A 54627-nucleotide genomic window follows, 5' to 3' on the forward strand; every position below is an offset into this window, starting at 1 on the left:
TCGGTGACGGTTCTGTATCAGGACATCGGTGACAGTTCTGGGGGTCTTGGTGGTGACACTTCTCGGCTCAGATTGAGCGGTGTCGAAGAATGAACCTGTTGATGCGCGTGTCCGTCTCGCGATCTCTCGTTGGCCTGCGGATGCTCCGCGTGGGGCGGTGACGTCGTTTTGTCGAGAGCACGAGATCTCGCGGAAGACGTTCTATGTGCTGCTCGCTCGTGCGCGGGAGAAGGGCCCGGCGGCGGTGCTGGAGCCGCAGTCTCGTCGTCCGTCCGCGTCGCCGGCGAAGATCGGCGAGGAGGTGAAGCGGAGCGCGCTGGACGTGCGGGCAGCGCTGGAGCGATCCGGGCTCGACTACGGGCCGATCAGCGTGCACGACAAGATGACATCGATGGGATTCACGACCCCGTCGATCGCCTCACTCGCACGGATCTTCCGCGAAGCGGGCGTCGCCCGGGTGGAGCCAAAGAAGAAGCCGCGGTCCGCGTTCCGACGGTTCGTGTATCCCGCTCCGAACGCGTGCTGGCAACTCGATGCGACCGAGTACGTCCTCGCGGGCGGACGGACCTGCGTGATCTTCCAGCTCACCGATGATCATGCTCGTCTCGCGGTCGCGTCGCATGTCGCGAGGGCGGAGACGAGCAAGGGCGCGGTCACGGTGATGGAGAAGGGGATCGCCCGGCATGGGGTCCCGCAGCGGCTCCTCACGGATAACGGTGCCGCATTGAACCCGCACCGCCGCGGCATCGTCAGTCAGCTCGTCGCCTACGTGAGCACGCTCGGCGTCGTCGCGATCACCGGGAAGCCCGGGCACCCCATGACCCAGGGCAAGAACGAGCGATTCCACCAGACCCTGTTCCGATGGTTGGACAAGCAGCCCCTCGCCGGGACGATCGAGGAACTCCAACATCTCGTGGACCGGTTCGACGTGATCTACAACACCGAGCGCCCGCACCAGGCGCTTCCCGGTCGGAGCACCCCGCAACAGGCCTGGGACGCGACACCGAAAGCTCCCGCGCCAGAGCCAGACCCTGACGCTGCCACCCATCCCGGGGCGACTGGAGATGCCGTCCGGATCGTCCGCACGCACGGCGACATCAGCATCCGCGGCACCACATTCCAACTCGGGAACGAGTTCGCCGGCACTCAAGTCCACGCGATCTGGAACCCCGCCCTGATCATGATCTTCGACGAGCGCGGCACCCTCATCATCGAACACCCCTGGCCACAACCCGGCACCCGCTACGTCGGCAACGGCAGACCCCGAGGATCGGCCCCCAGAAGACGCCCACTGTCACCGATGTCCTGAGACACCAACTGTCACCGATGTCCTGATACAGAACCGTCACCGAAGTCCTGAGACATCACAGCGCAGTTGTCCGCAGCGGATCCAGGAAAGAGCAGCGCGAGCGGATCCGGTCTCAGGAATCGACCGCGTCTTCAGGAAATGACAGCGCGAGCGTGGGCCGGGCCGGCTCCGGGCCGACCCGGATGACCCGAGCTCAGACCGTGCCGTACAGGCGGTCGCCGGCGTCGCCGAGGCCGGGCACGATGTAGCCCTTCTCGTTCAGGCGCTCGTCGAGGGCGCCCAGCACGAGGGTGACGTTGCGGTCGCCGACGAGCTTCTCGATCGTCGCGACGCCCTCGGGGGTGCCGAGCAGGCAGATCGCGGTCACGTCGTCCGCGCCGCGGTCGAAGAGGAACTGGATCGCGGCGGCGAGGGATCCGCCGGTCGCGAGCATCGGGTCGATCGCGAAGCACTGGCGCCCGGCGAGGTCGGCGGGCAGCCGCTCGGCGTAGGTGGTCGGCTCGAAGGTCTCCTCGTCGCGCACCATGCCGAGGAATCCGACCTCTGCCGTGGGCAGCAGCTTCACGAGGCCCTCGAGCATGCCGAGGCCGGCGCGCAGGATCGGGACGACGATCGGACGCGGTTCGGAGATCTTCACGCCCATCGTCGTCGTCACCGGGGTGGTGATCTCGATCGGGGTGACCCGCACGTTGCGCGTCGCCTCGTAGGCGAGCAGCGTCACGAGCTCCTCGGTGAGCTGGCGGAACACCGGCGACGGGGTGCGCGCGTCGCGCAGCACCGACAGCTTGTGGGTGACGAGGGGGTGGTCGGCGACGTGCACACGCATAGGTACAGGCTAGTGCGCCGGATCGGTCCGTCACAGCGTCGCGCCGGCGAGGAAGTGCCAGCCCAGCCACCACCAGATCACCACCACCGCGATCCGCACGGCGGGGTCGTCGAGCAGACGGTCGAACAGCTCGGTCACCGTGGCGTCCGGATGCCGCAACTCGAGCCGCCGGCTCATCACCATGAGCACGGCCGCGCACAGGGCGAAGAAGCCGATGCTGACGAACGTCATCGCCGGCCACCCCCTCGCAGCAGGAACATCCCGCCCGCCAGCCACACCGCGACGAACCCGATCCTGCCTGGGGCGCCGTCGAGCAGCGGGTCGAGCAGGTTGCTGAGCGCGTACGACGGATCGGCCGGATGGATCACGCTGACGATGAACTGCACGAGCTCCCACACGCAGCCGGCGATCACCAGCGCGGCCCAGACCGCGCCCAGCCGGCGCAGTCCCGCCGTCCACGGCCGGGGGCCGGCGGAGGTTCCGGGCCACGCGAGGGCGACCGCGGCGACGCCGATCGCGACGACCGCGGAGTCCATGCCGCCACTGTGCCGTGGCAGCAGGCTGACGACGACTCCTGCGGCGACGGCCCCGGCGGCGACCGCCCGCAGCGGCACGCGGCGCGCGGCGCGCGGAGGCAGCCACCGGATCGCCACGACGAGCGCCGCCGCGCCGAAGAACACCGCCGTGTCGAACCACTGCGCGCGCACGATCTGCACGATTCCGATGAGCAGCAGCACGGCGGTCCAGCACGCGACCGGCCAGGGCAGCACGGGGGAGCGCTCCGCTGCCGCTCCCGGGTTCATCTGCGCGTTCATCGCAACCCCTCTTCTCGAATGCTACCCACGCGCACGGCGGCTAGGCTCGACCAGCGAAAGGCAGGACACGTGCACCCCGCAGCAACCCCCGCAGACGACGCCGCGATGCAGCGCGCGCTCGTGCTCGCCGCGGAGGCCTCCGAAGCCTCGGAGATCCCGGTCGGGGCCGTCGTCCTCGACGCCGATGGCCTCATCGTCGGCGAGGGGCGCAACAACCGCGAGGAGACCGCGGATCCGACCGGCCACGCCGAGGTCGTCGCGCTGCGCCGGGCCGCGGCTGCGGCCGGATCCTGGAACCTCGAGGGCTGCACGCTCGTCGTCACGATGGAGCCCTGCGTGATGTGCGCGGGCGCCATCCTGCAGTCGCGGATCGGCCGCGTGGTGTTCGGCGCGTGGGACGACAAGGCGGGCGCCGCCGGATCCCTCTACGACGTGCTGCGCGACCGCCGCCTGCCGTACCGGGCCGAGGTGGTCGGCGGGGTCCGCGAGGCGGAGGCCGTCGCCCAGCTGCGGGCGTTCTTCGCCGCGCGGCGCTGAGCCGCGCCGCCCGGTCTAGCGACCGTGCGGCGCGGGCTGCACCGCCAGTCCGGCGAGGTGCTCGACCGCGAACAGGTACGCCTGCGCCTGCGGGTCGAAGTAGCCGCGGTGCAGCACGCCGTGCTCGTCCACGCCGCTGCGCGAGGCGTGCCCCTCGGTCGCCTTGCCGGGGGAGTCGAGGCCGGGCACCGGGCCGCCGTCCGAGCCGTACAGGATCGCGCCGGCGATGTCGCGCGGGTCGACGGGGTGCGGTCCGAGCCTCCCGAGCGGCGCGGTCGTGTCGGTGCTCGACTCCGTGACGTAGAAGGCGAAGGATCCGTCGGCGATGCCCTCGGCCACGGCGTCCGCGGCCATGTGCGTCATCCCCGCCGAGGCGATCGAGAACGCCACGGACACGGGACCCGCTCCCTCCATCAGCACGAGCTCGCCGAACAGGGTCGACGAGTACGAATAGGCCAGCAGTGCGATCCGCGCCCGCGGGTGGCGGTGCCGCATCCGGACGAGGTCGCCGGCGAGCCGCGCCGCCCCGACCGTCGCGTGCTTGGTCGCGAGCGCCGACAGGTGCGTGCCCGAGTCGTACCCGAACCACGCGACCGTCGCGATGCGCGGCGATCCGCCGTGCAGGGCCGCCGCACGGATCGTGTCGGCGCACAGACGGCGGGCCACCGCGGCCCAGCTCGGGAAGTCGTCCAGATCGGTGTCGATCCCGTGCAGCACGACGGCGATCACGTCCGCGGCGTCGAAGTCGCCGAACGCGACCGACGCCCGGGGCTCCTCGCCCTCGAAGAACAGCGACAGCAGCCGCGCCTGCGGATCCGCGCGCAGCACGCCCTGCACGTTGCGCAGCTTCTGCCGCGCCTCGTCCGACAGCGTGGGGTCAGCGAGCGCTTCGGCGAGCGGGTCGACCATCGGGCCGTCAGTCGGAGGCGCGCAAGACGAACGCGTCGGTCGACGGGGACGGATCCTGCGCCGGACGGTAGATGTCGGGCTCGAGGTAGATGATCCGGGCGATCGGCACGGCGGCGCGGATCCGCTTCTCGATCTCGTCGATGTCGTCGGCGGCGGCGCGCACGGTCTTGTCCGAGGGAAGCGCGATCTTCGCGGCGACCATGAGCTCGTCCGGGCCGAGGTAGAGGGTCTTGATGTGGATGAGCTTCTCCACCTCGGGGCCGTCGCAGATCGCATCCACGATCCGGTCGAAGTCGGCGTCGCTCGCGCCCTCGCCGACGAGCAGGCTCTTCGTCTCGACGCCCAGCACGATCGCGATGAGCACGAGCAGGAGGCCGATCATGAGGGTGCCGAGCGCGTCGAACACCGGGTTGCCGGTGATCACCGTGAGGCCGACGCCCAGCAGGGCGAAGACGAGGCCGGTGAGGGCGCCGGTGTCCTCCAGGAGCACGATCGGGAGCTCCGGCGCCTTCGCTCGCCGGATGAACGACACCCAGGACTGGTCCTTCCGCTTGACCTGGTTGCTCTCCTGGATCGCGGTGCGCAGCGAGAACGACTCGAGCACGATCGAGACCACGAGCACGGCGATCGGCAGCCACCACCACGTCTTGTCCAGCGCGTGCGGGTGGATCAGCTTCTGCACGCCCTCGTACACGGCGAACAGGCCGCCGACCGTGAACAGGATGATCGAGACGACGAACGCCGACACGAACCGCTCGCGGCCGTAGCCGAACGGGTGTTCGCGGTCGGCGCGGCGCCGGGACCTGCGACCGCCGAGCATGAGCAGCAGCTGGTTGCCGGAGTCGGCGACCGAGTGGATCGCCTCGGCGAGCATCGACGCGGATCCGGAGAGCAGCCAGGCGATGAGCTTCGCGAGCGCGATGCCCAGATTCGCCAGGAACGCCGCCACGATCGCCTTGCCGCCACCGGTTGCACTCATGCCCTGAGTCTATGTCGCCGGTCCTCCGCTCCCGGGGCATGAGTCGGGGCGTTCCCCGGTGCCGCACGGGCGGCGGATCGTAGGATGGCGGCATGGTCGATGCCCTTCCCTCTGTCGCGTTCATCGGTGCCGGTTCGATGGGAGGGGCGATCCTGCAGGGCCTCGTCGCCAGCGGCATCCCCGTCGACGGCGGCATCACCGCCACCAACCGCACCGCGGCGAAGGCGGCCGAGCTTGCCGGCCTGCCCGGCGTGCGCTCGATCGCGCTCGAGGAGCAGCCGGACGGCAACGCGATCGCGGCCGGATCCCGCATCGTCGTCGTCGGCGTGAAGCCCGCGATGGTGCCCGACCTGCTCGTCGAGATCGCCCCGCAGCTGCGCGACGACGCGATCGTCGTCAGCATCGCCGCCGGTGTCACCCTGGCCACGTTCGCGGCGAACCTCGGAGAGGGCGTCAGCGTGCTCCGGTCGATGCCGAACACCCCGGCCACGGTCGGTCGGGCCGTGACCGGCCTTGCGGCGGGCGCCGGCGTGACCGACGAGGAGCGCGCCCTCGTCCGCCGCCTGTTCGAGACCGTCGGATCCGTCATCGACGTCCCGGAGGAGCAGATCGATCCGCTCTCCACGATCTCCGGATCCGGCCCGGCCTACGTCTTCCTGCTGATCGAGGAGTTCACGAAGGCCGCGATCGGCAAGGGCTTCGCCGAGGCCGAGGCGCGGCTGATGGCCGAGCAGACCTTCATCGGCGCGACCCGGCTGCTCGAGGCGTCGGGCGAGGACCCGGCCGAGCTCCGCCGCCGCGTGACGAGCCCCAAGGGCACCACCGAACGTGCGATCGCCGTGCTGCAGGGCGCCGAGCTGGACGGGCTGTTCGCCCGCGCCACCGACGCCGCGCTCGCCCGCGCCCGCGAGCTCGCCGCGGGGGTCTGAGCCCCCTCAGCGGTCCAGCGTCGCGAACCGTTCGATGTCGCTGTTCGTGCCCGACACGATGATGAGGTCGTGGTTGGTGACGACCGTCTCGGCCTCGGCGTAGTGGAACGGCTTGCCCGGGCTCTTCACGCCGACCACGGTCACGTTGTACCTGCTGCGCACCCCGGACTGGTTCAGGGGCACCCCGCGGATGAACTTCGGCGGGTACATCTTCGCGAGCGCGAAGTCGTCGTCGAAGCGGATGAAGTCGAGCATGCGGCCGGAGACGAGGTGGGCGACGCGCTCGCCGGCCTCCCGCTCGGGGTAGATGACGTGGTTCGCGCCGACGCGGGCGAGGATCTTGCCGTGCGACTGCGAGACCGCCTTCGCCCAGATCTGCGGCACCTTGAGGTCGACGAGGTTCGCGGTGATGAGCACCGACGCCTCGATGAGGGATCCGACCGCGACCACGGCGACCTGGAAGTCCTGCGCGCCGACCTGCCGCAGCGCGTCGATGTTGCGGGCGTCGGCCTGGACGGCGTGGGTGACCCGCTCCGACCACTTCTGCACGAGATCCATGCTGTCGTCGACGGCGAGCACCTCGCGGTCGAGGCGGTCCAGCTCGCCGGCGCACGCGGCGCCGAAACGGCCGAGTCCGATCACCAGCACCGGGGCGTCGCTGCGCAGGACTTCAACCAACGATCGGCCTTTCGACGGGCAGCGAGTACAGCTGCGTGCGGGAGGTCGCGGCCACCGCGGCGGCCAGGGTCACTGTACCAACGCGCCCCATGAAGATGGTCGCCGCGAGCACGTAGGTCGCGGGATCCGGCAGCCGCTCGGTGACGCCGGTGGACAGGCCGACAGTGCCGAACGCCGAGACCACGTCGAAGAGCACGTCGACCGCGTCGTACTTGGTGATCTGGCAGATCGCGATCGTGGCGACCGCGACCACCGTGGCGCCCCAGGCGACGACGCTGAGCGCGACGCGCTGCACGTCGGAGGGGATCCGCCGTCCGAAGGCCTGCACGGCCGGGCGGCCCTTCGCCTCGCTGATCACGGCGAGGGCGAGCACCGCGAGCGTGGTCACCTTGATGCCGCCGGCGGTCGACGCGGATCCGCCGCCGACGAACATGAGCATGGATCCGACCAGCAGCGAGGAGCCGTTCATGGATCCGACGTCGATCACGCTGAACCCGCCGGAGCGGGTCTGCCCGGACAGGAAGAACGCCTGGAACGTGGTGTCTGCGGCGTCCATGGATCCGAAGGTCTTCGGGTTGTCGAACTCGAGCAGGAGGAACACGGCCGCACCGGCGACGAACAGCAGGAGCGTGGTGATCATCGTCAGCTTCGCGTGCAGCGACCACCGCCGCAGGTGCCAGCGGTGCCGCGCGAGCGTGTAGATCACGGGGAAGCCGAGGCTGCCGAGGAACACCCCGAGCATGAGCACCGTGAGTACGTAGTAGTTGCTCGCGTACGGGGCGAGGCCGCCGGGGTTCGGCGTGAAGCCGGTGTTCGTGAACGCCATCGCCGCGTAGAACGGCGCCTCCCAGAGTGCGGTGAGCGGATCCATGCCGTCCAGCAGGAACGCCGGGAGAAGCAGCACCATGATCCCGGCCTCGATCGCGAACGCCGAGATCGCGACCGTGCGCAGCAGCGAGCCGACCTCGCCGAGCCGCACGGTCTGGCTCTCGTTCACCGGGCCGCCGTGCGCGCGCATCGGGTTCGTGTCGCCGGCCGCGATCAGTTTCGCGCGCAGGCCGAGCCGCTTGGAGATGACGAGACCCATGATGCTCGCGAGCGTGAGCACGCCGAGGCCGCCGATGTTCACGCCGGCGAAGATCACCGCGCGCCCGAAGCCGGACCAGTGCGTGGCCATGTCGACGGTGGCGAGGCCCGTCACGCAGATCGTCGACATCGCCGTGAACAGCGCATCGGCGAGCGGGGTGACGCGGTGATCGGCGCTCGCGACCGGCAGTGAGAGCAGTGCCGTCGTGATCAGGATCAGGGCCGAGAACACGACGATCGCGAACCGTGAGGGCGACGAGGTGGTGATCGTCCTGCCGACGCGGATCGTGCGTCGGACGATCTCGGCGAAGGATCGCGCGGCGTGGGTGCGCGGCATGTCCAGGGTCCTCCGATCCTCCGCTCGCAGGGCGCTCGTCATGGTACTCCGCCCCCGGCGCGGCTACTGTGAAGGCATGACCGACATCTTCGACGTGATCGCGGACGGCACGAGGCGGGACATCCTTCAGCTCCTGCGCCAGCGGTCCGCGGACGGGGATGCGGGCACCAGCGTGACCCAGATCGTCAGCGAGCTCGGGATCAGCCAGCCCACCGTGTCCAAGCACCTCAAGGTGCTCCGCGAGGCCGAGCTGGTCACGGTCCGCGAGGACGGCCAGCGCCGTTTCTACAGCATCGAGCCCGCGCCCCTCGAGGTCGTGGACGACTGGCTCGTCCCGTTCCTCGCCGACGCCTACGGCGACTCCGCCCCCGACATCCCCGGCCTCGCCGGCGTGGTTCCGCCGCTGCCCGACGGCGCCGCGCACGCGGCCGAGGTCGTCGGCCGCGCGGCGGCGAGCGCGAAGCACGTCGTGCAGACCGCGCTCAAGCGCCTCGGGGCCTGAGCATCGTTCGGTGACCGGAGAGATCGGGACGCAGCGACCACCTTTCGTGGACGCGAGGAACGACATGCGATTCCTTCGCGGATCAGCGCGTGGTGCACGCGTGGGCGGCGGAATCTGGGCGGTGGGACTCCTCCTGTTGGCGGCATATTCCGCGGTCGCCGGATTCGGTGGTGCGCGGATCGTCGTCGACGGATCATTTGTCGATGACACCGTCGGCCTTCCGCTGTTGCTGGGGCTCGCGTTCGGCGCGGTGTGCGCAGCAGCCTATTTCGCGATCCGTCCGTGGTTTCTCGGGGTCTTTCTCGCCGACGGCCTCATCGTCTGCAGGAACTGGATCCGGACCTACTCGTTCGACGTTCACGAGGTCACCGGGATCAGACTCGATTCGGCCACCACCGCTTTCACAGGCATCGGCAGCAGATTCATCCTGTTCGTCGGTCGGATCCGGACGATCGAGATCCGCGAGCGCAACGGTGATCAGGAGAGGGCCATCTCGCTCACCTGCACTCTCGGCCGGTTCAAGACCGTTCAGGCCGTCGCCGATGAGATGCGAGCGCATGCGCACATCCGGCCGCTGCTGCCCGACGGCTGATCGAGTCTCGACCGCGCTCAAGCGCCTCGGGGCCTGACAGATCCCATTCGTCACACCGATCACACGGGTTTACACGCATCCCAGCCAGCCCCTACAGTTGTCGCAACCCGCGGCGCACGGTGCGCGTGCGGGAGAGGGGGTAAGTGGGGATGCCCGAGCAGCTTCCGGACGTGAAGTTCCTGACGGTCGCCGAAGTGGCGGCGATCATGCGCGTGTCCAAGATGACCGTGTACCGGCTGGTGCACTCCGGGGAGCTCCCCGCGATCCGGTTCGGGCGCAGCTATCGCGTCCCGGAATCGGCGGTCACGGCCGCGCTGCAGAAGCCGATCGCCGACGCCGGCTGAGCGCCGCGGAGAGCACGAGTCAGCCGAACCGGCCGCGTACGCTAGACTGATCCGAGGCATTTTTCCGTGCCCGATCCCGGTCGCCGTCCTGTATCGGCGCCCAGCCCCTGACTTAGTGAGGTTTCCGTGGGTTCTGTCATCAAGAAGCGCCGCAAGCGCATGGCGAAGAAGAAGCACCGCAAGCTGCTTCGCAAGACTCGCCACCAGCGTCGCAACAAGAAGTAAGCGACCGCGCAAGCGAGCAAAGCCACTGAGCGCCCCCGATCGTTCCGATCGCCGGGGCGCTTCGTGCATCCGGCGTGGCGCCCCCTCGGCGGCCCTGCGGCGCCTCAGGCTCCGCGAGAAACCAGATCCAGCATGAGACATGCCCGCAGAACGTGGGTCTCGTGCGGAAAGTGGTTTCTCGCGGCTGGCGCTCCGGCCGTCTGGAAGAATCGAAGCCATGAAGTCGATCACCGTCGCCCAGCTCGCCGAACGCTCCGAGACGCCCCTCATCGACGTGCGCGAGCGCGAAGAGTTCGCCGCGGGGCACGTGCCCGGCGCGGTGAACCTGCCGATGTCCGAGATCGGCGACCTCCTGCACGAACTCCCGGACGGCGCCTTCGACGTGATCTGCCAGCTCGGCGGCCGGTCGGCGCGCGTCGTCGAGGCCCTCGAGGCGCGCGGCTACGACGTCACGAACGTCGAGGGAGGCACCGCGGAATGGATCGCGGAGGGCCGCGAGGTCGAGATCCCCGCGTGATCTCGCTGACGCTGATCGGCAAGCCGGACTGCCATCTCTGCGCGGTGGCCTCCGACGTCGTCGACGCGGTCGTCGCCGAGCTGCCGGACGCGCTCGCGGAGGACATCGAGATCACCGAGCTGTCGATCCTCGACGACCCCGACCTGTACGAGAAGTACTGGGAGAAGATCCCGGTGCTGCTCATCGACGACGAGCTGCACGGGCACTGGCGGATCTCGCCGGACCGCCTGCGCGAGGCGCTCGCGGCGAAGGCCGCGCCGTAGGACCCTGCCGCCGAAGCGGCGCAGAACGACCCTGCCGCGAAGGCGGCGTATCGAGGAGCCGCGCATGCGGCGGAAGGAGCGCGGGATGGCCCTGCGGCACGTGGTGACCTGGAAGATGGCGGCGGAGGACCCGAAGGAGCGCGCCGAGCATGCGGCGGGCGTCGCATCGCGGCTGCAGGCGCTGGTCGGCGTCGTCCCGTCCATCCGCTCCCTGTCCACCGGGGTGAACTCGCTCGCGATCGACGGCAACTGGGACGTCACGCTCGTCGCCGACTTCGACGACGCCGAGGGCCTCGACGCCTACCAGGTGCACCCGGCGCACCAGGAGGTCGTGGCGTACGTGCGCTCCGTCGTCGGCGGCCGCTCCGCGGTCGACTTCGAGGTCTGATCGGACGGCCCCGAACGACGGATCGGGGCGTTCCGCAAACCCTTGTCTTGTATCTCAGACGTTCGGATCGGTGCCGTCGGGCCGTGAGGCCCGGGATTCCGCGGGAGGAGGGGCGCCGATACCGAACCGAGATCTGCCGGGAGCCCCACCCGTCACGTCGCGGTAACTGGCCCGTGTTTAGATGGTCCGCAACCCGCACACGGACACAGCGTCCACGACACAGGAGTCGTCCATGGAACGTCGCTCGAAGATCGCCTACGGTATCGCCCTCGCGGCGACCGCAACCCTCGCCCTCGCCGGCTGCTCCGGCGGGAGCGGCTCGGGATCGGGCTCCGGCTCCTCCGCCAAGGACTACGGCCTGATCAACGCCGGCACGCTCACGGTGTGCTCGGATGTGCCCTACCCGCCGTTCGAGCAGGAGGACAAGAGCAGCCCCTCGGGCTTCTCCGGCTTCGACGTCGACCTGGTCACCGCGATCGCGAAGAAGCTCGACCTGAAGATCTCGATCCAGGTCACCAACTTCGACTCGCTGCAGTCGGGCACCGCGCTCGTCGCCGGCCAGTGCGACATGGGCGCGTCGGCCATGACCATCACCGACGCGCGCAAGAAGAACATCGACTTCTCCGACCCGTACTACGACTCGCTGCAGTCGCTGCTGGTGAAGACCGACTCCGGCATCAAGGACATCAACGGCCTGTCCGGCAAGAACGTCGGCGTGCAGCAGGGCACCACCGGCGAGAACTACGCGAAGCAGCACGCCAAGGGCGCGAACCTCGTGCAGTACCCCTCGGACGGCGAGCTGTGGCCGGCGATGCAGGCCGGCCAGATCGACGCGATCCTGCAGGACCAGCCGGTCAACCTCGTGCACGAGAAGGCCGACAGCAAGTACAAGATCGTCGAGACCTACAACACCAACGAGTCCTACGGCTTCGCCTTCGCGAAGGGCGAGAAGGACGCGCTGCGCAAGGACGTCGACGCGCAGCTGAAGGCGCTCAAGGACAGCGGCGACTACAAGAAGCTGTACGACAAGTACTTCACCGCGAAGTGACGCGGGCTCTGACGCACTGACATGGCACTTCGCAAACGGACCCGGGGACGCATCTACCGGTTCTCCATCTACGCCCTCTTCGTCGCGGCGATCCTCGCGCTCATCTTCGCCACGAACTGGCCTCGCATCACGAGGCAGTTCCTGGATCTCGAGCTGGTCGCGAAGATGTGGCCCGACATCATCACCACGGGTCTGCGCAACACGCTGCTGTTCACGCTGATCGCCTTCACCGGCGGCCTCCTGCTCGGCATCGCGCTCGCCCTGATGAAGCTCTCCTCGGTCGGCCCGTTCAAGTGGTTCGCCACGGCGTGGGTCGAGCTGTTCCGGGGCCTGCCGGCGCTGCTCACCATCTTCGCGATGGCGTTCATGATCCCGATCGGCCTCGGCTGGCGGCTGCCCGGCGGTCCCGTCGGCGCCGGTCTCATCGGCCTCATCCTGGTCGCCTCCGCCTACATGGCGGAGACGATCCGGGCCGGCCTGCAGGCCGTGCCGAAGGGGCAGACCGAGGCGGCCCGGTCGCTGGGCATGTCCTCGATCAAGACGATGATCTTCATCGTGATCCCGCAGGGCTTCCGTATCGTGATCCCGCCGCTCACGAACGAGTTCGTGCTGCTGCTCAAGGACACCTCGCTGCTGTTCATCGCCGGCGCCTTCGTCTGGTCGAAGGACCTGACGATGTTCGCCCGCGACGCCGCCACGCAGAACGCGAACTCCACGCCGCTCGTGGTCGCGGCGATCCTGTACCTGATCGTGACGATCCCGCTCACGCGGTTCGTCGCATGGCTCGAGCGCCGGATGGCGAGGGAACGATGATCACCGACCTGATTCAGACCCACGCCCCGGCGATCGACATCCAGGGGCTGGTCAAGCACTACGGCGACAACGAGGTGCTCAAGGGCATCGACCTGACCGTGCGCGCCGGCGAGGTCGTCTGCGTGATCGGCCCCTCCGGATCCGGGAAGTCGACGCTGCTGCGCTCGGTGAACCTGCTGGAGGAGCCGACCGGCGGCAAAGTCGTCATCGAGGGGATCGACATCACCGATCCGGACACCGACATCGACCGGGTGCGCACCCGGATCGGCATGGTGTTCCAGAGCTTCAACCTCTTCCCGCACATGACCGTGCTCGGCAACCTCACCATCGCGCAGCGCCAGGTGAAGAAGCGCGGCAAGGCGGAGGCGGCGAAGATCGCCAAGGAGATGCTGGAGCGCGTGGGCATGGGCCACAAGGCCGACGCCTACCCGAGCCACCTCTCCGGCGGGCAGCAGCAGCGCGTCGCGATCGCGCGGGCGCTGTGCATGAACCCCGACATGATGCTCTTCGACGAGCCGACCTCGGCGCTCGACCCCGAGCTCGTTGGCGAGGTGCTGCAGGTCATGCGCACGCTCGCCGACGAGGGCATGACGATGATGGTCGTGACGCACGAGATGGGCTTCGCCCGGGAGGTCGGCTCGCGCCTGATCTTCATGGACGGCGGGCACATCCTCGAGGAGGGCGACCCCCGCGAGGTGCTCGCCAACCCGCAGCATCAGCGCACGAAGGACTTCCTCGCGCGCGTGCTCTGACGGGAGCCACGCCGGGCGCGGATCGGGGCCTTCCGGCTCCGATCCGCGCTTTTCGTCGTGCGGCGGCGAATGTCATAGGATCCTCCAAGCCGCCGCCTGGGCCGCTCATCGTTTTCGTCCAACGCACACCGACTACGATGGGTGGTCGCCTCTATCCGTAGGCGGGAGAGGACCCCATGCTGCACTGGTTGCTGACGCTCAACCTGGTCTCCGGCCCGGTGCCGCTGATCATCTGGGGCGTCGCACTCGCCAGCGCGCTCGCACTCCTGATCCGGCCGCTCAAGAAGACGTGGGTGATCCGTGCCGCGATCGGCATCGTCGCGGGGGTCGCCGCCGGCTACCTCCTGGTCTCCTACGTCAACGCCGCGAACGTCTTCGGCGTTCCGATGCCGCAGGGGGTCCAGCCCTGGGTGATGGCCGGGATCGGCCTGCTCGGGCTGGCGATCGTGAGCCTGTGGGGCTCCCGGTGGTGGCGCAAGGTCGTCGCTGTGGTCGCGGTCATCTCCTCGCTGCTGGTCATGACGATCGGCATCAACACGGCCTTCGGCCTCACCCGCACGCCGGGCGAGATCCTCGGCATCAACACGCTGCCCGGCGTCGGGAACCTCCCCAGGCCCACGGGCGGCCCGCTGCCCACCAGGCCGCTCTACGAGACGTGGAAGGCTCCGGCCGACATGCCCGCCAAGGGTGAGGTGCGCGCCCTCATCGGAGCGGAGCGGATCCCGTCCTCGGGGGGCTTCACGCCGCGGGACGCGAGCATCTACCTGCCGCCGGCCGCGCTCGTGAAGGATCCGCCCGCGCTTCCGGTGATGGTCCTGATGATGGGCCTGCCCGGCGCACCGAACCCGAGCGCCGTGCAGACCGCCCTGAACGCCATGACGGCGAAGCACCACGGGCTCGGCCCGATCGTGATCGTCGCCGACCAGCTCGGCGCCCAGCTGCAGAATCCGGGCTGCGTCGACTCGAAGAAGTACGGCGGCGTGGAGACGTATCTCAACGTCGACGTCCCGAACTACATCCGCGCGCACCTGCGCGTGCTGCCGGATGCGAAGGACTGGACGATCGCCGGCTACTCGAACGGCGGCGCCTGCGCGTTCATGTACGCGGCGCGGTATCCGCAGATCTGGGGCAACGTCGCGACGGCCTCCGGCGAGCCCTGGGCGGGATATGCGGACCCGGCCTCGGTGCTGGGTGTCGTGTACGGCGGTGACCGCACGGCGTACGATGCGAACAAGCCCGAGGCGATCCTGACGGCGCACCCCGGCGCATACTCCGACCACTACGCGGTGCTCTCCGCCGGCGCCCTGGACAACAAGTACGGCCCGCTCAACAAGCAGACGGCGGGGCTCTTCGAGGCGGCGGGTTTCCACACGACGTTCTACCTCGTGCCGAACGCGACCCACACCGGGATCGGTCTTGCCGGGGGGCTCACCGAGGCGTTCTCGGTACTCTATCCGCGGTGGGGATTGGCGGCGGAATGACCCTGGTTCGGACGACCACGACTGCCGTGGTCTCGCGCGTCGCGGAGTACCTGCGACGCCATCCGTTCGCGGTCGGACTCGCGGTCCTGTTCATCGTGGCCGGGCTCGGCTTCGGCACGCTCTGGGGCCAGCGTCCCGAGGGGCTCGGCGCGAGCCCGCTGACGCTCAGCCGGGACCGCCAGTGGTGGACGCCGCTCACCGCGCTGCTGCTGCCCGACTCGTGGACCGAGCTGCTCATCTCGGTCCTGCTCGCGCTCACGCTGCTCGCCTACGCGGAGCGGCTGATGGGGGCCCTGCGCACCGTGTTCTCGTTCGTCGTGTCCGGCGTGCTGGGCGTGCTGTTCGGCGTGGGGATCCAGACCCTGGCGTGGTCGTGGGGGCAGATCTGGGCGCGCGTGGACGCACGCGGCCAGATCTTCGATCCGTCGATCGGGGTCGTCGGGGCGGTGATGGCGGGCAGTGCCTACGCCCCTGCGCTGTACCGCCGGCGGATCCGCCTGATCGGCTTCTCGCTCCTGCTCACGTTCACGCTGTACGGCGGCGACTCCGACAGCGTGTACCGGCTCATCGCCGCGCTGGTCGGCCTCGTGCTCGGGGTGATCCTGACGAACGGCCGTGCCAAGGCCGCCTGGCACCGCAGTTCTTACGGCGAGACCCGCACCCTGGTCGCGGCGATGGTCGCCGTCACCGGGCTCGGCCCGCTGATCGTGCTGGTGACCGGCGTGGGCACGGGGCCGCTGGCCCCGGTGGTGGCGGGTCTGCGCGGCGTCGACATCTCCGGCATCATCGCGCGCTGCTCGAAGGCGGCGACCGCGCACTGCGTGACCGATCTGTCGGCCGCGCTCGCCACCGGGACCGGCGTGGTGCTGATGAGCCTCGTGCCGCTCGTGCTCAGCCTGGTCGCCGCGTGGGGCCTCCGCTCCGGCCGGAGGGCGGCCTGGCTGCTCGCGATGGGCGTGAACGCCGTGATGGCGGCCCTGACCGGCATCTCCGTGGCCGTGCGCGAGCTCAACCACCCGTCCGACGTCGCGACGATCGACCGGCAGTTCCCCGGGTTCTCGATCCTCGCGATCCTGATCCCGGTCGGGATGTGCATGCTCCTCGCCATCACGCATCGCCGATTCGCCGTGCGCGCCTCGCGCAGGGCGGTGCGGCGGTTCGTGCTCATCATCGCGGCCGCATTCATCGTGCTCGTCGCCGCGGACATGGCTCTCGTGCTGAACGCCACGCCCGCCGGCTTCTGGGGCACGTTCGGCGACACGCTGCGCCGCTTCCTGCCCACCGCGATCGGGCACCCCGGATCCCGCACGACCCTGGTCGGCCTGCCCCGCGCCCTGCACCGCGACGTCGGCGGCCTGTACTGGATGATCTTCGGCGCGGCGATGCTCGGCCTGCTGCGCGGGCGCTCCGTGGAGACCGCCGACGAGGTCGACCGCTTCCGGGCGCAGCTGCGCGCGACCGACGGCGGCACGCTCGGGTTCATGGGCACCTGGGAGGGCAACGAGCACTGGTTCACCCGGGACGGCCGCGGCGCGGTCGCCTACCGCGTCGTCTCCGGCATCGCGATCGCGGTCGGCGACCCGGTGTGCGCGCCCGAGGACGCCGGCGCGACGATCCGCGGCTTCCTGGACTTCTGCGACACCAAGGCCTGGACACCGGTGTTCTACAGCACGCACGAGGAGTTCGTTCCGACGTTCCGCAGCCTCGGCTGGCGGCGCATCTCCGTCGCCGAGGAGACGGTCGTCCCACTGGACCGCTTCGAGCTCACCGGCAAGGTGTGGACCAAGGTCCGCCAGCCGTACAACCGGGGTCAGCGCGACGGGCTCACCACGCTGTGGACGACGTGGGAGAAGCTCCCCGCGGGCCTGCTCGCCCAGCTCGACGCCCTGAGCGAGCAGTGGATCGCGGAGAAGGCGCTGCCCGAGATGCGGTTCACCCTCGGCGGCCTCGAGGAGCTGAAGGATCCGGACGTCGCGATCCTGCTCGCCGTCGGCCCCGCGGGCGAGCTGCAGGCGGTCACCAGCTGGATGCCGGTGTGGCGCGACGGCGTGCTGATCGGCCGCACCCTCGACTTCATGCGCCGCGCGGACGGCGCGATGCCCGGCGTGATGGAGTTCGCGATCGCCTCCGCCGCCCTGCACATGAAGGATCAGGGGCTGCAGGTGATGAGCCTGTCCGGGGCGCCGCTCGCGCAGACCGCGGACAGCAACGACGACGACGCGGAGCCGGACTCGATCAAGCTGCTGCTCGGCTGGCTGAGCCGGGTGCTCGAGCCCGCCTACGGGTTCGCCTCGTTGCTGCGCTACAAGGGCAAGTTCAACCCCGACTACCGGCCGATGTACCTGTTCTACCGCGACACCGGGCAGCTGCCGTCGGTCGGTCTCGCGATCGGGAGGGCCTACCTTCCGAACGCCTCCCCGTCGGAGTACATGGCGCTGGTCCGCTCCCTCGCCGGCTGAGCGACTTCTGCGTCTGCTGCGGGTCCAGGCCGCGCGCCGGACAGGGCGGTTAGCATGGGGGCTCAGGTGCGCAGGGAGCGGGGGTGACCATGCCTTCTCGGTCGTCGAGCGCCCGGATCCTGGTCGGCGGGGTGGTCGGGCTGCTCCTCATCGGGCTGGCCGGCTTCGCGGCGGCGCCGCGTGCGGACGGGCCGGAGCAGGCTGCCGCGATCCTGCCCGACAACCCGCTCTACGACTCCTGGCATGCGCCGGCCGGCATGCCCGCCCACGGCGAGGTCACGCTGCTCGCCGGGGACGATCGGATCCCCTCCTCCGCCGGGTTCGAGCCGCGTGACGCCTCGCTGTACCTGCCGCCCGCCGCTCTCGTGACGGATCCGCCGGATCTCCCGCTCGTGGTGTTCATGATGGGGCAGCCCGGGGATCCGGATCCGGAGCCGATCAGCACCGCGATGGACGAGCTCGCCGCCCAGCACGACGGGCTCGCCCCGATCGTGATCGTCGCCGACCAGCTCGGCGATCCGTCGAACAACCCGGCGTGCGTCGACTCCGGGACGTTCGGCGGGGTCGAGACGTACTTCACGAAGGACATCCCGGCCTGGGCGCGGGAGCACCTGCACGTCGCCGCGGATCCGTCGCAGTGGACGATCGCGGGGTTCTCGAACGGCGGGGGCTGCGCGCTGGACTGGGCTCTGGGGCACCCCGGGCTGTGGGGGAACGTGGTCAGCCTGTCCGGGGAGTCGTATCAGGGCACCGAGTTCCCGGACGAGATGCTGCAGCAAGTCTTCGACGGGGACCAGGCGGCCTACGAGGCGGCGAAGCCGGCGGCCAGGGCCGAGAAGCACGCGGGGCAGTTCACCGGGCACCTGGCGATCTTCGCGGCGGGCGCCGACGACGCGGAGTTCTCCGCGCAGGCGCAGCTCTCCCGGCAGATCGCCAAGGACGCGGGCTTCGACACCCGGTTCTTCTCCATCCCGGGGGAGGACCACGTGGGCGCCCTCCCCGGCGGCCTGCTGGTCGGCTTCGAGGCGCTGTTCCCGCGCCTCGGGCTCGGCCCGCCCTCCCATTGACGCGTCGCTGCCGCCGTGGCGGGTCGCGGGCTGGTTGGATCGGAGCATGAGCTCCCTTCCCGATTCGATCGACATCGACGGCGTCGTGCTGACCCGGATCGAGGCGCCGGACGAGATCGCCTGCTGGACGGCCGGGATCGACGGTGGCGACGGCGGCTGGACGGTGAGCATCGTCGCCGAGCCCGCCGAGGAGCCCACGACCGAGGCGCTCGAGGCCGCGCGCGGCGTGATCGCCGACTTCGCGGCGCTCAGCGAAGCCGGCATCCGCTTCCTCGTCGAGGAGCTCGCCGGGCCCGCCGGCACGCGGTCGACGGGTGCTCTGTCGGCGGAGGACCGCGCGCGGCTGGGCGCGGAGGAGGCGCCGTTCGGTGCGCCCGAGGCCGTCATCTGGCAGGACGGCACCTGGATGATGCGCTTCGCCGAGACCAGCCTCGCGATCGCCGGGGACTACGGGATCGGCGTGATGTTCGCCGGCGCCACTCCCGTGGCCGTGGAGGACCTCTCCGACCCCGACGAGGACTGAAAACCCTCTCCCGGTCGTCGTGCGAGGGCCGTCGCGGGTCAGTCCCGGGGCACGCGGAACTTGAAGCCGCGGTGCGAGCCGACGAAGCCGAGCCGCTCGTAGAAGCGGTGGGCGTCGACGCGCCGGGCGTCCGAGGTGAGCTGCACCATCGACGTGCCGAGCGCGGGGGCCGCGACGTCCGTCGTCCAGCGCATGAGCGCTGATCCGATCCCCGCCGAGCGCAGATCCGAGCGCACCCGCACCGCCTCGACGAGGAGCCGGGTGGCGCCGCGGCGCGACATCCCGGGGATCCGGGTGAGCTGGAACGTGCCGACGATCCGCCCGTCGTGCTCGGCGACGAGCAGGTCGTTCGACGCGTCCGCGAGCACCGACTCCAGGCCGGCCGTGTAGGCCGGCAGATCCGCCTCGGCGGCCACGTCTCCGCGGGACGCGCTGACCGGGTCATCCGCGAGCAGCGCGATGATCGCCGCGGCGTCGCCGGATCGCGCGCGGCGCAGCGTGACGGCGCCGATCCGGGTCTCGAGGGGAACGGGCAGGACGAGATCGGCGAGCATGCTCCGATCCTGTCACGCGCCCGCGCCGTCTTCGTGCGTGCGCTTCGCGCGGAGAAGAGCACTTCGCTCGGACGGAATCACGGAATCCGTCCGAGCGAAGCGTACATCTCCGATCGTGGCGATCGGAGGCGGAGAGGGGGATCAGGCCTGCACGGGCTCGGGTGCCTCGACGGGCTTCGCGACGGCGTCCACCCCGGCCTCCTTGCGCTGCTCCGCGGTGATCGGAGCGGGCGCGGCGGTGAGCGGGTCGAAGCCGTTGCCGGTCTTCGGGAAGGCGATGACCTCGCGGATCGACTCGGTCTTGGTCAGGTGCTGGAGCACGCGGTCCATGCCGAGCGCGATGCCGCCGTGCGGGGGAGCGCCGAACTTGAACGCGTCGAGCAGGAAGCCGAACTGGCTGGCGGCCTGCTCCTCGCTGATGCCCATGACGGCGAGGACGCGCTTCTGGATGTCCTCGCGGTGGATGCGGATGGATCCGCCGCCGAGCTCGGAGCCGTTGCAGACGATGTCGTACGCGTAGGAGAGGGCGGAACCGGGATCCGTGTCGAAGGTGTCCTCGAACTCCGGCTTCGGCCCGGTGAAGGCGTGGTGCACCGCGGTCCAGGCGCCCGCGCCGACGGCGACGTCGCCCGAGGCGACCGCGTCGGCGGCCGGCTCGAACATGGGCGCGTCGAGAACCCAGGTGAAGGCGAACACGTCGGGGTCGAGCAGGCCCAGACGGCGGCCGATCTCGACGCGCGCGGCCCCGAGCAGCGCGCGGGACTCCTTCGCGGATCCGGCGGCGAAGAACGCGCAGTCGCCGGGGGCGGCGCCCACGAGCGCGGCGAGGCCCGCCTGCTCGGTCTCGCTGAGGTTCTTCGCGACGGGGCCGCCGAGCGTGCCGTCCTCGTTGAAGAGGACGTAGGCGAGGCCGCGGGCGCCGCGCTGCTTGGCCCAGTCCTGCCACGCGTCGAGCGTCTTGCGGGGCTGCGAGGCGCCGCCGGGCATGACGACCGCGCCGACGTAGTCGGCCTGGAACACGCGGAACGTGGTCTCGGAGAAGTAGTCCTTCGCCTCGACGAGCTCGAGGCCGAAGCGCAGGTCGGGCTTGTCGGAGCCGTACTTCGCCATCGCGTCGGCGTAGGTCATCCGCGGCAGCGGGGTCTGCACCTCGACGCCGATCGTGGCCCACATCGCCCGGACGACGTCCTCCATCATCTCGATGACGTCCTCCTGGTCCACGAAGCTCATCTCGATGTCGAGCTGGGTGAACTCCGGCTGGCGGTCGGCGCGGAAGTCCTCGTCGCGGTAGCACCGCGCGATCTGGAAGTACTTCTCCACGCCGCCGACCATGAGCAGCTGCTTGAACAGCTGCGGGCTCTGCGGCAGGGCGTACCAGCTGCCCGGGTGCAGGCGCGCGGGTACGACGAAGTCGCGGGCGCCCTCCGGCGTGGAGCGGGTGAGGGTCGGGGTCTCCACCTCGACGAACTCGCGCTCGTGCAGCACGTCGCGCAGCGCCTTGTAGACCTTCGAGCGCAGCTGCAGCGCGGACGCGGCGGCCGGGCGGCGCAGGTCGAGGTAGCGGTGCTTGAAGCGCACGTCCTCGCCGACCGGGTCGGTCTCGGCGAGCCCCGACGACACCGGGAACGGGAGCGGCGCGGATTCGTTGAGCACGACGACGTCCTGCGCGACGATCTCGATCTCGCCCGAGGGCAGGTTCGGGTTCTCGTTGCCGGCGGGGCGGCGGGAGACCTCGCCGGTGACCTGCAGCACGAACTCGCTGCGCAGCGGGTGCGCGATCTCCTCGTCCCGGATCACGACCTGGGCGATGCCCGAGGCGTCGCGCAGATCGATGAAGGCCACTCCTCCGTGGTCACGACGGCGATCGACCCACCCGGCGAGGGTGACGGTCTGACCGATGTGCTCGGCGCGCAGAGCGCCGGCCGTGTGGGTGCGAAGCACGGAGGATCCTCCTGATCGGGGAGAGGGACAACCCGGCTATTCTACGGGGGCCCGCGAATGCCTCTCCGGAGAGGGCCCTCTCACTAGACTCGCGGCAGCAGGCGAACCCGCCGGCGCATCGAGAAAGGCGTGTCCCGTGACCCTTGCATCCGCACTCGCTCTCGTCCCTGCCGCGAACGCGACCGACACCGTCAACAACGTCTGGGGGGCGGTCTTCTCCGGCACCGGGGGGATCCTCGGCCTGATCTTCTACGTCCTCTTCGCGATCGCGATGTGGCGGATCTTCACGAAGGCCGGCTACGCGGGGATCCTCGCGATCATCCCCATCGTGAACATCGTCTTCCTGGTGAAGATCGCCGGGATGTCCGGCTGGTTCGCGCTGCTCTACCTCATCCCGATCGTCAACGTCATCTTCAACATCGTCGTGGCGATCCGCCTCGGCAGGAACTTCGGCAAGGGCGGGGCGTTCTCGTTCTTCCTGCTGTGGCTGTTCTCGATCATCGGGTACTTCATCCTGGGCTTCGGCTCGGCCCAGTACCGCCGCGTCTGACCCGGATGCCCGCGGAACGCCTTCACCTCGTCCGGCACGGCGAGGTCCACAACCCCGATCACATCCTGTACGGACGGCTGCCCGGCTATCACCTCAGCGAGGCCGGGCGGGTGATGGCCCAGGCGGCGGCGGATCACGTCGCCGGCCTCGGCCGTCCGGTCTCCGCGCTGCGCTGCTCGCCGCTCGAGCGCACCCAGGAGTCGGCCGAGCCGTTCACCGCGGTGTTCGACCTGACTCCGCGGCTGGACGAGCGGATCATCGAGCCGACGAACGTGTTCGAGGGCACCCGGATGCGCCGTGCGCTGATGAACCCGTGGAACTGGCGGCATCTGCGTCGCCCGTCGCTGCCGAGCTGGGGCGAGCCGTACGCGTCGATCGCGGGGCGGATGCGGGCCGCGATGGACGAGGCGTGGGATGCGGCCGGAGGCGGCGACGTCGTGTTCGTCTCGCACCAGGCGCCGATCTGGATCGCGCACCTGGCGATCGCGGGCCACCGGCTCCGGCACGACCCGCGGAGCCGGCGCTGCGCGCTGTCGAGCGTCACGTCGTTCGAGCGCGACGGCGGCACCTGGCGTGAGGTCGCCTATGCGGCCCCTGCCGCGGCCGGCATCGATCTCGGCGCGGTCTGAAGCGCTCGTCGGGCGGACCGAGCCCGTTCCGCAGGTCAGCGGCGGTCAGGAGATGCGCGCGGCCACGGCCGGCTCGATGTCGAACGGATCCGCGTCGCGGGCGGGGAGCAGGAACCGGCGCTCGACCGTCGCGGCGACGGGCACGAGCGTGCGGATCAGCGCCGCGCCGGTGATCCCGGCCTCGCGCAGCGCCGCGATCTCGGCGGGGTTCAGGTCGACCGGCAGGTCGCCGTTGCCGAGATCCGTGCCGTAGCGGACCGTGCCGCCGTGCGCGTGGAAGCGCCGCACGTTGTCGATCGCGATCTCCCGGGCCTCGCCCTCGTGGATCGCGAGCGTCGAGATCCAGGCGATCCGCCCCGCCTGCGCGGAGACCTCCGCATCGCTCAGCCGCTCGGTGAACGGGGCGTGCGCGAGCGCCCGTACGCCCAGGGCGGGCATGCGCTGCGCCTGCCCGGCGCCCTCCGCGTGCGCGACGACCGGCAGGCCCAAGCGGTCCGCGATCCTCACGATCGCGTGGATCAGCTCGTCGGCGAACACCGGGCCGGCGTCGTGGTTGCTCGCGATCTTGATCACCGAGGCCCCGGCCGCCGACATCTCGGCCACGGCGGTCTCGGCGTCCTCCCGGTCGGCGACCTCCCGGACGGATCCCGCGGGCGCCCACGCGCGATCCGAGGGGTACCCGCCCGGAGGGGTCAGGAACGCGCCCGCGTAGGAGATCGAGATGCCGGGTGGATCCGCGGCCAGCCGGGCGATCGCGTCCGGCTCGGATCCGAGGTCCAGCACCCGGCCGAGGCGGCTGTCGGCGAGCCCCGCAGGGTCGGCGAGCTGCAGGTGGACGTGGTGGTCGGTGAAACCGCCGATGAAGGTGCCCTCTGCCACCGCGGTCACTGTCCGATCTCGGTGCGCACGGCGTACAGCTCGGGGAAGAAGGTCAGATCGAGCGCGCGCTGCAGGAAGTCCACGCCGCTGGATCCGCCCGTGCCGACCTTGCGGCCGATCGTGCGGGTCACCGTGCGCAGGTGCCGGAACCGCCAGAACTGGAAGTTGTCCTCGACGTCGACGAGCTCCTCGCACGCCTCGTAGAGGTCCCAGTGCGCGTGCGGGTCCTCGTAGATCTCCTGGATCACCGGCACGAGCGACTCGTGCATCCGGTACGGCTCGCGCACGTCGCGGTCGAGGATCTCCCTCGGCACGGGCAGGCCGCGCCGGGCGGCGAAGCGCAGGAACTGGTCGTACAGCGTCGGCCGCTCCCACTCCGCGGTCAGCATCGCGAGGTTCTCCGGATGCGAGCGGAACACGCCCAGCATCCGCTCGTTCTTGTTGCCGAGCGCGAACTCGACGGCGCGGTACTGCACGGACTGGAACCCGGAGGAGCTGCCCAGGGAGCCGCGGAACTGCGCGTACTCGGTGGGCGTGAGCGTCGCCAGCACCGACCACTGCTGGATGAGCACCTCCTGGATGTGCTTCACCCGCGCGATGTGCTTGAGGGCGGCGCGCAGATCGTCCTCGGCGAGGCGGTCGCGCGCGGTGCCCAGCTCGTGCAGCACGAGCTTGAGCCAGAGCTCCGTGGTCTGGTGCTGGATGATGAACAGCATCTCGTCGTGGTGCTCGGGGACGCTCACCGGATGCTGGGCGCCGAGCAGGCGGTCGAGGTCGAGGTAGGACCCGTAGGACATGCGGTCCCGGAGGTCGGTGACGATGCCCTCTTCGAGCGCTCGCTCGTTCTCTGCCACGCTCAGTCCTCCTCGTCGCGGATCCGCTTCCAGTATCCCATCCGGTCCTTTGGGGGAGCCGGGCGGGGGCCGGATCGGAGGGCGGGGCGGCCCTGCGGCGGCAGATGTTCACGTAGGCGGCGCGGGGGTAAACAGTCGGCGAACAGTGCCCGGGTCAGCCCGTTTCCCGGTGTCGCGCTTGAGAGAGTCTTCCGGAGCGCTTCCCCGCCGAACGCGGGCGAAGGCGCTCCTGAGGCCTCGGGGCGAGGCCTTCCGAGGACAGGGAGGACGGCGATGACCGCTCGTTTCGACGTGGCCGTGGTCGGATCCGGGATCGTCGGCCTCGGCGCCGCCTACGCGGCCGTGCGCCGCGGGAAGAGCGTGGTCGTGATCGACCGGACCGAGCGCCCGGTCGGATCCACGATCCGCAACTTCGGGCACCTCTGCATCGGCGCGCAGAGCGGCGCCGCCCGCACCTACGCCGACGCCTCCCGGCCGATCTGGCTGCGCCTCGCGCAGGACGCCGGGTTCTGGCTCCGCGAGTCGGGCACGCTCGTGGTCGCCCGCGAGCACGACGAGCTCGCGCTGCTCGATGAGGCCGCTGCGGACGACGAGGGGATCCGCCTGCTCGACCAGGCCCGGGTGCGCGAGCTGGCCCCCGTGCGCGACGGCGTCGCCCGCGGCGGCGCGCTCGTCGGTGTCGACCTCCAGGTCAACCCGCGCGAGGCCGCCGCAGCGATCGTGCGGCATCTCACGTCGCTCGGCGTCGAGTTCCGGTACCGCACCGCCGTCACCGACGTCGAGTCCGGCCGGGTGCGCACGACCCGCGGTGTCGTCGACGCCGACGAGGTCGTCGTCGCGGTGAACCACGACATCGATCAGCTCCTGCCCGAGATCGCCGACCGCGCCGGCGTGATCCGCTGCGCGCTCGACATGATGCGCGTCGCCGTGGACCTCCCCGCCCCACTCGCCGCCCCGGTGCTCACCGGCTGGTCGCTCGTCCGCTATCGCCGGTTCGCCGGGCTCGGATCCGCGGCCGCCCTGCGCGAGCGCCTGCATTCCGAGCGGCCCGCGCTCGCCGCGCTCGATCTGAACCAGATGTACACCCAGCTCCCGGACGGCACGATGCTGCTCGGCGACTCGCACCACAAGGGCGTGCAGCCGGGGCCGTTCCAGCCCGAGGCCGCGTTCGACGCGTTCGTCGACGAGGCGCACGCCCTCTTCGACATCCGCAGGCTCCGCGTGCTCGAACGCTGGCAGGGCGTGTACGCCGCGGCCCGCGAGGAGCTCCTCGTCGAGGAGGTCGCCCCGCGCGTGCTCGCGCTCGCGGCGACCACCGGCATCGGCATGACCACCGGTCTCGGACTCGCCGAGACCGAGACGACCCGCGCGTTCGGCTGGGAGCCGGCCGACGCGGACGGATCCGTCCCGGATCCCGCCGCTTCCCCCGTCCCAGCGTCCCGGGGCGGGGAAGGGAACACGCTCGCAGAGGCCGCCATCGTCGGCGGCCGCGCACAGGAGGAGAACGCATGAGCACCCACCGCACCCCGATCGAACTGGTCGTCCTGGACATGGCGGGCACGACCGTGCTCGACGACGGCATCGTGGAGCAGGCGTTCCAGCGCGCCGCCGAGCGCACCGGCGTCGCGGGGCGGATGGGCTGGGACGCGGCGCTGCGGTACGTGCGCGACACCATGGGGCAGTCGAAGATCGACGTGTTCACCCACCTCGCCGGCGGCGACGTCGCCGCCGCCGAGCGCGCCACCGCGCAGTTCGAGTCCGCTTACGCCGAGATCGTGGCGGAGCACGGCGCGACCGAGATCCCCGGGGCGGCCGAGACCATCGCCGAGCTGCGCGCCGCCGGCGTGAAGGTGTGGCTGACCACCGGCTTCGCCCCGGTGACCCGGGACGCCCTCCTCGACGCGCTCGGCTGGCAGGGCCTCGTCGACGGCGTGCTCTCGCCCGTCGACGCGGGCCGCGGCCGCCCCGCCCCCGACCTCGTGCTCACCGCGCTGATGCGCGCCGGCGCCTCCTCGGTGCGGGCGGTCGCCGTCCTCGGGGACACGATCAGCGACGTGCAGTCCGGCCGCCGGGCCGGGGCCGGGTTCGTCGCCGGCGTGCTCAGCGGGGCCCACGACCGGGCCGCGCTGGAGACCGCCGCGCCGGACGCGATCCTGGCCGATGTCACGGGCCTCGCCGCCGCGCTCGTCGAGCGCGGTCTGCTCGAGGCTCCCGTCTCCGCCGCGGCCGTCTGACGTGCGCGCGGCACTCATCCCTCCCGCGCACCCCGTCCACCGCCATGACGTGCCGCTGCGCCCCGCCGCGACGGCGATGGCGTGGCTCGGCGCGGGCATGCCGCACCAGGCGCTGGCCGTGCCCGGCGTCGCGCTGGCGCCGAAGGACGTGCTCGTCGCCGTCGAGATGTCGACGATCTGCGGATCCGACATCCACACCGTGCAAGGGCGCCGGCACGCGCCCACGCCCCTCGTCCTCGGCCACGAGAGCGTGGGCCGGATCATCGCGATCGGCGACGACGGCGCCGGCGCGGTGGACGGGTCCGAGCTGCACGTGGGCGACCGCGTCGTCTGGTCGGTGACCGTGTCGTGCGGCGACTGCGACCGCTGCCGCGCGGGCCTCACCCAGAAGTGCCGGACGCTCGCGAAATACGGGCATGCCCGGATCGAGCCGCGCTGGGAGCTGACCGGCGGCTTCGCCGGGCACGTGCACCTGCGCGGCGGCACGGCGATCGTGCGGGTGCCCGAGGCGCTGCCCGCCGCGGCCCTCGCCCCCGTCTCCTGCGCCACCGCGACCGCGTGGGCGGCCGTGGTGCGCGCGGCGGCGCTGCGCGGACGCCTGCTGTCGCAGCCGACGGCGCTGGCCGGGGAACGGGTGGTCGTGTTCGGCGCCGGGCTGGTCGGCCTGACCGCCGCCGCGATCGCGGCCTCGCACGGCGCCACGGCGGTCGTCGCCGACCCGAACCAGGGCCGCCGCGCGTTCGCCGCGCGCTTCGGGCTCACCGCCGTCGACCCCGATGCGGTCGCCACGGAGTCCGCGGACATCGTCGTCGAGGCCTCCGGGCACGCCGTCCCGGCCGCGCTCGATGCGGCCGACGTCGGGGGAGCGGCGATCCTCGTCGGCAGCGTGTTCCCCGCGGACCCCGTCCCGCTCGACGCCGAGCGGATCGTCCGCAGGCTCATCGCCGTGGCCGGGGTGCACAACTACACCGGGGCCCAGCTGCACGCGGCCGCGGCGTTCATGGCCGGGTCCGGACGGGCCTACCCGTTCGCGGACGCGGTCGGCGCGGTGCACCCGCTCGCGCAGGTGGACGCCGCGCTGGCGGAGGCCTCCGGGCCCGACGCGCCGCTGCGGGTGGGGCTCACGCCCCGCTGAGCGGGGACGGCTCGAGCGCTCCCGTCGCGTTTTCTGTCGCCATCGGCGCGCCAGAGCGACAGAAATCGCGACGGGAGCGGATCGGCGATCCGCGAATCGGATCCGGGATCGAAATGGTATGCCATTCGAATCTAGAATGGACGCATGTCCGACGCCCCCGCCCCGCCCCGCGGCGTCGGCGTCGGGGTCCTGCTCGTCGTCGGATCCTGCATGTCGTTGCCGTTCGGCGCCGCGGTCGCGACGACCATCTTCCCCGCGCTCGGATCCTGGGGCGTCACCGGCATCCGCGTGCTCATCGCCGCGCTCGTGGTGCTCCTGATCGCGCGCCCGCGGGTCACCCGCTGGGACCGGAAGAAGTGGATCGCCGCGGCCCTGTTCGGCGTCGCGATGGCGTTCATGAACGGCACGTACTACGCCGCGCTCGACCGGATCCCGATCGGAGCCGCGGTCGCGATCGAGTTCCTCGGGCCGCTCGTGCTCGCGGCCGTGCTCACCCGCCGGCTCCTCGACGCGGTCTGGGTCGGCGTCGCACTGCTCGGCATGGCCCTGCTCGGCGTCGACGCCCTCATCGGATCCGCCGCGCTCGACCCGATCGGCGTGCTGTTCGCGCTCGCCGCCGCCGCCTTCTGGGTCTTCTACATCCGCATGGGCGCCCGGGTCAGTGCGCTGCTGCCCGGCACCGAGGGGCTCGCGATGTCGCTCGCCGTCGCCGCGGTGCTGCTGCTGCCGTTCGGCATCCCGGCGACGGCGAAGGCGGTGCAGGATCCGGACATCCTCCTGCTCGCGCTCGTCACCGCCGTGCTCGCCTCGGTCATCCCGTACACGCTCGAGCTCGCGGCCCTGCGCCGCCTGCCGCAGCGGCTGTTCGGCATCCTGCTCAGCCTCGAACCGGTGTTCGCCACGATCGCCGGCGTGCTCGTGCTGCACCAGTCGACGACGCCGCTGCGGCTCGCCGCGGTCGCCCTCGTCGTGATCGCCAGTATCGGCGTCACCGCCGGCAGCCGTCCGCGCCGGGGCGCCGGCGGGCAGGAGCTGCCGCCGCCGATGACGGGCGGCATCTCGGTCATCCCGGACTGACGGCGGCCGTTCGTCAAACGGGCGACGGGCCGATGGCCCGGGCGTAGCCTCGGGAGTATGAGCGACCTCCTCGGCACCCGGATCCCGATCGTCCTCGCCCCGTTCGGAGGACTGAGTTCGATCCGCCTCGTCGCCGCGGTGAGCGAGGCCGGCGGGCTCGGCTCGTACGGGCTGTACGGCTATGACGGCGACCGGATCCGCGAGACCGTCGCCGCGATCCGCGCCGCGACCGGCAGGCCGTTCGCCGTGAACATCTGGCTGCCGACCGGCGACGAGGTCGCGCCGGGGCCGGAGCACGACGCCTACGCGGCGGTGCTCTCACCGTTCTTCGCCGAGGTCGGCGCCGAGGTCCCCGCCCGCCCCGATCGTTATCTCCCGCCGGTCGAGGAGCAGCTCGACGCGATCTGGGAGTCGGCGCCGGCCGTGCTCAGCGTCGTGTTCGGCGTGCCGTCGCCGGAGGTCGTCGAGGAGGCGCACCGCCGCGGGATCCGCGTGGTCGGCGCCGCGACGACGGTCGCCGAGGCCGTCGCGCTCGCGGACGGCGGCGTGGACGCGGTCGTCGCGACCGGATCCGAGGCGGCGGGGCACCGGGTGTCGTTCCTGGAGCCCGCCGAGGAATCGCTCGTCGGGCTGTTCTCGCTGCTGCCGCAGGTCGTGGACGCGGTGTCCGTGCCGGTGATCGCGGCCGGCGGGATCTCGGACCGGCGCGGAGTCGCCGCCGCCTTCGCGCTCGGCGCCGCCGGTGTGCAGGTCGGGACGGCCTTCCTCGCGACGGCCGAGTCCGCGGCGAACGACGCACACCGCGCCGCGATCCGCTCCACCGCCGCCGACCGCACCGTGCTCACCCGGGCGATGAGCGGGCGCCTCTCCCGCGGCGCGCGCAACCGCGCTGTCGCCGAGATCGAGGCCGGCGGATCCATCGCCCCGTTCCCGGCGCAGAACTGGATCACCGGACGCTTCCGCGCCGCGGCCGGAGCCCAGGGCAGGGGCGAGCTGCAGTCGCTGTGGATGGGTCAGTCCGCCCCGCTCGCCCGCTACACGACCGCGGACGAGGCGTTCGCCGAGCTCGCGGCGGGGATTCCCGCGGTCTGAGGCCCTCGGCCCACGCGGTTGTCGCTCGCTGCGCGCGTGGTCCGGCAGTGATTCGTCCCTCGGGCAGGAGATGGAAAACGCTGCTGCGATGCTCCGGCAAGGCGCGAAATCCACCTCTGAGGACGGCGGGTGAAGGACTTCTGGCGTGTAAGGGGGGAAATCGCTGCTCAGGGGGAGCCGCGAAGAGCGGAATCCATCTCCGATGACGGGTCGCCGGATCCTGGGTCGCGGGCGCCGGAGCCCCGCGGGTCGGGCCTCAGAGGATCACGGTCGAGCGGCCGTGCACGATCACGCGGTCCTCGGCGTGCCACTGCACGGCGCGGGCGAGCACGAGGCGCTCGACGTCGGCGCCGCGGCTCTGCAGCTCGGCCGCGGACTCGGAGTGCGTCACCCGGGTGACGTCCTGTTCGATGATGGGGCCCTCGTCGAGGTCCGCGGTGGCGTAGTGGGCGGTCGCGCCGATGAGCTTGACGCCGCGCTCCTTCGCGCGGGCGTAGGGGTTCGCGCCGATGAAGGCGGGCAGGAAGGAGTGGTGGATGTTGATGACCGGGGCGTCGAGCGCCTCGATGAAGGCGTCGGTGAGGATCTGCATGTAGCGGGCGAGCACGACGAGATCGACGTTGCCCTGCAGCAGCTCGAGCTGGCGGCGCTCCATCTCGGCCTTGTCGCCGGCCGGGATGTGCACGAACGGCACCCCGAACGACCGCACCGCCTCGGCGAGATCCGGATGGTTCGAGATCACCATCGTGACGTCGATGTCGAGCTGCCCGCGCTGGGTGCGCCAGAGCAGCTCCATCAGGCAGTGGTCGTACTTGGAGACGAAGATCGCCACACGCTTGCGCTTGGAAGCGTCGTGCAGCGACCACTGCATCCCGAAGCGCTCCGCGATCCCGGCGAGGTCCGCCTCCAGGGCCGGCCGGTGCGCGGCGAGGCCCTCGCGGTGGAACACCGTGCGCTGGAAGAACCGGCCGCCCTCCGCGTCGGTGGAGTGCTGGTCGAGCGAGATGATGTTGGCGCCGTGCGCGGCGAGGAGGCCGGCGACCGCGGCGACGATACCGGGCTGGTCGTCGCAGGCGATGAGCAGACGGGCGGTGTCAGGCTGCGCCATGGCGTCTCCTAGCGGGAAGCGGGTGTGCGTCGATTCTGCCGTGGGTCCGTCCCCCGAGGCGAATCGCCCCTCGCCGCGGCCCACGGATCCGCCGCCGCGGCCCGGCGGATCCCCCGCCGCGGCCCACGGATCCCCCGCCTCCGCTCGCTGGTCGCGACACGCCCTCAAACGCCGCGGATGGCGGCGTGTCGCGACCAGCGAGCGGAGTGGAGGGGAGGATCTAGCCTGGAGGCATGAGCACCGAGGACCCGGAATCCCTGCACGCGGTCTTCGCGCGGGCTCGGGACGCGCTCGCCGGACTGCCCCAGGAGGCGCTCGGCCGGGAGAAGCGCTCGCGCTGGCGGGCGCCGCGGATCGTGCGGGCCGGATCCGCGTGGCACGTGGGGGTGCTGCTCGTCGCCGACGACGCCGTGTACGCGACCGCCGAGGTGCTCCGCGCCGCCGAGGAGGTGCGCCGCGGCTACACGGCCGAGTCGGCGCGGGCGAGGGCCGACCGTCGCGCCGAGGCGTCCCGCGGCGGCTTCGCGAACGGCGAGACCGTGCACGTCGGCTGGACGCCGATCGACCTCGACGCGGTCGCGGCGGGCGGATCCTCCGGGCCGGTCGCGCTGGTCGACGGCATCCCGTCCGTACGCTGGTCGGCCGCGGGCGGCTTCCTGCCGCTCGAGGCGTACCTGCGGGAGCGGATCGCGCTGCTCGCCTCCGGTTCCTGAGCGAGCGCGGCGAGACCAAGGGCGCTCAACGACCGGAGCCGAGCACGCCCGGGAACCGCGCGAGCAGGTCGGCGCCGTCCACGTCGGAGGAGAGCACCATCGACTCGGTCGCCGCGTAATGGGCCGGGTCGAAGTACCCCGATGCGCGGTACACGGCCATCCGATCGGCGAAGTCGCGCGGCGACGCCTCGGGGTGGAACTGCGTGGCGTACAGCCGGGATCCGACCCGGTAGGCCTGCACCGGGCACGCCTCGTTCGTGGCGAGCAGCACCGCGCCGGGCGGGACGGTCGCCGCCGACTCCTTGTGCGCGGTGAACACCGACAGGCCAGGGGCGCTCGCGCCGAACAGCGGATCCTGCAGGCCTTCCTCGGTGAGGCGCACCTCGGCGGCCTGCACCCGCTCCGGATGGGCCAGCGTCACCTCGCCGCCGAGCATGCGGGTGACCACGCCGATGCCGTAGCAGGTGAACAGGGCCGTCGCGGCGCCGGAGAGCGCGTGCGCGGCGAGGCGCTCGAGATCCCGCTCGACCGCGAGCTGCGCCTCGCCCTTGCGCTCCTCGGTGACGTTGAACGGCGATCCTCCGACGACGAACCCGGCGTAGTCGCGCCAGGGCACGGCGTCGAGCGGGGTGTGCAGCAGGTCGATCCGGTCGAGCGACGGCACGCCGAGGTCGCGTCGGAACGAGCGGTGCTCGGCATCGGCCGCGCTCCGCTCCGGCCGCGCGCACACGTACAGCACCGAGGACATGCGCCGAGTCTATTCGGGCCCCGGACCGGCGCACGGGAATACCCGGCACGGCCCGACGTTGAAGTTGATAGCACTACGCTCAAGTTTGAGAGGAAGCGAAATGCCCAACGACTTCACCGACGCGGGTTCGGGCTCGTTCGACGATTTCCTCGCCCGCTATCTGGCGGGCGAGCAGGCTCGCGAAGCGCGCTCGATCGACCTCAGCCGGTTCCTGACCGTGCGCACGCAGCGGATCCTGCAGCGCGCCGGCCGGTTCGCGCTCGAGCGCGGCCAGACCGAGCTCGACGCGCTGCACGTGCTGCGCGTGATCGTCGAGGACGACGCCGTCGCCCAGGCGATCCGGCACATCGGCGTGACCCCGCAGTCGATCGTCGACGCCGTGGAGGCGCGCCTGCCGCTGCCGGGCGCCGCTTCCGACGTGGCGGCGACCATCACGCCCAGTGCGAGCCGCGCGCTGTTCCACGCCTACCAGGTGGCCCGCTCCTCGGGATCCACCTACATCGACCCCGAGCACGTGTTCTTCGCACTCGTGCTCGGCCAGGACGTGCCCGCGGGCCAGATCCTCGCCCAGGCCGGCGTCACCGCCGAGGCGCTCACGCAGAGCCTGCGCGAGCCCGTGTCGACCGGCGTCGAGACCGAGCAGGCGTCCGCCGAGGCGCCCTCGGAGACCCCGATGCTCGACCAGTACGGCCTCGACCTCACCGCGCGCGCCCGCGCCGGCGAGCTCGACCCCGTGATCGGGCGCGCCGGCGAGATCGAGCAGACCATCGAGATCCTCAGTCGGCGCACCAAGAACAACCCGGTGCTCATCGGCGAAGCCGGCGTCGGCAAGACCGCGATCGTGGAGGGCCTGGCCCGAGCGATCGTCGACGACGCCGTGCCCGCGCAGCTCAAGGACCGCCGCGTCGTGGCGCTCGACCTGCCGGCCATGCTCTCCGGCACCCGGTACCGCGGCGACTTCGAGGAGCGCCTCACCAAGACCATGGACGAGATCGCCGCGCACAGGGGCGAGATCATCGTGTTCGTCGACGAGCTGCACACCGTCGTCGGCGCCGGCGGCTCGGGCGACGGCGGCGGCATGGACGCGGGCAACATCCTCAAGCCGCGCCTGGCCCGGGGCGATCTGCACCTCGTGGGTGCGACCACGCTCGGCGAGTACCGTCGCATCGAGAAGGATCCGGCGCTCGAGCGCCGGTTCCAGCCGGTGCGTGTCGCCGAGCCCTCGATCGAGGACGCGGTGCGGATCCTGGAGGGGCTCAAGCCCGCCTACGAGCAGCACCACACCGTGACCTACACCGACGACGCGATCCGCGCCGCCGTCGAGCTCAGCGCCCGCTACCTTCCCGACCGGGTGCTGCCCGACAAGGCCATCGACCTGATCGACCAGGCCGGCGCGCGGCTGCGCCTGCGGCTCGGCGTCGTCACCGACGTCGGGACGCTGTTCGCCGAACTCGCCGATCTCGAGGCGCGCAAGAACGCCGCCGTCGGGGCGGAGCACTACGAGGAGGCGTCCCGGATCCGCGACGAGATCGCGTCCGTGCAGCGCCGGATCGACGAGGCCGGCCGGACCGCCGTCCCCGCGACGGGGGATGCCGCGGTCGTCGACGAGGCGGAGATCGCCGCGGTGATCTCGCGCGCCACCGGCATCCCGGTGAGCCGGGTCTCGGAGAGCGAGCGCGAACGACTGAGCGACCTGGAATCCGACCTGCACGCCCGCGTGATCGGTCAGGACGACGCCGTCGCCGCGGTGGCGCGCGCCGTGCGCCGCAGCCGCACCGGCATGGGCGACGCCCGCCGGCCGGTCGGATCCTTCCTGTTCCTCGGCCCCACCGGCGTCGGCAAGACCGAGCTCGCGAAGGCTCTCGCCGACCGCCTCTTCGACGACGAGACCGCCGTGATCCGCTTCGACATGAGCGAGTTCGGAGAGCGGCACACCGTGTCCCGGCTCGTCGGCGCCCCTCCGGGATATGTCGGCTACGACGAGGCGGGGCAGCTCACCGAGCGCGTGCGGCGCAACCCGTACTCGATCGTGCTGTTCGACGAGATCGAGAAGGCGCACCCCGACGTGTTCAACCTGCTGCTGCAGGTGCTCGACGACGGCCGCCTGACCGACGGCCAGGGCCGCACGGTCGACTTCCGCAACACGGTGATCGTGATGACCTCGAACGTCGGATCCGAGTTCCTCGCCTCGCGGTCGGGGGCGCTCGGGTTCGTGGCCTCGCAGGACGCCTCGGCGAACGGCTTCGCCTCGCAGGAGGACCTGCGCGCCCGGGTCATGGGCAAGCTGCGCGAGGCCATGCGGCCGGAGTTCCTCAACCGCATCGACGAGATCGTGCTGTTCCAGAAGCTCTCGCGCCCCGAGCTCGGCGAGATCGTCCGGCTGCTGCTGCAGGCGACCGCGAAGCGTCTGGCCGGCCGCGAGGTGGCGCTCGACGTGACCGAGGCCGCGGTGGCCTGGCTCGGCGAGCACGGCTACGAGCCGGAGTTCGGCGCCCGGCCGCTGCGCCGGCTGATCCAGCGCGAGGTCGACGACCGGATCGCGGACCTGTTCGTGTCGGGCGGGCTGGCCGACGGCGGGCGCGTGCGGGTCGACGCGGTCGGTGACGTGCTGAGCGTCACGAGCGACGTGGATCTGGCCCAGGCGGCCTGACGGTCCCCCCCACCCGTTCGACGCGCGCAAATGGCTCTATCTGGACGTCGGATCGAGCGAAGTGCGCACTTCGAAACCAGGATCCCGGGCCGGACTCAGCGCGACGAGTTCGCGGTGCGGCCGCGCACGATCCCGACGAACGCCTCGACGTCGGGCGTGGTCGCATCGGCCGGCCAGGCCAGGAGCACCGGCGAGAGCGGCGCGCCGCGGAGGATCCGGTACTCGACGTCCTTGCGGTGGTGCAGGCGGGCGAGCGACATCGGGGCGACGACGATCCCGACGCCCGCGGCGGCCGTCGCGATCGCGTCCGCGACGGTGCCGAGCGGGGGGATCCGTGCGGGCGAGACGGGCAGGTCGAGTTCGCCGAGCGCGTCCTCGGCGCTCGTCAGCAGGGTCTCGCCCTCGAGGTCGGCGGGCGCCAGCTCGTCGGCCGCGAGCAGGTGCGACTCGGCGGAGGCGATGACGACGGCGAGCTCCTCGTAGAGCGGGATCGCGTGCATGCCCTCCGCGTCGAACGGGCCGCGGACGAGGGCGAGGTCGACGGATCCGTCGGTCAGCGCCGTGCGCTGGTCTGCGAACGCGAGCGGCACCAGCTCCAGCGCCACGTGCGGCATGCGGTCCTTCCAGGCGTCGATCCACCGGCCCGGGGTCGCGCCGGGGACGGCGCCGACGCGCAGAGTGCGGGGCTCCTCCGCCACGGCGGGCGGGGCGTCGAAGACGACCTTCTCGGTCTTCTTCCCGGGCCGCTGCGCGGTGCCCTTCCCGGGGTTCTTTCCCGTGCTCTTCCCCGTGCTCTTCCTGCCGGCGCCGGACGGGCCGCCGGCGGTGCTGCGGGCGCCGCCCTTGGCGGAGCGCACTGCGGGCTTGCGTCCGCCGGATGCGCCTCGTCTGCTCATGCCCTCAGCGTACCGGCGGGTCCTCCCGCATCGCCTGCGCGTGCACGACCACGCAGCAGCGTCCGTCCGCGGGCAGCAGCTCGGCGTCCAACGCCTGGCAGCCGAGGCCCTCGACGACGCCCTCCACGTAGGCGTGGTTCATCCCGCAGACGAGATCGGTGTGCGCGCGGGCGAGGGCGTCGAACGGGCAGTTCGCGAGCAGCAGGACGTCGTCGCTCTCCCGGGGCTCGTAGCCCTGGCCGGCCAGGGCGCGCCCCAGCGCGCCGAGCTCCGCCTGCGCCGGCACGGGATCCTCGCCCTCGGCGGCCGGTTCCGATGCTTCCGGTATTGCGGCGGCGCGGCTCGAGACGCCGAACTCGACGCCCTCCTCGAAGGCGACGTCGCGGAGGGCGTCCGCGACCGGAGAACCGTCCCCGGAGCGCTCGATCGCGCGGGCGAGCAGGTGCCCGGCGAGGTCGAACCGGCGCTCCGGCAGCGACACCGAGATCGTCTCCGCCGCGCGGCGGTAGAGCTTGGACGGGCGGCCCGCCCCGGGGCCCGTGCGACCGCTCAGGCGGCGGAACTCCACCTCGAGCAGGCCGAGGGCGACGAGCCGGTCCAGCTGGAAGCGCACGACGTGCGCGGGAAGGCCGAGAGCCTCGGCCGCGGACTCGCGGGAGATCGGATCCGGCTGAGCCGACACGAGTTCGTACAACTCTCGGCGGACGGGATCCGCGAGTCCCCCGATGCCGGCCGCCTGCTCCGCGATGCTCATGTCTGGATTCTAACTGAAGACTCTCTTGTTTTTAGAGGGGACGAGGTCTAAATTGTAGATTGTCAGCTTTTAGAAAGGCGTCGCCATGCACACGAAAACCCTGACCGAGACCCGGCGTCCGCTCCTGCAGGACGGAAACCGACAGGCGTTCCTGCTGCTGCGCTCGGTCTACACCGTCGCCCCGATCCTGTTCGGACTGGACAAGTTCGTGCGTGTGCTGAAGCCGCACTGGGAGGCCTATCTCGCCCCCTGGATGAACGGCATGATCGGCATGGACGCGCACACCTTCATGTACATCGTCGGCGCCGTCGAGATCGTGGCGGGCGTCCTCGTCGCGCTCCTCCCGCGGATCGGCGGCTACGTGGTCGCCCTCTGGCTGGTCGGCATCATCGTCAGTCTGGTCAGTGTCGGCGGATACCTGGACATCGCACTGCGCGACTTCGGTCTCCTCGTCGGAGCGCTGGCCCTGTCGAGCCTGGCCTCCGCACGGCCGCACACGCGTCGCGCGCGCAGCTGAACCCGGCGCCGGGAATAGTACGGGGCCTTTCCGGGTTGCATTTGTATCCGGGAAAAGTCCCGGGCACGGGAGGTTTTCGTGGGCAAGAACTACGTCGACATCGAGGACGGTCACGGCGGCACGCTGCGCTACCGCAAGCACGCCAACGGCCGCGGCCTCATCGCGCACGGTGCCAAGGTGCACCCGCAGGCGGTCGTGGAAGCGGGCGCCTACGTCGAACCGGGCGCGAAGGTCGGAGCCGGAGCGCACGTCGCGCGCGGCGCCTGGATCGAGCCCGACGCGATCGTGGGCGTGAACGCCCGGATCGAGGCCCACGCCCACATCGGACAGGGGGCGGTGGTGGGCGACGGCGCCAGCATCGGCGTCCGCACGGACATCGGCCCCGGTGCGCGGATCGCGCGCGGCGCCCGTATCGGCGACGACGAGACGGTCGCCGCCGGCATGGTGGTGGACACCGATCGCAAGGGCCTCTGGCTGGCCGCCTGATCGCGAGACGCAGGGGGCCCGGGCGGGACGGATCCGCCCGGGCCCCTTTTCATGTCTGCCTACCGTCCCCGCCTACCGTCTGCCCCCGTCCCCGCCACCGTCCAGATCCGCACCGTCCTACTTCGCTCGCTGGTCGCGACACGCCCTCATTCCGGCAGTTTGGCGACGATTCGCGACCAGCGAGCAGGGAAAGGGATCGCCCGGGGGCGGGGAGACAGCGAGCAGAGGGGGCAGCGTGCACGGGGTACGGCGGGGTTCGGGATCGCGGGCTCAGGCCTGGCAGCGCGGGCACCAGAACGTGCGGCGCTCCTCGGTCGGGTCCGCACCGAGCTCGCCGGTCTCGATGAGCGTGCCGCAGCGACGGCAGGGCCGGCGGGCGCGGCCGTACACCCAGGTCGTCTGGCCGCGGCGATTCACTCCGGTGAAGGTGCGGTCGACCCGGTCCCGGTTGGCCTGGATCGTCCGGGCGCCGAGCTCGAGCAGCGCCGCGGCGTCGACCTCGGTCGCCGGCCGGGTCGGCGGCACGCCCCGCAGGAACAGCAGCTCGGCGGCGTACTCGTTCCCGAACCCGGCGACGTTGCGCTGGTCGAGCAGGGCGACGTGGATCGGCCTCGGATCGGATCCCACCCGGTGCGCGGCCTCGGCCGGATCCCAGTCCGACCCCAGCGGGTCCGGTCCGAGGTGCCCGACGAGCTCGGCCTCCGCCGTGGTCGGCACGACGGCGAGCATCGACACGTCGAAGCCCACCGCCTCCGCCTCGGCGGTGGCGACGATCGCGCGAGCCTTGAACGCGGGTGCGCGCCAGCGCTCGCCGGGGCGGTAGAGGTGCCACGCGCCGTCCATCCGCAGGTGCGAGCGGAGCGTGCGGTCGCCGATCCGCATGAGGATGTGCTTGCCGCGCGGCACGACCTCGTGCACGACGGATCCCGTGAGGTCGACCGTGCCCAGCTCCGGCACGCGCAGGTCGAACCGGGTGACGACGCCGCCCCGCAGCGCCCGGTCGAGGCGCCGCGCCACCTGGTAGACGGTGTCGCCCTCGGGCATCGCTCAGACCGCCTTGCGCACAGGCGCCGCCGCGCCGCGGAAGAGACGGTCGGTGATCTGCGTCTCGGGCATCGCTCAGACCGCCTTGCGCAGGGTGTAGCCGCGCGGGGTGGCCACGAACCCGGCCTCCTGCAGCAGCCGGCCGAGGGCGGCGCTGCGCCCGTGCCCGTCGGCGCCGCGCTCGTACATGCCCTCGCCGTTGACCTTCTCGACCGTGAGGGTCTCCAGCCGCCGGGCGCGCGCGGTCGCGGCGAGGTCGGCCGTCGCGGCGCGCAGCTCCTCCTCGTCGCGGGTGAAGGCGAGCACGGTGCGGCCACCGCGTTCGAGGTACAGGGCGGGGGAGCCGTCGACGAGCACGACGAGCGCACCCGCCTTGCGCCCCGGCCGGTGCGGGACCTCGTCCAGGCGCGGCCAGCCGAGCGCGGCGCCGTAGGGGTTGGCCGGATCTGTCGCGGCCAGGGTGCGGGCGATCCGCGGCGGCGGATCCGCGAGCCCCGCGAACGTGCGCAGCCGGTCGATCGTGGCGGAGGCGGCGAACTGCGCCGCCCCGAGCCTCTCGATCACGTAGCCGCGGCGGCAGTGCCCGGCCTCCTCGAAGCCGGCGAGCACCCGGTACGCCTGCGCGAAGCCGCCGGGCAGCCCCTCGGACTGCACGGATCCGCGGGTGACGACCCCGTAGCGATCCAGTAGGAGGCCGGCCGAGACGGTGGCGCGGCGGGCCGGATCCGTCTCCGCCGCAGGCAGCAGCGACCAGCGTCCGCCGACGCTCAGCGGGCGCGCGGCCGCGGCCGGACGGGCGAGCGAGATGCCGCGGAACGTGCGCGTGCGCGGGGCGCGCCGGGTGACCTTGTGCGCCTGGCTGCCGCCGGAGAGCAGGGAGCGGATCGGCGCGAACGTGTCGTTCGTGACGTGCCCGGACCAGGCGAGGTTCCACAGCGCATCGACGACCGACGCCTCGTTCTCGGCCCCGGTCGCCTCCCTCAGCTGCGCCGCGAAGTACGCGCCGCCCGAGGCGAGGGCGGCGAGCAGCTGCGCCTCGAGGGAACCGTCCTCCGGGTTCTCGTCGGCGAACGGCACGGTGAACGGCGCGAGGTCGGCCGGGTGCAGCGACACCCAGCCGTCGCGGCCGGGGAGTGCGCCGTGCCCGGCCCAGACGACCTCGCCGGCACTGGTCAGCTCGTCGAGCATCGCCGGGGAGTAGTCGCGCACCCGCTGCGGCAGCACGAGCGACTCCCAGGCGCTGGCCGGGATCGGCACACCGGCGAGCTGCTCGATCACGGTCGCGACGCCGTCGATGCCCTCGAGCGGCCGCGCGAGGTGCTGCCACTCGGGCAGGAACCGTGCGAACGCCGTCGGCGGGACCGGCTCGACGCTGCCCCGGATCGCCGCGAGCGAGCGCATCCGCAGCCGGCGCAGCACCTCGGTGTCGCACCACTCGGTCTCGTCGGCCGCTGAGCCCGGGGAAGGGGCCTCGGGCAGGAAGTAGCCGCTCGTGACGCGCCCTTCGGACTCCAGCCGTTGCAGCGTCTGCCGCACGACGGCCGGGCCGATCCCGAATCGGGCCGCGACGGCGGATCCGAGGAACGGGCCGTGCGTGCGCGCGTGCCGGGCGACGAGGTCGCCGAGCGGATCCGCCACGGGCTCGAGGAAGGCGACCGGGATCCCGACGGGCAGCGGTACGCCGAGGGCGTCGCGCAGGCGGCCGGCGTCCTCGATCGCGGCGACCCGGCGGACCCCGCCGATCGTCACCTCGATCGCGCGGCGCGCGCCGATCAGGACGGCGAGGTGGGCGGCGGCCTCGGGTGCGGTCGCTGAGCGAGTGGAGCGAGACGAAACGTGGTTCTCCGCAGGGGACCGCGTTTCGTCTCGGTCGGCTCCGCCGTCCTCGCTCAACGACCCCGGGGAGGGGTCGGCTCCGCCGTCCTCTCTCAACGACCCCGGGGAGGGGTCGGCTCCGCCGTCCTCGCTCAACGACCCTGGGGAGGGGTCGGCTCCGCCGTCCTCGCTCAACGACCTCGGGGAGGGGTCGGCTCCGCCGTCCTCGCTCAACGACCCCTCAGGGTCCGGATCGAGCCGGGCCGCGGCCTCCGCCGCGTCCAACGGCCCGAGGATGCGCAGCAGATCGGCGACGCCCTCCACGCCCCGCGCGCGACGGGACGGATCCAGCCGCTGCGCCTCGCGTTCGAACTGCGCGATCACGTCCGGGTCGAGCAGTTCGCGCAGCTCGACCGTGCCGAGCAGCTCGCCGAGCAGCGCCGGGTCGACCGAGAGGGCGGCGGCGCGGCGCTCGGCGAGCGGGGAGTCGCCCTCGTACATGAACGCGCCGACGTAGCCGAACAGCAGGTCGCGCGCGAACGGCGAGGGCTGCGGGGTCTGCACCTCGACGAGCCGGATCCGCCGCTCCGCGATCCCGGTGGCCAGGCGTCGCAGGGACGGCAGGTCGTAGACGTCCTGCAGGACCTCGCGCAGCGTCTCCAGGATGATCGGGAAGGTCGGATGCTTGCGGGCCACCTCGAGCAGCTGCGCCGACCGCTGCCGCTGCTGCCAGAGCGGCGTGCGGCGGTTCGGGTTCGTCCGCGGCATGAGCAGCGCGCGGGCCGCGCACTCCCGGAACCGCGCGGCGAACAGGGCGGATCCGCCGACCTCGTCGGTGACGATCCGCTCGAGCTCATCGGGGTCGAAGACGAACAGCTCGGCCCCGGGCGGCTCCGCGTCGGCGTCGGGAACCCGCACGATGATGCCGTCGTCGCTCGCGACCGCGGAGCCCTCGACCCCCAGCCGCTCGCGGATCCGGGCGTTGACCGCGAGCGCCCACGGCGCGTGCACGGTCTGCCCGTACGGGGAGTGCAGGATCACCCGCCAGTCGCCGATCTCGTCGCGGCCGCGCTCGACGGTGAGCGCGCGATCGGTGGGCAGCGTGCCCGTGGACTCCTTCTGCTCGTTCAGGTGCGCGAGCAGGTTCGCCTGGGCGCGGTCGTCGAGACCGGCGGCGGTCAGGCGCTCGCGGGCCTGCTCGGGCGTGGCGCCGTGCACCTCGCGGTTGAAGCGGCCGAGCGCCTCGCCGAGCTCGAACGGGCGGCCGAGGCCGTCGCCGTGCCAGAACGGCACCTTGCCGGGCTGCCCGTACGCGGGGATGACGTTCACCCGGTCGTGCGTGATCTCGGCGATCCGCCAGCTCGTCGTGCCGAGGGTGAACACGTCGCCCACGCGCGACTCGTAGACCATCTCCTCGTCGAGCTCGCCGACGCGGGCGCCGGTCGTCTCGCCCGCGACGAAGACGCCGAAGAGTCCGCGATCGGGGATCGTGCCGCCGCTCGTGACCGCGATCCGCTGCGCGCCGGGTCGGCCGGTGAGGGTGCCCGCGTCGCGGTCCCAGACGAGCCGGGGGCGCAGCTCGGCGAACTCGTCGGACGGGAAGCGCCCGGCGAGCAGGTCGAGAGTCGCTTCGTACGCCGAGCGGGGGAGCGCCGCGAAGGGCGCGCTGCGCCGGACCGTGTCGAACCACCCCTCCACGTCGAGCGGATCCAGGGCGCAGGCCGCGACGGTCTGCTGCGCCAGGATGTCGAGGGGGTTGCGCGGCACGGAGATCGCCTCGATCTGACCGGCCAGCATCCGCTCGGTGACGATCGCGGTGTGCAGCACGTCGCCGCGGTGCTTCGGGAAGAGCGAGGCGCGGCTGATCTCGCCGACCTGGTGCCCGGCGCGGCCCACGCGCTGCAGCCCCGACGCGGCCGACGGGGGAGCCTCGACCTGGATGACGAGGTCGACCGCGCCCATGTCGATGCCGAGCTCGAGGCTGCTCGTCGCGACGACGCAGCGCAGCACACCCGACTTCAGCTCCTCCTCGACGAGCGCCCGCTGCTCCTTCGAGACCGAGCCGTGGTGCGCCTTCGCGAGAACGGGGTCCGCGCCACCGCTCGTTGAGCGAGCGGCGCGAGACGGAACGCCCTCCGCCCCGGACTGCGTCTCGTCTCGGTCGGCTTCGCCGCCCTCGCTCGACGACCGGGATTCGTAGATCTCGTTCAGCCGCCCGGTGAGCCGTTCGGCGAGGCGCCGCGAGTTGGCGAACACGATCGTGGACCGGTTCTCCAGGATGCGGTCCACGATCGCCTCCTCCACGTGCGGCCACACGGATCCGGTCATCTCGGTGTTCTCGCCGAACGCGTCGGCCCCGAAGTCCTCGGAGCGCTCAGCCCCCGGCGGCCGCGGCGTCTCGGCCGTGCCCGGCGGGGGTGGCGGGTTGAGCATGTCCTCGATCGGCACGACGACCTGCAGATCGAACGTCTTCGACGCGCGCGGGGCCACGATCTCCACGGGCTGCGCGCCGCCGAGGAACCGGGCCACCTCGTCGATCGGCCGGACGGTGGCGGACAGGCCGATCCGCTGCACGGGGCGGAAGTCCGCCGGATCCGGGGCGGCGGCGCGGCGCAGCTGATCCAGCCGCTCGAGGCTCACCGCGAGGTGCGCGCCGCGTTTGGTCGCCGCCACGGCGTGCACCTCGTCGACGATCACGGTGTGCACGTCGCGCAGGGTCTCCCCGGCGCGACTGGTGAGCATGAGGTAGAGCGACTCGGGCGTCGTGATGAGGATGTCCGGCGGATCCGCGACGAGCCTGCGCCGGTCGGACGCCGTCGTGTCGCCGGAGCGCACGCCCACCGTGACCGAGGGGGCGGGGATCCCGAGCCGCCGGGCGGACTGGCCGATCCCGGTCAGCGGCGAGCGCAGGTTGCGCTCCACGTCGACGCCGAGCGCCTTGAGCGGGGAGATGTAGAGGATGTGCGTGCGCCCCGGTCGTTCCTCGCCGCGGCCCTTGCCCTTCCGTGGCGGCTCGGGCGCGGCCGCTGCCTCCGTGCGCTCCCGGAACACCCGGTCGATCGCCCAGAGGAACGCCGAGAGCGTCTTCCCGGATCCGGTCGGGGCGACCACGAGCGCGTGCCTGCCCGCCGAGATCGCCTCCCACGCCCCCGCCTGCGCCGGGGTGGGCGCGGTGAACGCCCCGCGGAACCAGTCCCGGGTCGCGGGGGTGAAACGGTCGAGCACGCGGTGTGCTGAGCCTGTCGAAGTATCGTGCGCCTGCTCGGTCGAGGGCATGGATCCATCTTCGCGGTCGCCAGGGACATTCGGGCCCGCCAACCTGTCGCGGATCTCCAAGCCCGGTGTCGGCGGGCGGTGCGACGATGAAGACATGGCCGAGCACACGACGAACTACACGAGCACGTTCATCGAGGTGGCCGAGGACTGCCCGACCGACCATGCGCAGGAGCCGCCCGCGGGTGAGAGCCCCACGATCGCGGCGCTGCACTACCGGCTGATCGCCGAGCACCGCGGCCGCACCTCCGACGACGTCATCTTCACGACCTGGGCGCTGCGCCGGGGCACGGATCCGGCCGACGCCGCAACGCGGGAGCAGTTCTTCTCGAAGGGACAGGCCTGCCTGCGGTCCTCGCCCCTCGGCAAGCGCTACGGCTGGGGGATCCTGCACGACGCCGACGGACGCGTCTCGCTCGTGCCGCGGGAGTCGGAGGAGTACGCGCGACTCGCCGCGGACCCGGCCCTCGGTCACACCCGGGCGATGCGCGCCCGGCGCGCCCCGCGCGCCTGACTCACCCGCGCGCCTGACTCACCCGGCCCCCACCTCCGTGAGCGCGCCCTCGGCGTCGAGCTCGAGGGTCAGGTCGAGGTCCAGCCGGCCGAGGAACGCGTCGTCGTGGCTCACCACGAGCACGGCGCCGCGGTAGGCGCGCAGCGCCTGCACGACCTGGTCGACCGTGTCGAGGTCGAGGTTGTTCGTCGGCTCGTCCAGCACCACGAGGTGCGGTGCCGGATCCGCCAGCAGCAGCGCCGCCAGGGCGACCCGGAAGCGCTCGCCGCCGGACAGGGATCCGACCCGCCGATCCATCGCCGCGCCGCGGATGAGGAACCTCGCGAGCCGGTTGCGCAGCTCCTTCTCCGGGATCTCCGGCGCCCGTGCGGCGATGTTCTCGACGACGGTCGCCGACTCGTCCAGCCCGTCCATCCGCTGCGGCAGGTAGCCGATGCGATCGGTGTGCCGTGCCGAACTCAGTCGATCCCGCACCGGAGCGGACCCGTCCTCGTCCGATGCCCCCGATCCGACGGAGTCCGGCGCATCGGCGTGCACGAGCCGCCGCAGCAGCGTCGTCTTGCCGACCCCGTTGCGGCCGATCAGGGCGACCCGTTCCGGCCCCTGGATCGTCCAGGACCGCTCCGCATCGCCGAGCGTCGCGATCCGGCGGGCCCGCGAGACCTCCGGATCCGGCAGTTCGATCTTCATCGTCGCGTCGTCCCGCACCCGGCGGCCCGCCTCGGCGAGAGCGGTGCGGGCTGCTCCCTCCTTCTCGGCGACCTCGGTGCGGAGCTTCCCCGCGGACACCTCCGCGGCCATCCGACGACCGTGCGCGACGATCTTCGGCACGCGCTTCTCGTGCTCGGCCCTGTTCGCCGTCCGCGCCCGATGCGCGAGCTTGGTCTGCGCCTCGATCCGCTGCCGCTTCTGGATCTTCAGGACCTGGGCGGCGTCCCGCTCGGCCTGCTTTGCGGAGCTCTGCTCGGCGTCCAGCCAGGCGCGCCAGGCCGAATACGGCCCGCCGAACACGCTCAGCTCGCGGCCGTACAGCTCGGCGGTGTCGTCCATGAGCTCGAGCAGCGCGACGTCGTGGCTGACCACGACGAGCGTGCCCCGCCACGAGCGGACCATGTCGGCGAGGCGGGCCCGCGCGTCGCGGTCGAGGTTGTTCGTCGGCTCGTCGAGGAGCGTGATCGGGGCGCGGCGCGCGCGGATCCCCGCGATCGCGACGAGCACCGCCTCGCCGCCGGAGAGCTCCCCGACGGTGCGGTCGAGGAAGGACGGATCGCCCTCGTCCGCCATGAGGCCCGCCTCGGCCAGCGCGGCCTCGGCGCGGGCCTCGACGTCCCAGTCGTCGCCAACCTCGTCGAATCGGGCGGGGTCGACGTCGCCGGCCGCGATCGCACGGACGGCGTCGAGGGCCCGGGCGACGCCGAGCAGCTCGGCCACGCGGGCGTGCGTGTCGAGGGTGAGGCGCTGCGGCAGGTAGGCGACGTCGCCCATGGCGGACACGTGTCCCGACGTGGGCGCGAGTTCTCCGGCGATGAGCCGGAGCAGCGTCGACTTGCCGGATCCGTTGCGGCCGACGAGGCCCGTGCGGCCGGTGCCGAACGTGCCGGAGACGGCGTCCAGCGCGACGGCTCCGTCGGGCCAGACGACCGTGGCGCGGTCGAGGACGACGGCGGAGGAAGGGGTGAGCGATGACATGGGCGACTCCCGGGGTGTGCGGGTGCGCTGATGCCGGATCCGGTCGCGGGACGTCACGAAGAGGACGGTGCTCGAAAGGCTCGGCAACCGGGACCGGAGGTGCCTGGGCGGCAGGAAGGATCGTCGGATCAGCGCGTGGATGGAACGCGGAGGCGACGACTCAGATCAACGGACTTCCCTACACGGCGGACAGGACGCAGATGACGATACCGACGGGCAGCGGTTCGTGCAACCCGGGCGTGTCGTGGGCAGCCGGAAGGCCCATGTCCCGAATTCCGCTGCGATACGACCGGATCGGCAGCAGAAATCGGGACACGGTGGGACGGAGAGCGAGACGCGGATCCATCGCGCGGCGGATGCCGGCGGCCTCCCCGATTCCGTACGGTGGAGGCATGACGGACGATCGGAGGGGCTCGGGCGAGATGCTCCGGCGGGTGGGGATGGGCGCCGGCCTGGCGATCGGCATGGGCGTCGGCGTGGCCCTGGGCGTCGCGCTGGACAACATGGGCGCCGGAATCGCCCTCGGTGTGGGGATCGGCATCGCCGTGATGAGCGCGTTCCTCGTGGCGGGATCGCGGATGGAGCGCGAGGCGGCGCAGCGGGCGGCCGAGGAGCGGGCGGCGGAGGAGCGCGGGTCCGACCTCGACGGTGAGGACGACGCGGGTCCCGGCAGCGACGCGGATCCGGGATCCGATCCGGATCCCGGATCCGATCCGGATCAGCCCTCGGCCTGAGCGTCTTCCAGCCAGCGCTCCAGGAACCGGCGCACGTCGGCCAGCTCGTCCTCCGAGACGCTGTGCGTGAGCCCCTGGTAGACGCGTCCGGAGAGCTCCGCGTGCTCGGGCAGCCACTGCGCGGTGTGCTCGACGAGCTCGGGCGGGATGACGTCGTCGTTCGTGCCGCGGCCCCAGAACACCGGCGTACGGCGCTCGCGCAGTCCGGGATCGTTCGGCAGGTCGCCGGGCGAGGCGTAGCCGCTGAGATTGACCACCGCGGAGATCCGCTCCGGATCCCGGCGCATCGTCTGGATCGCGACCGAGGCCCCCTGCGAGAACCCGAGCAGCGCGATCGACGGCGCATCGGCCGTCTCGGCGTCCAGCCAGCGCAGCACGGCGTCGGCGGCCGCGGTCACGGTGGCCGGGTCCCGGCGCTCCAGCTCCTGGATCGGGTACCAGGACCGCCCGGGCATCGGCCACGGCGCGCCCAGCGGCGCAGGCAGCGACGCCACAGCCACGCCCTCGGGCAGGAACGGCACGAGCGCGAACAGGTCCTTCTCGTCCGAGCCGTAGCCGTGCAGCAGCACGAGGAGCGGAAGCCCCTCGCCCCGTCGCGCCCAGTGCACGGCGTCGCGATCGATCTGCACGGTCACCTGTTCTTCCATACGACCATCCTGCCGCAGCCCCGCCGTGATCCCGGTGCCGGAGTCGGCACGGATCCGGGGCATCGCTGGTAGAAAAGGAGCATGGCGGTACGCACACCCGACCCCGATCCGGCCGACAACGGCGACGACCTCCCGGACGCGCTCTCCGGAGCGCTGTCGGACGGGCTCGCCGGCCTCGGCGCGTCGGGCGGGGCGAACCCCGGTTGGCTGACCGACTTCGAGCTCGCGAACGCGCGCCGCCGGCTGCCGATCCTGTACGTCGAGGCCGTTCCGGTGCGCACGGACGGATCCGGTCAGGTGACCGATATCGGGATCCTGCTGCGGGCGACGCCGCTCGGCGAGATCACCCGCACGATCGTCTCGGGCCGGGTGCGCTACGGCGAGACCGTGCGCGACGCGCTGTTCCGGCACCTGGAGAACGACCTCGGTCCGATGGCGTTCCCGATGCTGCCGCCGTCGCCGACCCCGTTCACGGTCGCCGAGTACTTCCCGATCCCCGGCGTCAGCGCCTACAACGACGACCGGCAGCATGCCGTGTCGCTCGCGTTCGTCGTGCCGGTCACGGGCACGTGCGAGCCCCGTCAGGACGCGCTCGAGGTGACCTGGTTCAGCCCGGAGGAGGCGGCCAGCGACGCGCTCGCCGCCGAGATGGAGGGCGGCCGCGGCACGCTGATCCGTCAGGCCCTCGCCCACCTCGGCCTGCTGCGCTGAGGCCCGCCCTGCCCCGGCGGCGGGGCTGCGCCGCCTGTGCTGACGACCGTGTCCCACGTCCGACGGGCCGTGTCCCACTTTCTGCTGCAGATCCCGCCGGATCACCGCCGAAAGTGGGACACGATCCCGGTGAACGGTCTCAGCGGCTGGTCTCCTGCGCGACGAGCGCGACGAGCGCGTCGATGTCGGCCTCGGTCGTGTCGAAGCTGCTCATCAGGCGCACCTCGTTGCGGGACGCGTCCCAGTCGTAGAAGCGGAAGCTCTCGCGCAGCCGGTCGGCGACGCCGTCGGGCAGCGTCGCGAAGACGCCGTTCGACTGGGTCGGCTGGGTGAAGCCGACGCCCTGGATCGATCCGTCGGCGATGCCCGCCTCGAGCGAGGTCCGCAGACGCTGCGCCATCGCGTTCGAGTGCCGGGCGTTGCGCAGCCACAGGTCGCCCTCGAGCAGCGCGATGAGCTGTGCCGAGACGAAGCGCATCTTCGAGGCGAGCTGCATGTTGAACTTGCGCGAGAACGTCAGACCGTCGGCCGCGCCAGGGGTCAGCACGACGATCGCCTCGCCGAGCATGGCGCCGTTCTTCGTGCCGCCGAAGCTCAGCACGTCGATACCGGCGTCGCGGGTGAACGCGCGCAGCGGCAGGTCGAGCGCGGCCGCCGCGTTCGAGATGCGGGCGCCGTCGAGGTGCAGCTTCATGCCGCGCGAGTGCGCGTGGTCGGCCAGAGCCCGGATCTCCTCGGCCGTGTAGAGCGTGCCGACCTCGGTGGACTGGGTGATCGAGACGACGAGCGGCTGGGCGCGGTGCTCGTCGCCCCAGCCCCAGGCCTCGCGGTCGACGAGCTCGGGGGTGAGCTTGCCGTCCGCGGTCGGGACGGAGAGGATCTTGAACCCGCCGATCCGCTCCGGCGCGCCGCCCTCGTCGACGTTGATGTGCGCGGTCGCGGCCGAGATCACGGCGCCCCAGCGCGGCAGCATCGCCTGCAGGCCGGTGACGTTGGCGCCGGTGCCGTTGAAGACGGGGAAGGCCTCGACGTCCTCGCCGAAGTGGTGCCGGAAGACCTCCTGCAGCCGCTCGGTGTACTGATCCTCGCCGTACGCGATCTGATGGCCGTCGTTGGCCCGTGCGATCGCGGCGAGCACCTCGGGGTGGATGCCGGAATAGTTGTCGGATGCGAAGCCGCGCAGGGCGGTGTCGTGCAGAACGCTCACCGCCCAAGTCTATCGAGTGCGCGTTCCGACCCTTCGCCGGTCTTGACCGGATCCGCGCGGGTACGGGAGCATTCGGGGGTGAGCCAGGCGCCGGAGGATCCGCAGACCCCCGCCTCCGCAGAGGCGCTCGCGGAGGCGCCTCTGCTGCTGTCGACCGAGCGGCTCAAGGCCTTCATCGACGCGGTGGTCGCGATCGCGATGACCCTGCTCATCCTGCCGCTCATGGAGAGCGTCACCGAGTTCGGGCACGAGGGCAAGGACGTCCTCGCCTACCTGCAGGAGGACTACGGGCAGCTCCTCAGCTTCGTGCTGAGCTTCCTGCTCGTCGCGAACTTCTGGATCACCCACCACCGGGTGTTCGCCCGCGTGGAGCGCGCGACATCGGTCCTGATCTGGCTGCAGGTCGCGTGGATGTTCACGATCGTGTGGCTTCCGGTGCCGACCGCGATGCTCGGCGCGATGGAGTCGGACGCCCTGCAGAAGACGCTGTACATCGGCTCGCTGCTGGTGACGGCGCTGCTGATGCTGGTGACGCGGCTGTACCTGCGCCGGCATCCGGAGCTGCACTCGATCGCCGCCGCGGCGCTGCGGCGCGGCATCGCGGTCGAGATCATCCTGTGCTCGCTCTACGCGCTCGCGCTGGTCGTCGCGGTCCTGGTGCCCGCGATCGGCTACTTCGCGATGTTCCTGATGGTGCTGTCCGGGCCGGCACAGGCGATCGTCGGCCGCAGGGCGGCACGGTCCGCGGCCGCCGGCTGAATCCGTTCAGGCCACGTCGATGATGCGGTCGTTGAGCTCCGCGGCGTCGGCGTCCCAGAGCGCCACGATCCGCGCGGCGACCTGGTCGATCACCTCGTCGAGGCTGCGCACCCGCAGCACGACCGCGGCGGCGTGCAGCGGCTGCTCCGCGTCGCGGGCGGCCTTCGCATAGCCCTGCGCGACCGCCCGCGTCCACGCCTCGCTCGCGGCCTTGACCGCGGCGTAGTTCGCGCCGCCCGCGAGCGGGCGGGCGACGGCGGTGGAGGACAGGATCGCGAACCGCCCCGCCTCCGAGGAGCGCAGGGCGGCGTCGAACGCGCGGCTCACCACGCGCACCGTCGTGAAGGACCCCTCGAGCGCGCGGTAGTCCTCCTCGGACTGGCCGGCGAGCCCGCCGCCGCCGCGCCATCCGCCGACCAGCGGCACGACGCCGTCGATCCGTTCGTCGTCGTCCGCGAGCCGAGCGGCGAGGTCGGCGACCTCGGCCTCGTCCGTGAGCGAGGCCTGCTCGACCCGGATGGCGTCGGATCCGATCGCGGCGGCGAGGGCGTCGAGCCTGCCCCGATCCCGGCCGACGCCGATCACCCGGGCACCCGCGGCGACCAGGGCCTGGGCGATGGTGAGACCCGAGGGGCTCGTGGCTCCGGCGAGAAGGACGGCGCGGCCTGCGACGTTCATCGGATGACTCCTTCGGTGGTCCTGGTGCTCCGGTCCCACGTTACGACGCGAGACCCCACGGCGGAACGTGGGGTCTCGCGTGCGGTCGGTCGCGGTCAGTCGTCGGTTCCGCGGATCCCCACGGTCGACTCGATCACGGGCTTCATCTTCTTGTCCAGCGTCTCGAAGAACATCGACAGCGGGAACTCGTCGTCCATCACCGCATCGGTGTAGCCCTTGGGTGCGCCGGCGAGGATCTCGTCGGACAGGCCCCGGGCCCACTGCGAGGCCGGGTGCGGCGTGAGCGTGCCGCGGACCAGCTCGTAGGCCGCCAGCCAGTGCGCGGTCTTCGGGCGGTCGATCGAGTGCCAGTACAGGTCGTCGATCGCGTCGCCGAGCGCGACGACCGCGTCGGGAACGTTCTCCCAGTCGAAGGCGAGGGCGGTGTCGGTCCAGTGCAGCACGCCCCGCCGGTGCAGCCACGCGAACAGCAGCTGGCCGCCCACGGCGTCGTAGTTGCGGGTGCGGTTGCCGGTGATCGCGAACCGGAAGATGCGGTCGAAGATCACCGCGTACTGCACGAGGTGCGCGTAGTCGTGCGTCTCCTGCTCGGCCGCGGTGAGCTGCTCGCCGGCGGCGATGCGGGCGTCGAAGGCGCGCTCGATCCGCACCGACTCGCGGAACGCCGTCATGTCGCAGCGCATCTCCTCGAGCGAGTACAGGAAGAACGGCATGCGCTGCTTGATCATGAACGGGTCGAACGGCAGGTCGCCGCGCATGTGCGTGCGGTCGTGGACGAGATCCCACATCACGAACGTCTTCTCGGCGAGCTCCTGGTCGTCGAGCATCGCGGCCGCGCGCTCGGGGAGCTCGAGGTTCGTGATCTCGCTCGCGGCGCGGACGACGCGGCGGTAGCGGGCCGCCTCGCGGTCCTGGAAGATCGCACCCCAGGTGAAGGACGGGATCTCGCGCATCGCTACCGTCTCCGGGAAGAGCACCGCGGAGTTCGTGTCGTAGCCGGGGGTGAAGTCGACCAGGCGCAGCGAGACGAAGAGCTTGTTGCCGTAGTGGCCGGCCTCGAGGTCGGCGATGAACTCCGGCCAGATGGTCTCGACGATGAGCGCCTCGACGAGGCGGTCGCTCGATCCGTTCTGGGTGTACATCGGGAACACGACGAGGTGGCGGATCCCGTCGACGCGGTGCTGCTGCGGCTGGAACGCGACGAGCGAGTCGAGGAAGTCGGGCACGCCGAAGCCCTCGTCGGCCCAGCGCTGGAAGTCGACGACGCTCGCCGCGAGGTAGGCGGCGTCATGCGGGAAGGCGGGGGCGAGGGCGCGGATGCCGGCGATGATCGCGGCGACGTGCGCGCGGGCGGCCTCATGATCCTCGGAGTCCGCGATGGATCCGTCCTGCGCCTGTAGCGGGCGGAGCGCGATGGCGGCATCCTTGAGGAGCCGCCACGCCGCACTGGTCTCCGCGATCGACGCGTCCTCGACGACCTCGGGCTCGCCGATGAGAGCGTTGCTGTGGGTGGTGGTGAGGGACATCGGGACCTCCGATCGTATGAATTGCCGGAAAATTTCCTGCAGTTTGGACTTCTTTCCGATATTATTCCACGTATGGACGATCCTGTCGACCTCGCGATCCTCGGTGCCATCTCCCGGGACGGGCGCGCCACGCTCGCCCAGCTCTCGGAGGCGGTGGGCCTGTCCGTGTCGGCCGTGCAGTCGCGTCTGCGCCGGCTGGAGGCGCGCGGCGTCATCGCCGGGTACCGCGCGGTCGTCGACGCCGAGGCGATCGGCAAGCCGCTCTCGGCGTTCATCGAGATCACCCCGCTCGACCCCGCCCAGCCCGACACCGCGCCCGAGCTGCTCGAGCACCTGGACGCGATCGAGGCCTGCCACTCGATCGCCGGGGACGCGAGCTACATGCTGTTCGTGCGCGTGCCCACGCCGCGCGCGCTCGAGCAGCTCGTCCGGGACATCCGGCTGGCGGCCAACGTGAGCACCCGCACCACCGTGGTGCTGCAGACCTTCTACGAGCACCGGCCGATCGTTCCGCCCGCCGCGGGCTGACCGCGTCGCGCCGCGACGCCGCGCGGGTCAGGGAGCCGGAGCGTCGGCGCCGGGGCGGACCCGGATCGTCTCGAGCAGGCTGCCGGAGCGGCCCTGCAGCCGGAGCCGGATCGAGGCCGCGATCCGGCCCGCCTGATCCTTGGCGACGTCGGCCACCGGGCCCTGGTACAGCTCGTCCACGGTGGCGGTCCACAGCGCCAGCCAGCGGTCGAAGTGCTCCGGCGTGAGCGGACTCCTCGCGTTCAGCGCGGTGTGCAGCGCGAGGGCGTTGCGGCGGTATCGGCCGGCCTGGAACAGCACGCTCTCCCAGAAGTCGCCCATGATCGGCAGGTGGTGCTCGAGGTCCATGTGCGCGATGTCGGTGAAGATCGGCCCGATCAGCGGATCCTCGAACGCGGCGCCGTAGAACGTCCGCACCAGGTGCAGGATGTCGTCGCGATCGCGGATGTCGGGCATGTCTCCAGGCTAGGGCGGGCCGGCGCCGGCGAGGGCCGGGACGACCGTGGATATCCCGGCCGGGCCGGCGTGCGCGGCAGGGCCGCGGCGCGTGGCCCTGCCCATAGGCTGAGTCCGTGGCGGACAGGGTGATCCAGGGCAGCACGGCGAACGAGATCGCCGATTCGATCCGCGCCCTGATCGGGGCGGGCGCGCTCGTGCCGGGCGAGGCCCTGCCGACCGTTCGCGGGCTCGCGGAGACGCTCGGCGTGAACCGCAACACCGTGGCCGCCGCCTACCGCGCCCTCGCCCGTGCCGGCGCCGTCGCCAGCCGCGGCCGGGGCGGCACCGTGGTCGCCGAGCCGTTCCGGGCCGAGGAGGAGGGGTTCGCGAGCTCGACCGTGCTGCGCGACCTCGGCAGCGGCAACCCGGATCCCGATCTGCTGCCGCTCCCGGTGCTCGCCGAGGTCGACCTGCGCACTCCGGCGCTGTACGGCGACGCGCTCATCGACGAGGGGCTGCGCACGTGGGCGACGGCCTGGCTCGCCGAGGCCCTGCACCGGCCGTTCGAGCTGTCGGTGACCTCGGGCGCGGTCGACGCGCTGGAGCGCCTGCTCGTCGCCTCGCTCGCGCACGGCGATGTCGTCGGGCTCGAGGATCCGTGCTTCCTGTCCAGCATCAACGTCGTCAAGCTCGGCGGCTACCGCCCGGTCGGCATCCCGCTCGACGACGAGGGCATGACCGCCGACGGCCTGCGCGCCGCGATCGACGCGGGTGCCCGCACGATCGTCAGCACGCCCCGCGCGCACAACCCGACCGGCATCAGCCTCAGCGAGCGGCGCGCCGCCGAGCTGCGCGCGGTGCTCGCCGA

57 protein-coding genes (1 of these 57 only partly in view) are annotated in these 54627 nt (G+C 71.8%); 34 read left to right on the top strand and 23 right to left on the bottom strand.

Features of this window, described 5'->3' with window-relative positions; genetic code table 11:
* The first annotated feature begins 79 nt into the window (after positions 1-79).
* Positions 80-1309, top strand: coding sequence for an integrase core domain-containing protein (locus tag RBR11_RS17060; RefSeq protein ID WP_419956798.1), 1230 nt, complete (start codon positions 80-82; stop codon positions 1307-1309).
* 193 nt (positions 1310-1502) lie between these two features.
* Here the strand turns inward: RBR11_RS17060 and upp are convergent, their stop codons facing one another.
* Genes upp through RBR11_RS17075 form a run of 3 tightly spaced genes read right to left on the bottom strand, consistent with a single transcriptional unit; the run spans position 1503 to position 2950 of the window.
* Positions 1503-2135, bottom strand: coding sequence for a uracil phosphoribosyltransferase (gene upp, locus RBR11_RS17065; RefSeq protein WP_308490582.1), 633 nt, complete (start codon positions 2133-2135; stop codon positions 1503-1505).
* 30 nt (positions 2136-2165) lie between these two features.
* A complete protein-coding gene (locus RBR11_RS17070; RefSeq protein ID WP_308490583.1) occupies positions 2166-2366 on the bottom strand; it encodes a DUF6186 family protein in 201 nt (66 codons plus the stop codon).
* The gene (locus tag RBR11_RS17075) at positions 2363-2950 is read right to left on the bottom strand and encodes a hypothetical protein (protein WP_308490584.1); all 588 of its coding nucleotides are present in this window, start codon (positions 2948-2950) and stop codon (positions 2363-2365) included. Before RBR11_RS17075 ends, RBR11_RS17070 begins: the two co-directional genes overlap by 4 nt.
* A 105-nt stretch (positions 2951-3055) precedes the next feature.
* On the opposite strand from RBR11_RS17075, the gene RBR11_RS17080 reads away from it, so the two are divergent.
* Positions 3056-3487 (top strand): nucleoside deaminase, encoded by a 432-nt coding sequence (locus RBR11_RS17080; protein ID WP_308490660.1) that lies wholly within the window; start codon positions 3056-3058, stop codon positions 3485-3487.
* A 15-nt stretch (positions 3488-3502) separates the two neighbouring features.
* Here the strand turns inward: RBR11_RS17080 and RBR11_RS17085 are convergent, their stop codons facing one another.
* Together RBR11_RS17085 and RBR11_RS17090 are read right to left on the bottom strand one after the other, a co-directional pair.
* On the bottom strand, positions 3503-4396 hold the full coding sequence (locus tag RBR11_RS17085; protein WP_308490585.1) for an alpha/beta hydrolase: 894 nt from the start codon (positions 4394-4396) through the stop codon (positions 3503-3505).
* A gap of 7 nt (positions 4397-4403) precedes the next feature.
* The gene (locus RBR11_RS17090; protein WP_308490586.1) at positions 4404-5375 is read right to left on the bottom strand and encodes a cation diffusion facilitator family transporter; all 972 of its coding nucleotides are present in this window, start codon (positions 5373-5375) and stop codon (positions 4404-4406) included.
* Positions 5376-5467: 92 nt separating this feature from the next.
* Between RBR11_RS17090 and proC the strand changes: the two genes are divergently transcribed.
* Complete coding sequence (gene proC / locus RBR11_RS17095) at positions 5468-6304, top strand: pyrroline-5-carboxylate reductase (RefSeq protein WP_308490587.1); 837 nt, start codon at positions 5468-5470, stop codon at positions 6302-6304.
* A gap of 6 nt (positions 6305-6310) precedes the next feature.
* Here proC and RBR11_RS17100 read toward each other — a convergent pair whose 3' ends face one another.
* Together RBR11_RS17100 and RBR11_RS17105 are read right to left on the bottom strand one after the other, a co-directional pair.
* The gene (locus RBR11_RS17100; RefSeq protein WP_308490588.1) at positions 6311-6982 is read right to left on the bottom strand and encodes a potassium channel family protein; all 672 of its coding nucleotides are present in this window, start codon (positions 6980-6982) and stop codon (positions 6311-6313) included.
* On the bottom strand, positions 6975-8405 hold the full coding sequence (locus tag RBR11_RS17105) for a TrkH family potassium uptake protein (RefSeq protein ID WP_308490589.1): 1431 nt from the start codon (positions 8403-8405) through the stop codon (positions 6975-6977). The genes RBR11_RS17100 and RBR11_RS17105 overlap by 8 nt, the downstream gene beginning before the upstream one ends.
* 76 nt (positions 8406-8481) lie before the next feature.
* On the opposite strand from RBR11_RS17105, the gene RBR11_RS17110 reads away from it, so the two are divergent.
* From RBR11_RS17110 to RBR11_RS17175, 14 genes are all read left to right on the top strand, one after another.
* Entirely contained in the window at positions 8482-8907 is a 426-nt protein-coding gene (locus tag RBR11_RS17110; protein WP_308490590.1) for an ArsR/SmtB family transcription factor, read from the top strand.
* A gap of 10 nt (positions 8908-8917) precedes the next feature.
* Entirely contained in the window at positions 8918-9499 is a 582-nt protein-coding gene (locus RBR11_RS17115) for a hypothetical protein (RefSeq protein ID WP_308490591.1), read from the top strand.
* A 149-nt stretch (positions 9500-9648) separates the two neighbouring features.
* A complete protein-coding gene (locus tag RBR11_RS17120; RefSeq protein ID WP_308490592.1) occupies positions 9649-9843 on the top strand; it encodes a helix-turn-helix domain-containing protein in 195 nt (64 codons plus the stop codon).
* Between the two features lie 126 nt (positions 9844-9969).
* The gene (locus RBR11_RS17125) at positions 9970-10068 is read left to right on the top strand and encodes a 30S ribosomal protein bS22 (protein ID WP_003792170.1); all 99 of its coding nucleotides are present in this window, start codon (positions 9970-9972) and stop codon (positions 10066-10068) included.
* A 217-nt stretch (positions 10069-10285) separates the two neighbouring features.
* On the top strand, positions 10286-10585 hold the full coding sequence (locus RBR11_RS17130; RefSeq protein ID WP_308490593.1) for a rhodanese-like domain-containing protein: 300 nt from the start codon (positions 10286-10288) through the stop codon (positions 10583-10585).
* Positions 10582-10848: a glutaredoxin family protein gene (locus tag RBR11_RS17135; protein ID WP_308490594.1), complete on the top strand. Its 267-nt coding sequence runs from the start codon at positions 10582-10584 to the stop codon at positions 10846-10848. Before RBR11_RS17130 ends, RBR11_RS17135 begins: the two co-directional genes overlap by 4 nt.
* A gap of 85 nt (positions 10849-10933) precedes the next feature.
* Positions 10934-11236, top strand: a complete 303-nt coding sequence (locus RBR11_RS17140; RefSeq protein ID WP_308490661.1) for a Dabb family protein — start codon at positions 10934-10936, stop codon at positions 11234-11236.
* Between the two features lie 232 nt (positions 11237-11468).
* Positions 11469-12284 (top strand): transporter substrate-binding domain-containing protein, encoded by an 816-nt coding sequence (locus RBR11_RS17145; protein WP_308490595.1) that lies wholly within the window; start codon positions 11469-11471, stop codon positions 12282-12284.
* Between the two features lie 21 nt (positions 12285-12305).
* Positions 12306-13097 (top strand): amino acid ABC transporter permease, encoded by a 792-nt coding sequence (locus RBR11_RS17150; RefSeq protein WP_308490596.1) that lies wholly within the window; start codon positions 12306-12308, stop codon positions 13095-13097.
* On the top strand, positions 13094-13849 hold the full coding sequence (locus tag RBR11_RS17155; RefSeq protein WP_308490597.1) for an amino acid ABC transporter ATP-binding protein: 756 nt from the start codon (positions 13094-13096) through the stop codon (positions 13847-13849). Before RBR11_RS17150 ends, RBR11_RS17155 begins: the two co-directional genes overlap by 4 nt.
* Positions 13850-14025: 176 nt before the next feature.
* Positions 14026-15330: an alpha/beta hydrolase gene (locus tag RBR11_RS17160; RefSeq protein WP_308490598.1), complete on the top strand. Its 1305-nt coding sequence runs from the start codon at positions 14026-14028 to the stop codon at positions 15328-15330.
* On the top strand, positions 15327-17789 hold the full coding sequence (locus tag RBR11_RS17165) for a bifunctional lysylphosphatidylglycerol flippase/synthetase MprF (RefSeq protein ID WP_308490599.1): 2463 nt from the start codon (positions 15327-15329) through the stop codon (positions 17787-17789). The genes RBR11_RS17160 and RBR11_RS17165 overlap by 4 nt, the downstream gene beginning before the upstream one ends.
* An 89-nt stretch (positions 17790-17878) precedes the next feature.
* A complete protein-coding gene (locus RBR11_RS17170) occupies positions 17879-18856 on the top strand; it encodes an alpha/beta hydrolase (RefSeq protein WP_308490662.1) in 978 nt (325 codons plus the stop codon).
* Positions 18857-18902: 46 nt separating this feature from the next.
* Positions 18903-19379, top strand: a complete 477-nt coding sequence (locus tag RBR11_RS17175; protein WP_308490600.1) for a hypothetical protein — start codon at positions 18903-18905, stop codon at positions 19377-19379.
* Positions 19380-19417: 38 nt separating this feature from the next.
* Here the strand turns inward: RBR11_RS17175 and RBR11_RS17180 are convergent, their stop codons facing one another.
* Together RBR11_RS17180 and aspS are read right to left on the bottom strand one after the other, a co-directional pair.
* Positions 19418-19933, bottom strand: coding sequence for a GNAT family N-acetyltransferase (locus RBR11_RS17180; protein WP_308490601.1), 516 nt, complete (start codon positions 19931-19933; stop codon positions 19418-19420).
* A gap of 141 nt (positions 19934-20074) precedes the next feature.
* Positions 20075-21874 carry an aspartate--tRNA ligase gene (gene aspS / locus RBR11_RS17185; protein WP_308490602.1) on the bottom strand — a complete coding sequence of 600 codons (1800 nt, stop codon included), beginning with the start codon at positions 21872-21874 and terminating at the stop codon, positions 20075-20077.
* 136 nt (positions 21875-22010) lie between these two features.
* Between aspS and RBR11_RS17190 the strand changes: the two genes are divergently transcribed.
* Both RBR11_RS17190 and RBR11_RS17195 read left to right on the top strand, forming a co-directional pair.
* Complete coding sequence (locus RBR11_RS17190) at positions 22011-22424, top strand: DUF5684 domain-containing protein (protein WP_308490603.1); 414 nt, start codon at positions 22011-22013, stop codon at positions 22422-22424.
* A 5-nt stretch (positions 22425-22429) separates the two neighbouring features.
* A complete protein-coding gene (locus tag RBR11_RS17195) occupies positions 22430-23053 on the top strand; it encodes a histidine phosphatase family protein (protein WP_308490604.1) in 624 nt (207 codons plus the stop codon).
* Positions 23054-23098: 45 nt separating this feature from the next.
* Here RBR11_RS17195 and RBR11_RS17200 read toward each other — a convergent pair whose 3' ends face one another.
* Positions 23099-23932: an amidohydrolase family protein gene (locus tag RBR11_RS17200; RefSeq protein WP_308490605.1), complete on the bottom strand. Its 834-nt coding sequence runs from the start codon at positions 23930-23932 to the stop codon at positions 23099-23101.
* A gap of 5 nt (positions 23933-23937) precedes the next feature.
* Positions 23938-24792, bottom strand: coding sequence for a tryptophan 2,3-dioxygenase (locus tag RBR11_RS17205; protein WP_308490663.1), 855 nt, complete (start codon positions 24790-24792; stop codon positions 23938-23940).
* Positions 24793-25059: 267 nt separating this feature from the next.
* Between RBR11_RS17205 and RBR11_RS17210 the strand changes: the two genes are divergently transcribed.
* From RBR11_RS17210 to RBR11_RS17230, 5 genes are all read left to right on the top strand, one after another.
* Complete coding sequence (locus RBR11_RS17210) at positions 25060-26298, top strand: TIGR03364 family FAD-dependent oxidoreductase (RefSeq protein WP_308490606.1); 1239 nt, start codon at positions 25060-25062, stop codon at positions 26296-26298.
* Positions 26295-27020 (top strand): phosphonatase-like hydrolase, encoded by a 726-nt coding sequence (locus tag RBR11_RS17215; RefSeq protein ID WP_308490607.1) that lies wholly within the window; start codon positions 26295-26297, stop codon positions 27018-27020. Before RBR11_RS17210 ends, RBR11_RS17215 begins: the two co-directional genes overlap by 4 nt.
* Position 27021: 1 nt before the next feature.
* Complete coding sequence (locus RBR11_RS17220; RefSeq protein WP_308490608.1) at positions 27022-28155, top strand: alcohol dehydrogenase catalytic domain-containing protein; 1134 nt, start codon at positions 27022-27024, stop codon at positions 28153-28155.
* Positions 28156-28299: 144 nt separating this feature from the next.
* Positions 28300-29232: an EamA family transporter gene (locus tag RBR11_RS17225; protein ID WP_308490609.1), complete on the top strand. Its 933-nt coding sequence runs from the start codon at positions 28300-28302 to the stop codon at positions 29230-29232.
* Positions 29233-29289: 57 nt separating this feature from the next.
* A complete protein-coding gene (locus tag RBR11_RS17230) occupies positions 29290-30324 on the top strand; it encodes an NAD(P)H-dependent flavin oxidoreductase (RefSeq protein ID WP_308490610.1) in 1035 nt (344 codons plus the stop codon).
* A gap of 256 nt (positions 30325-30580) precedes the next feature.
* Here the strand turns inward: RBR11_RS17230 and purU are convergent, their stop codons facing one another.
* Entirely contained in the window at positions 30581-31432 is an 852-nt protein-coding gene (gene purU / locus RBR11_RS17235; protein ID WP_308490611.1) for a formyltetrahydrofolate deformylase, read from the bottom strand.
* 233 nt (positions 31433-31665) lie between these two features.
* Between purU and RBR11_RS17240 the strand changes: the two genes are divergently transcribed.
* Positions 31666-32145: a glutaminase gene (locus RBR11_RS17240; RefSeq protein ID WP_308490612.1), complete on the top strand. Its 480-nt coding sequence runs from the start codon at positions 31666-31668 to the stop codon at positions 32143-32145.
* 25 nt (positions 32146-32170) lie between these two features.
* On the opposite strand, the gene RBR11_RS17245 is transcribed toward RBR11_RS17240, so the two are convergent.
* Positions 32171-32893: a glutamine amidotransferase-related protein gene (locus RBR11_RS17245; RefSeq protein ID WP_308490613.1), complete on the bottom strand. Its 723-nt coding sequence runs from the start codon at positions 32891-32893 to the stop codon at positions 32171-32173.
* Between the two features lie 100 nt (positions 32894-32993).
* Between RBR11_RS17245 and RBR11_RS17250 the strand changes: the two genes are divergently transcribed.
* Positions 32994-35543, top strand: coding sequence for an ATP-dependent Clp protease ATP-binding subunit (locus RBR11_RS17250; RefSeq protein ID WP_308490614.1), 2550 nt, complete (start codon positions 32994-32996; stop codon positions 35541-35543).
* Between the two features lie 95 nt (positions 35544-35638).
* Here RBR11_RS17250 and RBR11_RS17255 read toward each other — a convergent pair whose 3' ends face one another.
* Positions 35639-36439, bottom strand: a complete 801-nt coding sequence (locus RBR11_RS17255) for a LysR substrate-binding domain-containing protein (RefSeq protein WP_308490615.1) — start codon at positions 36437-36439, stop codon at positions 35639-35641.
* Positions 36440-36443: 4 nt separating this feature from the next.
* Positions 36444-37193 (bottom strand): helix-turn-helix transcriptional regulator, encoded by a 750-nt coding sequence (locus tag RBR11_RS17260; protein WP_308490616.1) that lies wholly within the window; start codon positions 37191-37193, stop codon positions 36444-36446.
* 85 nt (positions 37194-37278) lie between these two features.
* Here RBR11_RS17260 and RBR11_RS17265 point away from each other — a divergent pair, with 85 nt between their 5' ends.
* On the top strand, positions 37279-37710 hold the full coding sequence (locus tag RBR11_RS17265) for a hypothetical protein (RefSeq protein ID WP_308490617.1): 432 nt from the start codon (positions 37279-37281) through the stop codon (positions 37708-37710).
* A 78-nt stretch (positions 37711-37788) separates the two neighbouring features.
* A complete protein-coding gene (locus RBR11_RS17270; protein ID WP_308490618.1) occupies positions 37789-38196 on the top strand; it encodes a transferase in 408 nt (135 codons plus the stop codon).
* A gap of 270 nt (positions 38197-38466) precedes the next feature.
* Here RBR11_RS17270 and RBR11_RS17275 read toward each other — a convergent pair whose 3' ends face one another.
* Together RBR11_RS17275 and RBR11_RS17280 are read right to left on the bottom strand one after the other, a co-directional pair.
* Positions 38467-39240, bottom strand: coding sequence for a DNA-formamidopyrimidine glycosylase family protein (locus RBR11_RS17275; RefSeq protein WP_308490619.1), 774 nt, complete (start codon positions 39238-39240; stop codon positions 38467-38469).
* A 75-nt stretch (positions 39241-39315) separates the two neighbouring features.
* Positions 39316-44331: an Lhr family ATP-dependent helicase gene (locus RBR11_RS17280; protein ID WP_308490620.1), complete on the bottom strand. Its 5016-nt coding sequence runs from the start codon at positions 44329-44331 to the stop codon at positions 39316-39318.
* A gap of 94 nt (positions 44332-44425) precedes the next feature.
* Between RBR11_RS17280 and RBR11_RS17285 the strand changes: the two genes are divergently transcribed.
* Positions 44426-44842 carry a DUF6157 family protein gene (locus RBR11_RS17285; protein ID WP_308490621.1) on the top strand — a complete coding sequence of 139 codons (417 nt, stop codon included), beginning with the start codon at positions 44426-44428 and terminating at the stop codon, positions 44840-44842.
* Positions 44843-44860: 18 nt separating this feature from the next.
* Here RBR11_RS17285 and RBR11_RS17290 read toward each other — a convergent pair whose 3' ends face one another.
* Positions 44861-46531 carry an ABC-F family ATP-binding cassette domain-containing protein gene (locus tag RBR11_RS17290; RefSeq protein WP_308490622.1) on the bottom strand — a complete coding sequence of 557 codons (1671 nt, stop codon included), beginning with the start codon at positions 46529-46531 and terminating at the stop codon, positions 44861-44863.
* Positions 46532-46923: 392 nt separating this feature from the next.
* Here RBR11_RS17290 and RBR11_RS17295 point away from each other — a divergent pair, with 392 nt between their 5' ends.
* The gene (locus RBR11_RS17295) at positions 46924-47265 is read left to right on the top strand and encodes a hypothetical protein (protein WP_308490623.1); all 342 of its coding nucleotides are present in this window, start codon (positions 46924-46926) and stop codon (positions 47263-47265) included.
* Here the strand turns inward: RBR11_RS17295 and RBR11_RS17300 are convergent.
* Positions 47250-47912, bottom strand: coding sequence for an alpha/beta hydrolase (locus tag RBR11_RS17300; RefSeq protein ID WP_308490624.1), 663 nt, complete (start codon positions 47910-47912; stop codon positions 47250-47252). The genes RBR11_RS17295 and RBR11_RS17300 overlap by 16 nt on opposite strands.
* An 81-nt stretch (positions 47913-47993) precedes the next feature.
* Between RBR11_RS17300 and RBR11_RS17305 the strand changes: the two genes are divergently transcribed.
* Complete coding sequence (locus RBR11_RS17305) at positions 47994-48623, top strand: NUDIX hydrolase family protein (RefSeq protein WP_308490625.1); 630 nt, start codon at positions 47994-47996, stop codon at positions 48621-48623.
* Positions 48624-48762: 139 nt separating this feature from the next.
* Here the strand turns inward: RBR11_RS17305 and RBR11_RS17310 are convergent, their stop codons facing one another.
* Positions 48763-49830, bottom strand: a complete 1068-nt coding sequence (locus tag RBR11_RS17310; RefSeq protein ID WP_308490626.1) for a threonine aldolase family protein — start codon at positions 49828-49830, stop codon at positions 48763-48765.
* Positions 49831-49908: 78 nt separating this feature from the next.
* Here RBR11_RS17310 and RBR11_RS17315 point away from each other — a divergent pair, with 78 nt between their 5' ends.
* On the top strand, positions 49909-50589 hold the full coding sequence (locus RBR11_RS17315; RefSeq protein ID WP_308490627.1) for a TMEM175 family protein: 681 nt from the start codon (positions 49909-49911) through the stop codon (positions 50587-50589).
* A 6-nt stretch (positions 50590-50595) separates the two neighbouring features.
* On the opposite strand, the gene RBR11_RS17320 is transcribed toward RBR11_RS17315, so the two are convergent.
* Both RBR11_RS17320 and RBR11_RS17325 read right to left on the bottom strand, forming a co-directional pair.
* Positions 50596-51267, bottom strand: a complete 672-nt coding sequence (locus tag RBR11_RS17320; RefSeq protein WP_308490628.1) for an SDR family NAD(P)-dependent oxidoreductase — start codon at positions 51265-51267, stop codon at positions 50596-50598.
* 95 nt (positions 51268-51362) lie between these two features.
* Positions 51363-52793 (bottom strand): DUF6421 family protein, encoded by a 1431-nt coding sequence (locus RBR11_RS17325; protein ID WP_308490629.1) that lies wholly within the window; start codon positions 52791-52793, stop codon positions 51363-51365.
* A gap of 72 nt (positions 52794-52865) precedes the next feature.
* Here RBR11_RS17325 and RBR11_RS17330 point away from each other — a divergent pair, with 72 nt between their 5' ends.
* Positions 52866-53321 (top strand): Lrp/AsnC family transcriptional regulator, encoded by a 456-nt coding sequence (locus RBR11_RS17330; protein ID WP_308490630.1) that lies wholly within the window; start codon positions 52866-52868, stop codon positions 53319-53321.
* 27 nt (positions 53322-53348) lie between these two features.
* Here the strand turns inward: RBR11_RS17330 and RBR11_RS17335 are convergent, their stop codons facing one another.
* Positions 53349-53777, bottom strand: coding sequence for a group III truncated hemoglobin (locus RBR11_RS17335; RefSeq protein WP_308490631.1), 429 nt, complete (start codon positions 53775-53777; stop codon positions 53349-53351).
* 116 nt (positions 53778-53893) lie between these two features.
* Between RBR11_RS17335 and RBR11_RS17340 the strand changes: the two genes are divergently transcribed.
* Positions 53894-54627, top strand: the 5' portion of a protein-coding gene (locus RBR11_RS17340) for an aminotransferase class I/II-fold pyridoxal phosphate-dependent enzyme (protein ID WP_308490632.1). It continues 583 nt past the right edge of the window; 734 of the gene's 1317 nt are visible here — the first part of the coding sequence; the start codon lies at positions 53894-53896; its stop codon lies off the right edge, out of view.

The sequence above is a fragment of the Microbacterium capsulatum genome (genome assembly GCF_030865425.1).
Taxonomy (GTDB): domain Bacteria; phylum Actinomycetota; class Actinomycetes; order Actinomycetales; family Microbacteriaceae; genus Microbacterium; species Microbacterium capsulatum.

Excerpts from the sequence above, each read along its gene's own strand:
- RBR11_RS17155 (WP_308490597.1), top strand. The coding sequence starts at position 13,094 with ATGATCACCGACCTGATTCAGACCCACGCCCCGGCGATCGACATCCAG.
- RBR11_RS17275 (WP_308490619.1), bottom strand. The coding sequence starts at position 39,240 with ATGCCCGAGGGCGACACCGTCTACCAGGTGGCGCGGCGCCTCGACCGG.
- RBR11_RS17330 (WP_308490630.1), top strand. The coding sequence starts at position 52,866 with ATGGACGATCCTGTCGACCTCGCGATCCTCGGTGCCATCTCCCGGGAC.
- RBR11_RS17170 (WP_308490662.1), top strand. The coding sequence starts at position 17,879 with ATGCCTTCTCGGTCGTCGAGCGCCCGGATCCTGGTCGGCGGGGTGGTC.
- RBR11_RS17165 (WP_308490599.1), top strand. The coding sequence starts at position 15,327 with ATGACCCTGGTTCGGACGACCACGACTGCCGTGGTCTCGCGCGTCGCG.
- RBR11_RS17290 (WP_308490622.1), bottom strand. The coding sequence starts at position 46,531 with ATGTCATCGCTCACCCCTTCCTCCGCCGTCGTCCTCGACCGCGCCACG.
- RBR11_RS17300 (WP_308490624.1), bottom strand. The coding sequence starts at position 47,912 with ATGGAAGAACAGGTGACCGTGCAGATCGATCGCGACGCCGTGCACTGG.
- RBR11_RS17105 (WP_308490589.1), bottom strand. The coding sequence starts at position 8,405 with ATGCCGCGCACCCACGCCGCGCGATCCTTCGCCGAGATCGTCCGACGC.
- RBR11_RS17215 (WP_308490607.1), top strand. The coding sequence starts at position 26,295 with ATGAGCACCCACCGCACCCCGATCGAACTGGTCGTCCTGGACATGGCG.
- RBR11_RS17140 (WP_308490661.1), top strand. The coding sequence starts at position 10,934 with ATGGCCCTGCGGCACGTGGTGACCTGGAAGATGGCGGCGGAGGACCCG.
- RBR11_RS17160 (WP_308490598.1), top strand. The coding sequence starts at position 14,026 with ATGCTGCACTGGTTGCTGACGCTCAACCTGGTCTCCGGCCCGGTGCCG.
- RBR11_RS17240 (WP_308490612.1), top strand. The coding sequence starts at position 31,666 with ATGAGCACCGAGGACCCGGAATCCCTGCACGCGGTCTTCGCGCGGGCT.
- RBR11_RS17180 (WP_308490601.1), bottom strand. The coding sequence starts at position 19,933 with ATGCTCGCCGATCTCGTCCTGCCCGTTCCCCTCGAGACCCGGATCGGC.
- proC (WP_308490587.1), top strand. The coding sequence starts at position 5,468 with ATGGTCGATGCCCTTCCCTCTGTCGCGTTCATCGGTGCCGGTTCGATG.
- purU (WP_308490611.1), bottom strand. The coding sequence starts at position 31,432 with ATGGCGCAGCCTGACACCGCCCGTCTGCTCATCGCCTGCGACGACCAG.
- RBR11_RS17250 (WP_308490614.1), top strand. The coding sequence starts at position 32,994 with ATGCCCAACGACTTCACCGACGCGGGTTCGGGCTCGTTCGACGATTTC.
- RBR11_RS17175 (WP_308490600.1), top strand. The coding sequence starts at position 18,903 with ATGAGCTCCCTTCCCGATTCGATCGACATCGACGGCGTCGTGCTGACC.
- RBR11_RS17150 (WP_308490596.1), top strand. The coding sequence starts at position 12,306 with ATGGCACTTCGCAAACGGACCCGGGGACGCATCTACCGGTTCTCCATC.
- RBR11_RS17145 (WP_308490595.1), top strand. The coding sequence starts at position 11,469 with ATGGAACGTCGCTCGAAGATCGCCTACGGTATCGCCCTCGCGGCGACC.
- RBR11_RS17130 (WP_308490593.1), top strand. The coding sequence starts at position 10,286 with ATGAAGTCGATCACCGTCGCCCAGCTCGCCGAACGCTCCGAGACGCCC.
- RBR11_RS17325 (WP_308490629.1), bottom strand. The coding sequence starts at position 52,793 with ATGTCCCTCACCACCACCCACAGCAACGCTCTCATCGGCGAGCCCGAG.
- RBR11_RS17070 (WP_308490583.1), bottom strand. The coding sequence starts at position 2,366 with ATGACGTTCGTCAGCATCGGCTTCTTCGCCCTGTGCGCGGCCGTGCTC.
- upp (WP_308490582.1), bottom strand. The coding sequence starts at position 2,135 with ATGCGTGTGCACGTCGCCGACCACCCCCTCGTCACCCACAAGCTGTCG.
- RBR11_RS17305 (WP_308490625.1), top strand. The coding sequence starts at position 47,994 with ATGGCGGTACGCACACCCGACCCCGATCCGGCCGACAACGGCGACGAC.
- RBR11_RS17295 (WP_308490623.1), top strand. The coding sequence starts at position 46,924 with ATGACGGACGATCGGAGGGGCTCGGGCGAGATGCTCCGGCGGGTGGGG.
- RBR11_RS17225 (WP_308490609.1), top strand. The coding sequence starts at position 28,300 with ATGTCCGACGCCCCCGCCCCGCCCCGCGGCGTCGGCGTCGGGGTCCTG.
- RBR11_RS17090 (WP_308490586.1), bottom strand. The coding sequence starts at position 5,375 with ATGAGTGCAACCGGTGGCGGCAAGGCGATCGTGGCGGCGTTCCTGGCG.
- RBR11_RS17075 (WP_308490584.1), bottom strand. The coding sequence starts at position 2,950 with ATGAACGCGCAGATGAACCCGGGAGCGGCAGCGGAGCGCTCCCCCGTG.
- RBR11_RS17280 (WP_308490620.1), bottom strand. The coding sequence starts at position 44,331 with ATGCCCTCGACCGAGCAGGCGCACGATACTTCGACAGGCTCAGCACAC.
- RBR11_RS17265 (WP_308490617.1), top strand. The coding sequence starts at position 37,279 with ATGCACACGAAAACCCTGACCGAGACCCGGCGTCCGCTCCTGCAGGAC.
- RBR11_RS17260 (WP_308490616.1), bottom strand. The coding sequence starts at position 37,193 with ATGAGCATCGCGGAGCAGGCGGCCGGCATCGGGGGACTCGCGGATCCC.
- RBR11_RS17320 (WP_308490628.1), bottom strand. The coding sequence starts at position 51,267 with ATGAACGTCGCAGGCCGCGCCGTCCTTCTCGCCGGAGCCACGAGCCCC.
- RBR11_RS17285 (WP_308490621.1), top strand. The coding sequence starts at position 44,426 with ATGGCCGAGCACACGACGAACTACACGAGCACGTTCATCGAGGTGGCC.
- RBR11_RS17120 (WP_308490592.1), top strand. The coding sequence starts at position 9,649 with ATGCCCGAGCAGCTTCCGGACGTGAAGTTCCTGACGGTCGCCGAAGTG.
- RBR11_RS17080 (WP_308490660.1), top strand. The coding sequence starts at position 3,056 with ATGCAGCGCGCGCTCGTGCTCGCCGCGGAGGCCTCCGAAGCCTCGGAG.
- RBR11_RS17245 (WP_308490613.1), bottom strand. The coding sequence starts at position 32,893 with ATGTCCTCGGTGCTGTACGTGTGCGCGCGGCCGGAGCGGAGCGCGGCC.
- RBR11_RS17195 (WP_308490604.1), top strand. The coding sequence starts at position 22,430 with ATGCCCGCGGAACGCCTTCACCTCGTCCGGCACGGCGAGGTCCACAAC.
- RBR11_RS17210 (WP_308490606.1), top strand. The coding sequence starts at position 25,060 with ATGACCGCTCGTTTCGACGTGGCCGTGGTCGGATCCGGGATCGTCGGC.
- RBR11_RS17335 (WP_308490631.1), bottom strand. The coding sequence starts at position 53,777 with ATGCCCGACATCCGCGATCGCGACGACATCCTGCACCTGGTGCGGACG.
- RBR11_RS17110 (WP_308490590.1), top strand. The coding sequence starts at position 8,482 with ATGACCGACATCTTCGACGTGATCGCGGACGGCACGAGGCGGGACATC.
- RBR11_RS17085 (WP_308490585.1), bottom strand. The coding sequence starts at position 4,396 with ATGGTCGACCCGCTCGCCGAAGCGCTCGCTGACCCCACGCTGTCGGAC.
- RBR11_RS17230 (WP_308490610.1), top strand. The coding sequence starts at position 29,290 with ATGAGCGACCTCCTCGGCACCCGGATCCCGATCGTCCTCGCCCCGTTC.
- RBR11_RS17255 (WP_308490615.1), bottom strand. The coding sequence starts at position 36,439 with ATGAGCAGACGAGGCGCATCCGGCGGACGCAAGCCCGCAGTGCGCTCC.